55 protein-coding genes and 1 riboswitch (1 of these 56 cut by a window edge) are annotated in these 57,671 nt (G+C 43.1%); of the genes, 11 read left to right on the top strand and 44 right to left on the bottom strand.

Going from position 1 to position 57,671, the window contains the following annotated elements:
- Positions 1–587, bottom strand: partial view of a CCA tRNA nucleotidyltransferase gene (locus IGJ17_RS05625; RefSeq protein ID WP_086299632.1) — the beginning only. The gene continues 628 nt to the left of window position 1, outside the view; the window shows 587 of its 1,215 coding nt (coding positions 1–587); it begins with the start codon at positions 585–587; its stop codon lies off the left edge, out of view.
- Positions 574–924: a nucleotide pyrophosphohydrolase gene (locus IGJ17_RS05620; protein WP_008381054.1), complete on the bottom strand. Its 351-nt coding sequence runs from the start codon at positions 922–924 to the stop codon at positions 574–576. Before IGJ17_RS05620 ends, IGJ17_RS05625 begins: the two co-directional genes overlap by 14 nt.
- 136 nt (positions 925–1,060) lie before the next feature.
- Between IGJ17_RS05620 and IGJ17_RS05615 the strand changes: the two genes are divergently transcribed.
- Positions 1,061–1,966 carry a YitT family protein gene (locus IGJ17_RS05615; RefSeq protein WP_005237068.1) on the top strand — a complete coding sequence of 302 codons (906 nt, stop codon included), beginning with the start codon at positions 1,061–1,063 and terminating at the stop codon, positions 1,964–1,966.
- Positions 1,967–2,010: 44 nt separating this feature from the next.
- On the opposite strand, the gene IGJ17_RS05610 is transcribed toward IGJ17_RS05615, so the two are convergent.
- The 15 genes from IGJ17_RS05610 to IGJ17_RS05540 form a co-directional block, all read right to left on the bottom strand.
- Positions 2,011–2,568 (bottom strand): YpiB family protein, encoded by a 558-nt coding sequence (locus tag IGJ17_RS05610; protein WP_008381051.1) that lies wholly within the window; start codon positions 2,566–2,568, stop codon positions 2,011–2,013.
- A gap of 9 nt (positions 2,569–2,577) precedes the next feature.
- Positions 2,578–3,837 (bottom strand): tetratricopeptide repeat protein, encoded by a 1,260-nt coding sequence (locus IGJ17_RS05605; RefSeq protein ID WP_061053910.1) that lies wholly within the window; start codon positions 3,835–3,837, stop codon positions 2,578–2,580.
- On the bottom strand, positions 3,838–4,887 hold the full coding sequence (locus IGJ17_RS05600; RefSeq protein WP_008381049.1) for a hypothetical protein: 1,050 nt from the start codon (positions 4,885–4,887) through the stop codon (positions 3,838–3,840).
- Between the two features lie 166 nt (positions 4,888–5,053).
- Positions 5,054–6,307: a threonine ammonia-lyase IlvA gene (ilvA, locus tag IGJ17_RS05595; RefSeq protein WP_061053909.1), complete on the bottom strand. Its 1,254-nt coding sequence runs from the start codon at positions 6,305–6,307 to the stop codon at positions 5,054–5,056.
- A gap of 11 nt (positions 6,308–6,318) precedes the next feature.
- A complete protein-coding gene (ilvC, locus tag IGJ17_RS05590; RefSeq protein ID WP_005237076.1) occupies positions 6,319–7,308 on the bottom strand; it encodes a ketol-acid reductoisomerase in 990 nt (329 codons plus the stop codon).
- Positions 7,309–7,358: 50 nt separating this feature from the next.
- Positions 7,359–7,835, bottom strand: coding sequence for an acetolactate synthase small subunit (gene ilvN, locus IGJ17_RS05585; RefSeq protein WP_005229349.1), 477 nt, complete (start codon positions 7,833–7,835; stop codon positions 7,359–7,361).
- Positions 7,836–7,839: 4 nt separating this feature from the next.
- Positions 7,840–9,540, bottom strand: a complete 1,701-nt coding sequence (ilvB, locus tag IGJ17_RS05580; RefSeq protein WP_086332198.1) for a biosynthetic-type acetolactate synthase large subunit — start codon at positions 9,538–9,540, stop codon at positions 7,840–7,842.
- Positions 9,541–9,542: 2 nt separating this feature from the next.
- Complete coding sequence (gene ilvD, locus IGJ17_RS05575; protein ID WP_008381045.1) at positions 9,543–11,231, bottom strand: dihydroxy-acid dehydratase; 1,689 nt, start codon at positions 11,229–11,231, stop codon at positions 9,543–9,545.
- Positions 11,232–11,798: 567 nt separating this feature from the next.
- Entirely contained in the window at positions 11,799–12,074 is a 276-nt protein-coding gene (locus IGJ17_RS05570; RefSeq protein WP_003126821.1) for an HU family DNA-binding protein, read from the bottom strand.
- Positions 12,075–12,308: 234 nt separating this feature from the next.
- Positions 12,309–13,619, bottom strand: coding sequence for a ribosome biogenesis GTPase Der (gene der, locus IGJ17_RS05565; protein WP_005237082.1), 1,311 nt, complete (start codon positions 13,617–13,619; stop codon positions 12,309–12,311).
- 163 nt (positions 13,620–13,782) lie between these two features.
- Positions 13,783–14,997 (bottom strand): 30S ribosomal protein S1, encoded by a 1,215-nt coding sequence (gene rpsA / locus IGJ17_RS05560; RefSeq protein ID WP_005229333.1) that lies wholly within the window; start codon positions 14,995–14,997, stop codon positions 13,783–13,785.
- A 212-nt stretch (positions 14,998–15,209) separates the two neighbouring features.
- Complete coding sequence (gene cmk, locus IGJ17_RS05555) at positions 15,210–15,881, bottom strand: (d)CMP kinase (protein WP_005237085.1); 672 nt, start codon at positions 15,879–15,881, stop codon at positions 15,210–15,212.
- Positions 15,882–15,986: 105 nt separating this feature from the next.
- The gene (locus IGJ17_RS05550) at positions 15,987–16,613 is read right to left on the bottom strand and encodes an SAG1386/EF1546 family surface-associated protein (protein WP_005237087.1); all 627 of its coding nucleotides are present in this window, start codon (positions 16,611–16,613) and stop codon (positions 15,987–15,989) included.
- A gap of 72 nt (positions 16,614–16,685) precedes the next feature.
- Positions 16,686–18,068, bottom strand: a complete 1,383-nt coding sequence (locus IGJ17_RS05545) for a RecQ family ATP-dependent DNA helicase (RefSeq protein ID WP_061053907.1) — start codon at positions 18,066–18,068, stop codon at positions 16,686–16,688.
- Positions 18,062–19,057, bottom strand: coding sequence for a helix-turn-helix domain-containing protein (locus IGJ17_RS05540; RefSeq protein ID WP_016621013.1), 996 nt, complete (start codon positions 19,055–19,057; stop codon positions 18,062–18,064). The genes IGJ17_RS05545 and IGJ17_RS05540 overlap by 7 nt, the downstream gene beginning before the upstream one ends.
- Before the next feature lie 26 nt (positions 19,058–19,083).
- Between IGJ17_RS05540 and IGJ17_RS05535 the strand changes: the two genes are divergently transcribed.
- The gene (locus IGJ17_RS05535; RefSeq protein WP_005237096.1) at positions 19,084–19,299 is read left to right on the top strand and encodes a ferredoxin; all 216 of its coding nucleotides are present in this window, start codon (positions 19,084–19,086) and stop codon (positions 19,297–19,299) included.
- Positions 19,300–19,356: 57 nt separating this feature from the next.
- Here IGJ17_RS05535 and IGJ17_RS05530 read toward each other — a convergent pair whose 3' ends face one another.
- From IGJ17_RS05530 to tuf, 14 genes are all read right to left on the bottom strand, one after another.
- The gene (locus IGJ17_RS05530; RefSeq protein WP_016613081.1) at positions 19,357–19,950 is read right to left on the bottom strand and encodes an ECF transporter S component; all 594 of its coding nucleotides are present in this window, start codon (positions 19,948–19,950) and stop codon (positions 19,357–19,359) included.
- Between the two features lie 150 nt (positions 19,951–20,100).
- Positions 20,101–20,225: riboswitch (FMN riboswitch) on the bottom strand.
- 79 nt (positions 20,226–20,304) lie between these two features.
- Positions 20,305–21,021, bottom strand: coding sequence for a pseudouridine synthase (locus tag IGJ17_RS05525; protein ID WP_034872188.1), 717 nt, complete (start codon positions 21,019–21,021; stop codon positions 20,305–20,307).
- A gap of 2 nt (positions 21,022–21,023) precedes the next feature.
- Positions 21,024–21,608, bottom strand: a complete 585-nt coding sequence (scpB, locus tag IGJ17_RS05520) for an SMC-Scp complex subunit ScpB (RefSeq protein ID WP_005229316.1) — start codon at positions 21,606–21,608, stop codon at positions 21,024–21,026.
- Positions 21,601–22,350, bottom strand: a complete 750-nt coding sequence (locus IGJ17_RS05515) for a segregation/condensation protein A (protein WP_008381030.1) — start codon at positions 22,348–22,350, stop codon at positions 21,601–21,603. The genes scpB and IGJ17_RS05515 overlap by 8 nt, the downstream gene beginning before the upstream one ends.
- Before the next feature lie 14 nt (positions 22,351–22,364).
- The gene (xerD, locus tag IGJ17_RS05510; protein ID WP_005237104.1) at positions 22,365–23,255 is read right to left on the bottom strand and encodes a site-specific tyrosine recombinase XerD; all 891 of its coding nucleotides are present in this window, start codon (positions 23,253–23,255) and stop codon (positions 22,365–22,367) included.
- A 232-nt stretch (positions 23,256–23,487) separates the two neighbouring features.
- Positions 23,488–23,940, bottom strand: coding sequence for a Fur family transcriptional regulator (locus IGJ17_RS05505; protein WP_005237105.1), 453 nt, complete (start codon positions 23,938–23,940; stop codon positions 23,488–23,490).
- Positions 23,941–24,049: 109 nt separating this feature from the next.
- Positions 24,050–24,913 (bottom strand): CvfB family protein, encoded by an 864-nt coding sequence (locus IGJ17_RS05500; protein WP_008381026.1) that lies wholly within the window; start codon positions 24,911–24,913, stop codon positions 24,050–24,052.
- Positions 24,914–24,947: 34 nt separating this feature from the next.
- On the bottom strand, positions 24,948–25,265 hold the full coding sequence (locus tag IGJ17_RS05495) for an AzlD domain-containing protein (protein WP_061053905.1): 318 nt from the start codon (positions 25,263–25,265) through the stop codon (positions 24,948–24,950).
- Positions 25,258–25,965 carry an AzlC family ABC transporter permease gene (locus tag IGJ17_RS05490; protein ID WP_008381022.1) on the bottom strand — a complete coding sequence of 236 codons (708 nt, stop codon included), beginning with the start codon at positions 25,963–25,965 and terminating at the stop codon, positions 25,258–25,260. The genes IGJ17_RS05495 and IGJ17_RS05490 overlap by 8 nt, the downstream gene beginning before the upstream one ends.
- A gap of 118 nt (positions 25,966–26,083) precedes the next feature.
- The gene (locus tag IGJ17_RS05485) at positions 26,084–27,973 is read right to left on the bottom strand and encodes a cell division site-positioning protein MapZ family protein (protein ID WP_086332197.1); all 1,890 of its coding nucleotides are present in this window, start codon (positions 27,971–27,973) and stop codon (positions 26,084–26,086) included.
- Positions 27,974–28,282: 309 nt separating this feature from the next.
- Entirely contained in the window at positions 28,283–29,389 is a 1,107-nt protein-coding gene (gene rpoD, locus IGJ17_RS05480; protein WP_005229298.1) for an RNA polymerase sigma factor RpoD, read from the bottom strand.
- Positions 29,390–29,412: 23 nt separating this feature from the next.
- The gene (gene dnaG, locus IGJ17_RS05475) at positions 29,413–31,248 is read right to left on the bottom strand and encodes a DNA primase (RefSeq protein WP_008381016.1); all 1,836 of its coding nucleotides are present in this window, start codon (positions 31,246–31,248) and stop codon (positions 29,413–29,415) included.
- Between the two features lie 157 nt (positions 31,249–31,405).
- Positions 31,406–32,035 (bottom strand): lysozyme family protein, encoded by a 630-nt coding sequence (locus IGJ17_RS05470; protein WP_086333083.1) that lies wholly within the window; start codon positions 32,033–32,035, stop codon positions 31,406–31,408.
- Between the two features lie 215 nt (positions 32,036–32,250).
- The gene (gene tuf / locus IGJ17_RS05465) at positions 32,251–33,438 is read right to left on the bottom strand and encodes an elongation factor Tu (protein WP_005237121.1); all 1,188 of its coding nucleotides are present in this window, start codon (positions 33,436–33,438) and stop codon (positions 32,251–32,253) included.
- 244 nt (positions 33,439–33,682) lie between these two features.
- Between tuf and IGJ17_RS05460 the strand changes: the two genes are divergently transcribed.
- Positions 33,683–34,042 (top strand): YxeA family protein, encoded by a 360-nt coding sequence (locus tag IGJ17_RS05460; protein WP_086332196.1) that lies wholly within the window; start codon positions 33,683–33,685, stop codon positions 34,040–34,042.
- 128 nt (positions 34,043–34,170) lie between these two features.
- Here IGJ17_RS05460 and IGJ17_RS05455 read toward each other — a convergent pair whose 3' ends face one another.
- Entirely contained in the window at positions 34,171–35,175 is a 1,005-nt protein-coding gene (locus tag IGJ17_RS05455) for a nucleoid-associated protein (protein ID WP_005237126.1), read from the bottom strand.
- A 162-nt stretch (positions 35,176–35,337) separates the two neighbouring features.
- Here IGJ17_RS05455 and IGJ17_RS05450 point away from each other — a divergent pair, with 162 nt between their 5' ends.
- The 3 genes from IGJ17_RS05450 to IGJ17_RS05440 all read left to right on the top strand — a co-directional run bounded on the left by IGJ17_RS05450 (position 35,338) and on the right by IGJ17_RS05440 (position 37,309).
- Positions 35,338–36,183, top strand: coding sequence for an aldo/keto reductase (locus IGJ17_RS05450; RefSeq protein ID WP_016613071.1), 846 nt, complete (start codon positions 35,338–35,340; stop codon positions 36,181–36,183).
- Between the two features lie 25 nt (positions 36,184–36,208).
- Positions 36,209–36,490, top strand: a complete 282-nt coding sequence (locus tag IGJ17_RS05445) for a hypothetical protein (protein ID WP_016613070.1) — start codon at positions 36,209–36,211, stop codon at positions 36,488–36,490.
- 114 nt (positions 36,491–36,604) lie between these two features.
- Complete coding sequence (locus IGJ17_RS05440) at positions 36,605–37,309, top strand: hypothetical protein (RefSeq protein WP_005237132.1); 705 nt, start codon at positions 36,605–36,607, stop codon at positions 37,307–37,309.
- A 38-nt stretch (positions 37,310–37,347) separates the two neighbouring features.
- On the opposite strand, the gene IGJ17_RS05435 is transcribed toward IGJ17_RS05440, so the two are convergent.
- A complete protein-coding gene (locus IGJ17_RS05435; RefSeq protein WP_086332195.1) occupies positions 37,348–39,822 on the bottom strand; it encodes a hydroxymethylglutaryl-CoA reductase, degradative in 2,475 nt (824 codons plus the stop codon).
- A 192-nt stretch (positions 39,823–40,014) separates the two neighbouring features.
- Here IGJ17_RS05435 and IGJ17_RS05430 point away from each other — a divergent pair, with 192 nt between their 5' ends.
- The 4 genes from IGJ17_RS05430 to IGJ17_RS05415 all read left to right on the top strand — a co-directional run bounded on the left by IGJ17_RS05430 (position 40,015) and on the right by IGJ17_RS05415 (position 44,409).
- The gene (locus tag IGJ17_RS05430) at positions 40,015–41,175 is read left to right on the top strand and encodes a hydroxymethylglutaryl-CoA synthase (protein ID WP_016613067.1); all 1,161 of its coding nucleotides are present in this window, start codon (positions 40,015–40,017) and stop codon (positions 41,173–41,175) included.
- 500 nt (positions 41,176–41,675) lie between these two features.
- Positions 41,676–42,653: an ABC transporter substrate-binding protein gene (locus tag IGJ17_RS05425; RefSeq protein ID WP_086332194.1), complete on the top strand. Its 978-nt coding sequence runs from the start codon at positions 41,676–41,678 to the stop codon at positions 42,651–42,653.
- 29 nt (positions 42,654–42,682) lie between these two features.
- A complete protein-coding gene (locus IGJ17_RS05420; RefSeq protein WP_005237148.1) occupies positions 42,683–43,603 on the top strand; it encodes an ABC transporter permease in 921 nt (306 codons plus the stop codon).
- Positions 43,603–44,409 (top strand): ABC transporter ATP-binding protein, encoded by an 807-nt coding sequence (locus IGJ17_RS05415; protein ID WP_005237149.1) that lies wholly within the window; start codon positions 43,603–43,605, stop codon positions 44,407–44,409. The genes IGJ17_RS05420 and IGJ17_RS05415 overlap by 1 nt, the downstream gene beginning before the upstream one ends.
- A gap of 75 nt (positions 44,410–44,484) precedes the next feature.
- Here IGJ17_RS05415 and IGJ17_RS05410 read toward each other — a convergent pair whose 3' ends face one another.
- The 10 genes from IGJ17_RS05410 to arcA all read right to left on the bottom strand — a co-directional run bounded on the left by IGJ17_RS05410 (position 44,485) and on the right by arcA (position 54,616).
- Entirely contained in the window at positions 44,485–45,129 is a 645-nt protein-coding gene (locus tag IGJ17_RS05410) for a V-type ATP synthase subunit D (RefSeq protein ID WP_016613064.1), read from the bottom strand.
- Positions 45,129–46,517 (bottom strand): V-type ATP synthase subunit B, encoded by a 1,389-nt coding sequence (locus IGJ17_RS05405; protein WP_005237151.1) that lies wholly within the window; start codon positions 46,515–46,517, stop codon positions 45,129–45,131. Before IGJ17_RS05405 ends, IGJ17_RS05410 begins: the two co-directional genes overlap by 1 nt.
- Positions 46,517–48,292 carry a V-type ATP synthase subunit A gene (locus tag IGJ17_RS05400; RefSeq protein ID WP_008380990.1) on the bottom strand — a complete coding sequence of 592 codons (1,776 nt, stop codon included), beginning with the start codon at positions 48,290–48,292 and terminating at the stop codon, positions 46,517–46,519. The genes IGJ17_RS05405 and IGJ17_RS05400 overlap by 1 nt, the downstream gene beginning before the upstream one ends.
- Positions 48,293–48,323: 31 nt before the next feature.
- Complete coding sequence (locus IGJ17_RS05395) at positions 48,324–48,638, bottom strand: V-type ATP synthase subunit F (RefSeq protein WP_005229240.1); 315 nt, start codon at positions 48,636–48,638, stop codon at positions 48,324–48,326.
- On the bottom strand, positions 48,631–49,632 hold the full coding sequence (locus IGJ17_RS05390) for a V-type ATP synthase subunit C (protein WP_005237156.1): 1,002 nt from the start codon (positions 49,630–49,632) through the stop codon (positions 48,631–48,633). The genes IGJ17_RS05395 and IGJ17_RS05390 overlap by 8 nt, the downstream gene beginning before the upstream one ends.
- A 14-nt stretch (positions 49,633–49,646) precedes the next feature.
- Positions 49,647–50,237, bottom strand: a complete 591-nt coding sequence (locus IGJ17_RS05385; protein WP_429961156.1) for a V-type ATP synthase subunit E — start codon at positions 50,235–50,237, stop codon at positions 49,647–49,649.
- A 16-nt stretch (positions 50,238–50,253) separates the two neighbouring features.
- Complete coding sequence (locus tag IGJ17_RS05380; protein ID WP_005237160.1) at positions 50,254–50,727, bottom strand: V-type ATP synthase subunit K; 474 nt, start codon at positions 50,725–50,727, stop codon at positions 50,254–50,256.
- Positions 50,711–52,702, bottom strand: a complete 1,992-nt coding sequence (locus IGJ17_RS05375; RefSeq protein WP_008380982.1) for a V-type ATP synthase subunit I — start codon at positions 52,700–52,702, stop codon at positions 50,711–50,713. Before IGJ17_RS05375 ends, IGJ17_RS05380 begins: the two co-directional genes overlap by 17 nt.
- Positions 52,703–53,014 carry a hypothetical protein gene (locus tag IGJ17_RS05370; RefSeq protein WP_008380980.1) on the bottom strand — a complete coding sequence of 104 codons (312 nt, stop codon included), beginning with the start codon at positions 53,012–53,014 and terminating at the stop codon, positions 52,703–52,705. It lies immediately after the preceding gene.
- A gap of 384 nt (positions 53,015–53,398) precedes the next feature.
- Positions 53,399–54,616 carry an arginine deiminase gene (gene arcA / locus IGJ17_RS05365; RefSeq protein ID WP_008380978.1) on the bottom strand — a complete coding sequence of 406 codons (1,218 nt, stop codon included), beginning with the start codon at positions 54,614–54,616 and terminating at the stop codon, positions 53,399–53,401.
- A gap of 432 nt (positions 54,617–55,048) precedes the next feature.
- On the opposite strand from arcA, the gene IGJ17_RS05360 reads away from it, so the two are divergent.
- A complete protein-coding gene (locus IGJ17_RS05360) occupies positions 55,049–57,046 on the top strand; it encodes a beta-galactosidase (RefSeq protein WP_086332193.1) in 1,998 nt (665 codons plus the stop codon).
- Positions 57,047–57,110: 64 nt separating this feature from the next.
- Here IGJ17_RS05360 and IGJ17_RS05355 read toward each other — a convergent pair whose 3' ends face one another.
- A complete protein-coding gene (locus tag IGJ17_RS05355) occupies positions 57,111–57,581 on the bottom strand; it encodes an HIT family protein (RefSeq protein ID WP_176256982.1) in 471 nt (156 codons plus the stop codon).
- Between the last annotated feature and the right edge of the window lie 90 nt (positions 57,582–57,671).

The raw sequence follows: 57,671 nt of genomic DNA, 5'->3' as shown, positions 1-57,671 counted from the left end.
GAGATTTTCCCCAACAAGGCATGATTCGCATGGATAGCAGCCAATGTTTCTGTTTCTAAAACAAAGCCCAATTGACTGACAAAACGCAGCCCCCGCATCATTCGTAGGGCATCCTCATGGAAACGTTCCTGCGGGTGACCCACTGCTCGTAAAATCTGATTGTCGATATCTGCCAGACCATCGAAAAGATCAATGATGACCCCATCTTCTTGAAGTGCCAATGCATTGATGGTAAAATCCCGCCGCTTTAGATCTTCTTTCAAGGAACGGACAAAATCAACTTTGTCAGGTCTGCGATAATCCTGATAGGCGGCTTCGGTTCGAAAGGTGGTAATCTCATATTGCGCCTGTTCCCACAAGACCAGCACCGTCCCATGCTCGATACCAATGTCAATGGTTCGAGGAAAAAGCGCCTTGATTTCGGCTGGAAACGCACTGGTAGCAATATCGACATCATGGATCGGCTGGCCTAAAATCGTATCCCGCACGCTGCCGCCAACAAAGTATGCTTCATAGCCCGCGGCTTCGATTTTTTTTAGGAGTGGCGCAGCTTCTGCAAATTCTTTTGGTAGTTTAGTCAGCTTCATGTACTTTCCCATCTTTTCTTTCAAAACGATACGCATCCCGCTGATTGAATTTTGCCATATTTTCCTCAAACACTTCAGTCAGGTCGATGTCTAGTGAATTGGCCATGATCATCGTCACAAAGAGTACATCGCCCAGTTCTTCTGCCACGGTCTTTTCAACTTCATCGCTTTTTTTATTTTTTTCCCCGTAATAGTGATTTACTTCTCGCGCCAATTCGCCAACTTCTTCAGTCAAACGAGCCATTTGGGCGAGGGGGCTGAAATAGCCAGTTTTAAATTGTTGAATATAGGCGTCGACTTCTTCTTGCATCGATGCCAAGGAACGTTTATCTGTCATCTTCTTCACCCTTTCTCGTTTATCTTACCAAAAGAATGGCTGCCTGCCTAGATAGAGCCCCCTCAGGATTTGTTGTACATTCAATGATTTCGTGCTACATTGATACTTGTGGAAGTTGAATAACGGAGGAAACAGGATGCGGGCATTTTTTTCATGGCGAACGATTCGCGACATTGTTTTGATTATTTTCGGTACGAGTATTTATGGCTTCGGTCTAGTCTATTTAAATATCCCAAATGACTTAGCAGAAGGCGGTGTGACAGGGATCACCTTGATCCTGCGAGCCTTATGGGGAATCAATCCTGCCATTAGTACATTGATCTTAAATATTCCGATCATTTTGATCGGTGGCAAAATTCTTGGTCGACGCTCATTAGTGTATACGATTTTAGGAACCTTTGGTTTGTCTTTTTGGTTGGCATTTTGGCAGAGTGTTCCCCTGTTGATCGATCTACAGCATGATCTACTGATCGTCGCACTCTTGGCTGGTTTGATTGCAGGGATCGGTAGTGGGATCGTCTACAAAGTCGGTGGAACAACAGGTGGCGTCGATGTACTGGCGCGCATTTTAGAGAAAAACTTTGGGGTGACGATCGGGCGGTCGCTTTTGATCTTTGATGTGTTCGTCCTGTTGCTTTCTTTGACCTATATAGATTTGAACCGCATGATGTATACCTTGATTTTTTCTTATGTCTTCACTCGTGTGATCGATTCGATCTTAGACGGCGGCTATTCAGCCAAAGGGATTTTAGTGATCAGCAATCATAGCGAAGAGATAGCTCCTGTTTTAATGGATGAATTGGAACGCGGTGTCACGTTTTTACAGGGCGAAGGGGCTTACTCAAGAGTATCGAAACAAATCATTTATATGGTGGTCAGCGGACGGGAGATTTCTGAAGTCAAGCGCATTGTTCATGACTTTGATCCGCAAGCGTTTGTTTCTGTCATCAATGTCCATGAAGTCGAAGGCGAAGGCTTTACCTACTTAAGACCTAAGTCACGGTTCTTACAGCGCAAAGCAGCGGTCTCTAAAACAAAATAAAGACTAAAAAAGCAGTCCCGGTTAAAGGACTGCTTTTTTATTTGTCAGCGGCTTTCTTCTTTTTGTTGGAGCAAGTGCCGATTTACTTCATCGGAAAGTTCCAAGAAGGCATCACGATCCCCATTTTCCAATGCTAGATCGATCTGCCGATACAAGGTATCAATTTTGGTTTTTGCTTCTTCTTTTTCAAGGTACTGGGTAACATGTTGGGTCATTTCTTGATCCAAGTGGTCGTTCCAACGTTCATAAGGATTGTCTTCTAAAACTGCTAAATAAAAGGATTGCGACCAAGAATCTGGAAAGAGACATTCAAGATACAAGGGTTGTTTCCAATTCATGCGAATCTCGTGAAAAATCTGATCAATGTCATAAAAGGTCTGTCCTTCGATACTCAAGACAAAGGGTTCGCCTCCAACTTCCGTACTGCGGACACTTAAGCCCCGTTTGGCTGCGGCTGCCCCTTCTACAAAATGAACATTGGCCAAGATCGCTTCATGGTTCGCCAGATAGTTTAACACCCAAGAGACTTCTCGGCGGCTGAAGGAAACGGTCGAAACTAACCAATTAAGAAACTTTTTCTTTTCTTGTACATTGATGTTCATTTCTCTCACCTATCTTTCTAATAAGTCCTCCACGATCGACTGTACTTCTAAATCACCTGGTTCGTGTGCCAAATAATGTTGTAGCAAATGAAGAGCTTCAGGTAAACGCCCTTCTTCACGTAAGAAAATGCCGTATTCCTTCATAAACGCCGGTTCATGGTGCAAATCAGCATTGGCTTCTTCGTAATATTTTGCTGCTTTGTCAAAATCTTCTAACGCATTGAAGGCTTGCGCTAGATTCCATAAAGCGTGAGGCTGTTCATTGTCTTCCATTCGCTCGATCGCCAAGATCGCTTCTTGCCAACGCGCTTCATTCAAGTATAAATTACTTAAAGTCAGTAATGTATCCTCTTCTTTTTCACCAGTTTCCAGTGCTTTAAGTAAAAATGACTCGGCTGCTTCACTGTCATGAAGTCGGTAAGCATTCTCGGCAGCAAAATGATAGAAATCCACTTGATATGGATCTTCATGAATCCCTTCTTCGATCACACGTTGCGCTTCTTCCAGCTGTTCTTCTTCTTGCAATGCTTCAGCCAAATAAAGATACAAGGCCCGGTATTGGGGATTCATGACCCGCAACTGCTGCAAGTAGCGAATCGCTTGTTCATTTTCCTTCAGCTGCAAATAGACTAAAGCCGTTTGAAAGAGACGCTCGTCCGTCTGTTCGTCTTCTAAGCTTGCTTCAAAATATTCCAACGCCTCTTCAAACTTACCTGCCATACTCAATGACGTTCCGGTCCGTTCAACGATCGAAATCCCCGAAATATCCGTAATATCTTCTTCCAGCAATCCTTGATAAAGGTCAACAGCTTCTTGATAGCGATCCGTTGAAAAAGCTAACTCAGCTAAGGCAAAACGAATCAAGGGTTCCTCTGGCACAAGGCTTTGCGCTTCTTTTAATTTGGCTTCGCTGACTTCCGGAATACCGATCAGTTGATAGAGATCCGCACTCAATAACAAGGCTTGCAGATAAGCTTCACTCGTTGGTGGTATTTGATCGATATAGGTGAAGGCTGTTTCAATCTGGTCTTCTTCCATCGCAATTTCCGCTAAAGGAAGCAGCAAAGCTTCATTTTCAGGATGCCGCTGCTGCAAGGTTTCAAATAACGTTTTCGCCTCTTCTAAAAAACCGATCTGCAGTAATTCATCGCCTAAAGCGCCAAGTGTTTCATCATCATCTTTTTGCAGTGCTTCGGTAAAATTCAATTGTGCTTCAGCCAACTCTTCTGCGGCTAGTGCTTTTAACATTTTTTCACTATAAGTTTCCATTTAGACCCCTCGAATCTCATTGATTAATCGCTGATAAGTCTCCATCGTTTGGACAAGATCTTTCTCCTCGATTTCCGTTCTGCCCCCTATTGTACCAACTTTTGCCAAAAATAACAGTTTTTTTTCTTTTTGCTGCAATTCTAGTACACGGCTGAAATATTCGCTTAAGGAAAAAGACTCGGGCAATTCGATAGGAAAGCCTAATCGTGCAAGCCATTGGCAAAATACTGGCAGATCGACAGTCAACTGCTGCTGCTGGACTGTCCAAATAAAATGAAACAAAAAGCCAAAGAACAATTTCATCGCATCAGACAGCAAGTGACCATTTTCTGTTTGATAAGCAGCATCGGCAAAGAGTTGCCCAAACTCCTCTAATTCGCGTCCCGACTGCTGATACAATTGGATCAGCTGATTGGTATAAGCTGCCAACGAGTGTCTCATCAATGCCTGATGACTGGGGTACGTTCGATAAAGTTCCTTTAAAAAATCGCTATCGGCAAGCACGCCACCACGGATCAGGGTCAAAAAGTCGACAAGTTTCCCATCGATTTGCTTTTCGGCAATCGTCTGATCGAAAATAACAAATTGTGGTGCATTAGGATTTTCCAGCATCGGGATATCTGGCTTTTTCACAACGATCGCTGTTTCTTTGACACTTTTGGCTAAGGCCCGCAAGGAAACAGGAATCAACCAAAGCTGTGTCGATAGGACCGAAGTCGCATGGATAAAACTGCTCAGTGCCAATACACCTTCATTCCCAAACCCGACGATCAACAAGGACTCTTGCTTTGAAAAGCGACCGAAGAAATCCATCGCGGCCTTAAATTCACTAAAGTTGTTGCAATACATTTGGTTGGTACAAATATACCAATTGACCTCGCGCGGCAAAAACAGGCGGGTTACTTTTTCTGAAAAGCGGTCATAATAACGCTGATTCGTCAAAATGATCACCTGCTGCGGCTCGATCGACTGTCCTTTCATGACCGATGCCAATGTTTCCCCGTAAGAAATCTGGGTTTCTTGCTCATTTCTGTAAAAAACAGCTTCCATCGGCTCACTCCTTTGTTGCTACTACTTACTATTATAGCAAGAAGCCGTTGAAACACCTACTAAATCGCTAACCATTAGGAAGTATTTTCGCCGATTTGTCCCATGATTCTATGCCAAAAAGCAAAAAACATGGTTTCCTGTATTACAAAGGAAACCATGTTTTTTTCTAAACCAAAAGCGAGTAAAGTGATTGATTTTGCTGAAGGTTGATGTAGCCTTGATCAAACTGTTCAATTCGTGACAGTAATGCGGGTAGATCGTTTTTTTGTTTCAACAAGATTCCCAGCATTACTGGTCCTGTTCCACGATTGATTTTTTTCGTATATTCAAACCTCGTGATATCATCATCAGGCCCTAATACATGGCTAACAAATTCCTTCAACGCACCGGGACGTTGTGGGAAATTGACGATAAAATAATGTTTCAATCCTTGATAAATCAGTGATTTCTCTTCGATCTCTGCCATGCGGGAACTATCATTGTTGCCACCACTCACAATACAGACGACCGTCTTGCCTTTGATTTGCTCTTTGATCTCATCCAGAGCTGCCACGCTCAAGGCACCAGCTGGTTCAGCGACGATCGCTTGTTTGCTGTATAATTCTAGAATCGTTTGGCAGATTCCACCTTCTTCCACCGTTACCAATTGATCCACATAGCGTTTGGCATGGGCATAGGTCTGAGCTCCGACTTGTTTGACTGCCGCACCATCGACAAAGGTTTCAATATGCTCTAAAGCCACCGGTCCTTGGTGATCAAAGGCTGCTTGCATCGAGGCGGCCCCTACAGGTTCTGCTCCAACAACTTTTATATTTGGCTGCTTTTCTTTCAAATAGGCTGCGGTCCCGCTGATCAAACCACCGCCACCAATGGCTGCCACCACCAAATCGATCGATACTTGTTTTTTTTCAGCATCCGCCAACATTTCCACGGCTACTGTTCCTTGTCCTGCGATAATATTGGGATCATCAAAAGGAGCAATGAAAGCCATTTGCTTTTCTTTTGCAAATTGTTTGGCAGCCTGCGCCGCCGCATCAAAGGTATCTCCCACCAATTCGATTTTGACGTAGTCGCCGCCGAAAAAGAGAACTTGCGCGACTTTTTGTTGCGGCGTCGTTGTTGGCATGAAAATGACCGCATGGATCTGCTGTTCTTGGCAGGTATAAGCAACGCCTTGGGCATGATTTCCGGCACTGGCACAGACGACGCCACGACTGGTCTGCACAGGATCTGCTTGGGTGATCGCATAGTAGGCACCTCGTAATTTGAAGGAGCGGACTTTTTGCAAGTCCTCTCGCTTCAACAAAACCGTCGCTTGGTATTTTTCAGATAAAAAGCGATCATACTGCAGCGGTGTATGACTAACTGCTCCCCGCAGTCGTTCATATGCTTGTTCGATTGCAGAAACTGTCACCAACAAACGCGCCACCTCTAATCTTTCGCAACAAACGGCATCATTTTCCGTAACTCGCTGCCGACTTTTTCAATTTGATGGTTGCTGTTTTCTTCACGCATTTTATAGAATTCAGGGAAGCCATTTTGATTGTCTTCAATGAATCCTTTCGCGAATTGACCATTTTGGATATCTGTCAATACGGCTTTCATGTTTTCTTTGGCTTGTGCGGTGATCACCCGAGCACCGGAAACGTAGTCGCCATACTCTGCCGTATTCGAGATCGAATGGCGCATTTTTTTGAATCCTCCTTCATAAATCAAGTCAACGATCAGTTTCAATTCATGACAAACTTCAAAATACGCCAATTCCGGTTGGTACCCGGCTTCTACCAATGTTTCAAAGCCCGCTTCGATCATGCTGGTCAAACCGCCACAAAGTACGGCTTGTTCCCCGAAAAGATCGGTCTCGGTCTCTTCTTTAAAGGTCGTTTCCAAAACGCCGACCCGTGTGGCACCAATGCCTTTTGCATAAGATAAAGCTGTCGCTTGTGCGTTGCCAGTCGCATCTTGATAGACTGCAAACAAGGCTGGCACCGCAAACCCTTCGGTAAAGGTTCGACGCACCAAGTGGCCCGGTCCTTTAGGCGCAACTAGGAACACATCCACCTCTTCTGGCGGCGCGATCACATCAAAATGAATATTAAAACCATGCGCAAATGCTAATGCATTGCCGGCAGAAAGATTCGGTTCGATCTCATTTTTATACAACGATCCTTGGATCTCATCGGGTGCCAAGATCATGACTACGTCCGCTTTTTGAGTGGCTTCGGCTACTGGAAAGACTTCAAATCCGTCGTTTCTTGCAGCTTCTGCTGACTTTCCTTCACGAATGCCGATAAAGACTTCATGACCTGTGTCCCGTAAATTTTGCGCATGAGCGTGCCCTTGAGAGCCGTAGCCGACGATCGCAATCTTCTTGTCTCCTAGATTATCTGTAACTTCCTCGTTGTAATATACTTTTACCATACTTGTTTCCTCCGAATTCTTTCTTTATTTTAAGCAATTCAAAATTGCACTTACCCTCTTGTAAAGCCAGTGACACCCGTTCGTGCCAACTGTTTGATCCCGTAGGGACGCAAAACTTCGATGCATGCTTCTACCTTTTTCGTATCGCCGGCAACTTGCACAACGATCGTTTTCAGTGCGACATCGACAATGTGCGCTCGAAACGGATCAATCACTGCTTGGATCTCCGAGCGGCTAGTGGTTGGTGCATTGACTTTGATCAGCACCAGCTCTCGTTCGATATGAGGAACTTCTGTAATATCAGAAACCTTCAAGACATCTATTTGTTTATTTAAATGCTTGGTCACTTGTTCTGTTTCTGCCAAATCGTTCACGTTGACAATGATCGTCATTCGTGAAAACTCTGGCCGTTCCGTTGTGCCGACAGAAATACTCTCGATATTGACCTGCCGGCGGTTTAAGACACTCGTGATGCGGCTCAAAACACCTGCTTCATTATGGACGATTGCTGCTAATACCCGTTTCATCCCCTTAGACCCCCATCATTTCATGATTGGCTTTCCCCGGTGGGATCATCGGCAACACATGCTCTGAGGGCGAGACCATTACTTCGATCAGTTGCGGCCCCGTATGTGCAAAAGCTTCCGCTAGCATAGCAGAAAGCTGAGTGGGTTCATCGATCCGACAGCCTTCGATGCCATAAGCTTGTGCTAGTTTAACAAAATCAGGTTGCTGTGCAAAAACAGAGGCAGAGCGTCGTTTGCCATGAAATGTTTCTTGCCATTGGCGGACCATTCCTAACGAACGATTATTCAACAAAACAAATTTGACATTCAAGCCATACTCATTCAAAATAGCAAATTCCTGGTTTGTCATTTGGAACCCGCCATCGCCAACAAACACCACGACCATTTTTTCTGGATGAGCAAATTGGACGCCAATTCCCGCAGGGATACCATAGCCCATCGTGCCTAGTCCGCCACTGGTGATCAACTGCTTAGGAAAGCGAAACGGATAATACTGCGCGACCCACATTTGATGCTGCCCAACATCGGTGATGACGTAAGCCTCTCCTTTGGTCAAACGCCCTACTTCTTCGATGACTTTTTGCGGTTTGATTTCTTGTGCTTGAGTGCGATCATAGCGATAAGGTTTTTCCGTCTTCCGTTTTTGACATAGATCCGACCAGGTAGACCACGTTCCTCTAGTTGGCGGATACCGTAGCATCTGTTTCAAAGCAGCCTTGGCATCGCCGACGATTGGGATCTTTGTCTCTACAATCTTGCCGATCTCCACCGGGTCGATGTCGATATGAGCAACGATGGCCTGCTTACCGAACTGACTGCCGGCAGTCGCTAAGCGATCATCGAAGCGAGAGCCGATATTGATAATCAAATCGGCTTCTGATAAAGCCATGTTCGCCGCATACGTTCCATGCATACCGCCCATGCCCAAGAAAAATTGATGATCATTTGGCAGTAAGCCTAAGCCGAGCAACGTTGTGACTGTCGGCAACTTGTACTTGGCAATAAATGCATTTAATTCAGCCGCAGCTTCAGCCGCGATCACGCCTGCACCAGCCAGTACCACTGGTCGCTGTGCTTTTTCTAAAACGTGCATCAATTTTTCAATTTGCAGACGGGAAGGCTCTGCATTCGGTTGATAACTTTTCCTTGTGATCGGCAATGAGCAGGTTTCAGCGGTTTCTTGCAATGTAATATCTTTCGGAAGGTCGATCACAACAGGTCCCTTACGCCCAGTTGAAGCGATGTGAAAGGCTTCAGCGATCACTTTCGGTAAGTCATCCACACAACGGACTTGGTAATTGTGTTTCGTGATCGGCAACGTGATACCTAGAATATCCGCTTCTTGAAAAGCGTCTTTGCCAATTCCTGGTACGGCCACTTGCCCCGTGATAACCACCAACGGTACGGAATCGCTCATAGCATCGGCAATGCCAGTAACGACATTCGTAGCACCTGGACCACTTGTCACTAAAACGACCCCAACATTGCCAGTAGCTTTGGCATAGCCTTCAGCGGCGTGGATCGCGCCTTGCTCGTGACGCGTCAAAATATTCGGAATCGCTGCATCATATAATTGGTCATATAACGGTAAGACGGCGCCACCCGGGTAGCCAAAGATCATTTCGACGCCTTGCTCTTGCAAGCTGTCCACTAACACTTGCGCGCCAGTCCTTAGATGCGATGCTTGATAGTCGATGTTTTCCATTGCTACTCCTCCTCATCAGGTACTCGCATAATCCCGCCCGTATTCGCAGAGGTCACTAAAGCGGTATAACGTGCAAGCCATCCTTTTTTTACTTTTGAACGAAACTTCGGTCGTTCTTGCGCACGCTTGGCAAGCTCTTCTTCTGAAACTTGCAGATTTAGCGTTCGATTTGGCAAATCAATAATGATCTCATCGCCATCGTTGACTAGTCCTAATGGACCACCGGCTGCAGCTTCCGGAGAAATATGTCCAACTGCGATCCCCCGCGTCGCTCCTGAAAAGCGGCCGTCTGTAATCAAGGCGACATCTTTGCCTAACCCACGACCAACGATACTTGAGGTAGGCGCCAGCATTTCCGGCATTCCCGGCCCCCCTTTCGGGCCTTCATAGCGGATCACTACGACATGTCCTTTTTGTACGGTATGATTGTCAATTGCTGCGACTGCTTCATCATGAGAATCAAAACAGATCGCTTTCCCTTTGAACACTTGGACACTTGGATCAACCCCGCCAACTTTGATGACACTGCCTTCTGGGGCGATGTTTCCGTACAAGATCGATAGACCGCCAACTGGACTATACGGATTTTCTTTCGGATGGATGACTTCTTCGTTGTGGATCTTCGCTTCAGCGACATTTTCTCGCAACGTCTTACCGGTAACAGTCGGTCGATCGGGATGAATCGCTCCCTCGATATCACATAGCTCCCTAATGATCGCTGAAACCCCACCGGCTTCATGGACATCATGCATTGAATAGGCTGATGATGGCGCGATTTTTGAGAGATAAGGCACTCTTTTAGCGATTTCATTGACCCGTCTTAAGTCATAATCGATCTCAGCTTCATTGGCGATCGCTAAGGTATGCAGCACTGTGTTGGTGGACCCCCCCATCGCCATGTCTAAAGCGAAGGCATCATCAATAGCTTCTTTGGTCACGATGTCTCGAGGTTTCACTTGTTTTTCAACAAGATCCATCAACTTAAAGGCGGCTTGTCTAACTAGTTCTCGTCGTTCTTCAGACACGGCAAGAATCGTACCATTGCCTGGCATTGCCAATCCTAAGATCTCTAAGAGACAGTTCATTGAATTGGCAGTAAACATCCCTGCACAGGAACCGCAAGTCGGACAGGCATTTTGTTCCATAAACTCAAAATCTTCTTTTGTCATATTACCCGTCTTGTACGTCCCAACGGCTTCAAACATGGAAGATAAGGTTATTTGATGTCCCCGAGGATCAATGCCGGCTTTCATAGGACCGCCGGAACAAAAAATTCCTGGTACGTTGGTCCGCATGGCTGCTAAGATCATGCCAGGAGTGATCTTGTCACAATTTGGGATATAAAATACGCCGTCAAACCAGTGGGCATTGATGACGGTTTCTGCAGAATCAGCGATCAATTCTCGGCTAGGTAGCGAATATCGCATACCGATATGTCCCATAGCAATGCCATCATCTACGCCGATTGTATTGAACTCGAAAGGGATGCCGCCAGCTTCACGAATCGCTTCTTTTGCGATATCTGCTAACTCCCGTAAATGCACATGCCCAGGCACGATATCGATATAGGAATTACATATCGCAATAAATGGCTTGTTCATATCATGGATATTTTTAACTTGTCCTGTGGCATAGAGCAGACTCCTAGCTGGCGCTGCATCGATCCCTTTTTTAATTTGATCACTTCTCACACTCATCATCTCCTGCATTTTGGAATAAAAAAAAGCATCCCGGTTATAAAAAACTGGGATGCTTTGCCAGAATCCCATTTTACTTACGCAAATAGGACTCAAACAAACGGATAATTTTTGCTTCCGTGTTCTAAGTCCTGGTATCAATAATAATGACTAATAAATATTGATTAAAATTACGCATAGAAAATGGCTCCTTCATTAGAAATAGTAACGTTCTTGTAATTGTTTACCAATATACCCTTTGCAAAATCACTTGTCAACGAATTTTCTGAATTTTTTTTCAATAATGACAATTCTAAGGAACCCTTTCTCACATCAGATGTCATTTAATCACTTGCTTGTTTTGATAAAAATGACTTTTAAATCACCTTTATTCTTGCTTGAGAATTAAAGTGTGCCAGCAACCCATGTTTTTTTAAGATCAAAAGAAAAACAAAAAATAATTTTGAATTTTCTGACAATAACAACCGATTCTTTTCCCATTCGTTCCGCCTGCATGGTGGCAGTCCCTAGTTAGACAAAAGAAAAAACCCTTGATTACTCAAGGGTTTCTACAAGACTCAATTATTTCACTGCGTCTTTAAGAGCTTTACCTGGTTTGAATGCAGGTACTTTGCTAGCAGGGATCTTGATTTCTTCACCAGTTTGTGGGTTGCGTCCTTTGCGTTCTGCACGAGAACGAACTTCAAAGTTACCAAAGCCGATCAATTGAACTTTTTCACCGTTAGCTAAAGCGTCTTGAATTGTTGAGAATACAGCGTCTACTGCTGCAGTTGCGTCTTTCTTAGTTAAGTCAGTAGCTGCTGCAACTTTTTCGATTAATTCTGCTTTATTTGCCATGGATGGTTTCACCTCCTGATATTTTTTTTGATGTCATGCATCAACAAAAATCTTGAGTGGTCCAAGGTTTTTGTCAAATATTGATTACCATCAATATTCTGATATAACGTTATCATAAGAACCTTGTAATATCAAGGATTTTAACGTTTTTAGGGGGTTTTTTTTTGGTTTTTTCCCATTTTTCTAGAAAAGGACAGATTTCTTTGTAAAAAGAAACAAAGTATGATAAAATCTCTATTTTCTTCTGCGTGGAATGATCCGAATCGGCGTTCCTTCAAAAGTGAATGCCTTGCGGATTTGATTTTCTAAGAAACGCGCATAAGAGAAATGCATCAGTTCTTCTTCGTTGACAAAAATAACAAAAGTTGGCGGTTTGACAGCCACTTGCGTCGCATAAAAAATCTTCAAACGTTTGCCTTTGTCTGTTGGTGTTGGGTTGATCGCCACCGCATCCATAATGACGTCATTCAACAACGCAGATGGAATACGCATGTTTTGATTCATGCTGACTTCTTCGATCAACTGCGGCAACTTATTCAAGCGCTGTTTCGTCACTGCGGAAACGAAAATGATTGGTGCATAATCCAAATATTGGAATTCATCTCTGATTTCTTCTTCAAAATCACGCATCGTATTCGTTTCTTTTTTCAATGTATCCCATTTATTGACAACGATAATGATTCCACGGCCTGCTTCATGGGCATAGCCAGCGATCCGTTTGTCTTGCTCGCGAATTCCTTCTTCGGCGTTCAAGACCATCAAGACGACGTCTGAACGTTCAATGGCCCGCATTGCTCGCATGACACTGTATTTTTCAGTAGATTCGTAGACCTTCCCTTTTTTACGCATGCCGGCGGTATCGATCATGGTAAATTCTTGACCGCTTTCGCTAGTAAAATGGGTATCGATCGCATCACGAGTCGTTCCTTCGATATCTGAAACAATTACTCGCTCTTCTCCAAGAATCGCATTGATCAAGGAGGATTTCCCGACGTTTGGTCGACCGATCAAACTAAACTTGATAATGGAATCGTCTTCTTCTTCCGCTTCATTGGTAAAGTGTTTGACTGCTTCATCTAGGACATCACCGATCCCTAATCCATGACTTCCTGAGATTGGGTATGGATCGCCCAGACCTAAACCATAAAATTCATAGATATCGTTGCGCATCTCGGGATTATCAACTTTGTTGACCGCTAAAATCACGGGTTTGTTGCTTTTGTATAACAAACGAGCCACAAGCTCGTCAGCATCTGTTACTCCTTCACGAGCACTCGTAATAAAAACAATGACATCTGCTTCATCGATGGCGATTTCTGCTTGATGCTTGATTTGATCCATAAACGGCTCATCACTTAAATCGATCCCACCAGTATCGATTACGCTAAACTCACGGCCTAGCCATTCACCAGTGGCATAAATACGATCTCTGGTCACTCCTGGAGTATCCTCAACGATCGAAATTCGTTCTCCAGCTATCCGGTTGAAAATGGTCGATTTCCCCACATTCGGACGTCCAACGATCGCTATTGTTGGATTTGACATTTTTTACCCTCCATTTAAAAAAGCAGTCCTTGTACGCTGCTTCTTGTATTCAATCTTACTTAGTTTACCTAAAGCCATGGAAAGTTGCAAGCTTTCTCGGCAAACAAAAAATCAGCTTATAACAAATTCAAACATCGAATCGTTATAAGCTGATGGCATACAATTACTCTTCGTCGCTGTCTTTTAAGGCATCGCCTAAGATATCACCCATGGTAAACCCAGTTGATTCTTCTGGCAATTGATAATCATCCTCTGAAACTTCTTGTGTTTCATTGGTATTTTCTGCTTTTTCTAATGCTTTGATACTTAATGCGATTCGGTGTTCTGAAGGGTTCACTTCGAGCACTTTCACTTGCACTTCATCGCCTTCTTGTAAGACTTCATGTGGTGTCGCAATGTGTTTATGGGAGATTTGTGAAATATGGATCAGCCCTTCAACACCTGGGAAGACTTCCACAAACGCACCGAAGCTTGTCAAACGTTTAACAGTCCCAGTTAAGACACTGCCAACAGCCGCTTGCTCTTCAATATTGGTCCAAGGTCCAGGCAATGTGTCTTTGATTGAAAGAGACACACGTTCTTTGTCTGCATCAACAGATAAGATACGGACGTTGACGGTATCTCCCACAGACAAAACGTCACTCGGTTTGCCAACATGCCCATGTGAAATTTCAGAGACATGGACAAGTCCATCGATGCCGCCTAGGTCCACGAAGGCACCAAAGTCAGTCAAACGAGCTACTTTTCCTTCTACTTCTTGTCCTTCATATAAATCAGCTAGTAAAGCTTCTTTTTGTTTTGCTTTTTCTGCTTCAACAACAGCTTTATGAGAAAGGATCAAGCGGTTTTCAGAAGGCTCGATCTCAACGATTTTAAAGGTCAATGTTTTCCCTTTGTAATCTTCAAAATCCGCAACAAAATGATCTTCGACCATTGATGCTGGAACAAACCCACGAACCCCTACGTCAACCACTAATCCGCCTTTAACGACGTTGGTGACTGGTGCTTCGATGATTTTTCCTTCTTGGAAATCTTTTTCGATATCTTCCCAAACTTTTTTCGCATCTAAGCGACGTTTAGAAAGGAGATAGCTGCCATTTTCTTTGTCTTTCCCAATTGCTGAAATCACAACTAATTCTAAGACATCCCCTACTTTGACTGCTTCGTTGATGTCTTCAACAGGTAAAGTCGATAATTCTTTTGCAGGAACAACGCCTTCGACACCGGCGCCTTCGATCCCTACGATCGCTTGTTTATCCTCAATGGCCAATACCTCGCCTTTAACGATATCTCCAACTTTTACTTCTTGGAAATTGTCTAAAGCGGCTTCCATTGATTCATTTCCACTCTCAACCTGATTATTTTCAAATTCTGTCATCTCTCATGTCCTCCTAACCAACAATTCTGCAATAATTGCACTACATCTTTTAGTTTAAAATAGAATGAAAAAAAAATAAAGCGATTTCTCTTATTTTCCTAAAAAACTACGGTTTTTTCGTTGAAAAAGTCTTTTCACGTCTGTTTTCTTGCTTGCTTTCATCTTTTTCGTAGGAAAAATAAAAAAACAATGGGGAACACCCATTGTTTTCGCTAGTCGATCTTTTCTTGGATCGTTTTTTTGATCGCTTCTACGACTTGCTCGATTGTTAAACCGGAGGTGTCAATTCGAACGGCATCTGTTGCTTGTTTCAAAGGGGAGACTTCCCGATGAGAATCCAAGTAATCTCTTTGCTGAATCTCTTCTTTTAAAGTTTCATAATCGGTACCGATCCCTTTTTGCTGATTTTCTTTGAAACGGCGCTGCGCCCGTTCTTCCACACTTGCTACCAGAAAAATCTTGACTTCTGCTTGTGGTAAAACCGCCGTACCAATATCGCGGCCATCCATCACGACACCGCCATCTTTAGCGATCATCTGCTGTTGTTGGACTAGTTTTTCGCGGATCGCAGGGTATGCCGATACCTTCGAAACTGCGTTGGTTACTTCTGGCTGACGGATCGCTTCTGTGACTTGCTCTCCTCCTGCAAAGACCTCTTGACCGTGTTCAGTCGGTTCAAAAGTGATGGGGTATTGATCGATCAAAGCAGCGATCGCCGCTTCATCCTCTAATGAACAGCCGCTTTTTAAGGCCAAATACGTGATGCTGCGGTACATGGCCCCGGTATCTGTATAAATAAACCCTAAATCATTGGCGATGATTTTTGCCACGGTACTTTTCCCAGATGACGCCGGACCATCAATAGCGATGTTGATTTTTTTCATTTTTCTTACTCCTCGTTTCCCAACGATGTGTATTCCTTCATCGTTTCTGCTTATCGTTCACCTTGGCTTCTTCCTACCAAGAAAAAAAACCGCCAAAGCGGTTTTTTATTTAATTCGTAATGTGTCGCCAGGGTATAGCATGTAGTTGTTTGGATCAATCCCATTTAATTGATATAGGGTTTCAACTGAGATGCCTGTACGGGCTGCCACTTGTTCAGGACCTTCACCTGCTTGCACCGTCGTGTATTCCTCGGTACCAGTCGCTCCTTGCCCTTGATTATTTTGCGTAGTGTCTTGCCCTGCATTGTTTTCCTGTTGAGCCGGCTCACTACTACTTGATGGCGTTGTTGAAGCTGGTGCAGAACTGCTACTGCTTGATGAAGAACTTGATTCACTTGTTGACGAACTCGTTTCACTTGTCGATTCAGCAGTTGATGATTCCGTTGTTGATGACTCGGTTGTCGAAGATTCTGTCGTACTTTCTACTGTACTGCTTGAACTTGCTGCGGTCGGGGCATCACTGTTATGATTCAATACCCAAATACCGGCACCAACCGGAATTGCCACGATCAAGAAAAGCAAAACTAAAACGATCGTCAAAAAGAGTGAATTCCCACGCTTTTGTTTTCTTTGTTGGGATCTTGATGCAGAATCATCGTATTCTGTATCATATATTGGTTGTTCCCACGGTTCTTGATTTTCTGAATTGTAGTCATTGTCTTTCTTGCTCACTCGTATTCCCTCCTAGTTTCCTTCCGATGTATTATACCATAGGTAAATAAAAACTGTCCTGCAAAATACGATTCAATTTATATCTTTAAAAATTTTTATTAAACGTTCTTGCCAATGAAGGATGACTTTTTTTTCTAAAAGCTCTTCTTCCACTGCCAATTCGATCCCGTCATTGTCGCAACAATAAGGATTTGCTGATGCTTCTTCCCCAAAGTGCGCCAATAAAAACTGGCGACGACAGCCGGTAAAATGAATATAAGCCAACATTTTTTGTAATTGTTCTTGCTTTTGCTGTTCGTTTTGTTTTAGCGTTTCCAGCCAAAACGCAGCCCCCAACTCCTTCATCTTCTTCTGCCATTTTTCTTGCAGCGGTGTCAAAGGTCCTTTCATCTTTTTCTGATCCATTCGTTCTAAAGCACGGCGTTCTTCTTTGTTTTCTCGCTGAAAGAAGTAGTGAATCTGCTCATCGTGTTCCTGATAAAGCAAGATCGCACTGCTTTGTTTGCCATCGCGGCCTGCTCGACCGATTTCCTGACTGTAGTTTTCCAGCGAATCAGGCAAGTCATAATGGATCACAAAACGAATATCTTCTTTATTGATCCCCATCCCAAACGCATTGGTTGCGACGAGCAATTTTAGTTTATTCTGAGAAAACTGCTGCTGCAACGTTTTTCTTTGATCGCTCGCTAGACCACCATGATAATAGCCTACCGAATAGCGCTGACGCAGTTTGTTATAGACTTCTTCGACTTTGCTTCTTGTGGAACAATAGATGATCCCAGCCCCGCCTAAGCGGCTGAGATAGTCTGCTAATGCCGCATCTTTGTCTGACGTTTTCTCTACGAACAAGCCGATATTGCTGCGGTTCATCGAATAACGGTAGACATTGGCATTCTTTGCTAACAACACTTGCCGAATATCTGCTTCGACTTGCGCCGTAGCAGTAGCCGTCAATGCTAATGTGACGGGTGTCTTCAAACGTTTTTTTACTTCACCAAGCTGCAAGTACTCTGGTCGAAAATCAATGCCCCATTGGGAAACACAATGAGCTTCATCCACCACGAGCATAGCGATCTTAGCTCGTTCGAGTTGCTGCAAAATGGCTTCTTGCACGATCATTTCTGGACTTAAGAACAAAAATTTGTACTGCGATAAATGCTGCATCACATAGTGACGATCGGTAGGGTCTAGTTGACTATTAAACGCAATCGCGCGTTTTTCCCCTTGCTTTTGTAGGCCATAGACTTGATCTTCCATTAAAGAAACAAGCGGTGAGATAATGATTACGATGCCATCTATGAGGTACCCTGGCAGCTGATAACAGAGACTTTTGCCATTCCCGGTAGGCAAAATCGCTAACGTATCTTGCTGCGCTAAAACACTTTCGATGACTTCTTTTTGTCCTTGACGAAATGTTTTGAAGCCAAAGTACTGATTCAGTGCGTTTTCTAACATCGAATCCCCCGTTTCTGAGCAATCTGTAACAAACGGATCGTCAAAAAATCAGTCGTAAGAAGCTCCTGTAATTCTTGATAGCTGTTTTTCCAAGAAGTTTCTGGCAGCTTATTCATCAATGATGTATCAAAGCGCTGATACGGAAATGTCAGATCAAGCAGTGCCCACTCAATCAAATGATCATTAACGGTTCCTCGTTTGATCCTTCTTTTTTCCATGATCTGCTCAACAGAAGCTCCTTGCAAGAACAATGCACGACTTTCCAGCATACTTTGATTCAGATTCCTATTTAGAAAAGGCGACAATCCTTGAAACAGAACCATCTGAGACTCTTTTTCAACCAGGGCTAAAAATTGATGGATCGCAGCTCCTACATAAAGATTGTCCCAAGGCTTACCTTGTACAGATTCTGGCAAAAGTTGGAAAAACGCCTGCCCCAGAAGATCGGGACCAGATAAGGTGCCTGCTAAAAAATCTGCGACTTCTGCGGGAAGTTGGGCAAAAACTGCCGAAAGTTCTCGATGAGTGATCTTTTTGATTTCAGGGTATTGATGGATCAGTCGACGCACAGGTTCTGTATATAAAGGCGTGTTCTCAACAGGAATATACTGATTGGTCACCCCTTGATATGCAGCTGCTTGGACCAGCAGTCGAACAAAACGCCACGCCTCCTCCGTCGTTCGTCCATACCGAAAATAATCCGTATGATGCAACAACATTTCTTTTGACTGTTCATAATTTGCAGCGGTCCTTTTGAGCAGCAGACCATCTGAATCTCGACTTAGCATCCCTTGTTGGATCAAGTCAGCGATCGTCTGTTGATACTCCCTCTCATTCAACTGTGGCAACGCTTGAAAAAGACCTAATCGATCATAAAAAAAGGCATAACTCAAGACAGAGCTAGTGCGCTTACCAATGAGAATTTGATAAAGTGTCGATGGACGCAACTTGTCAGTATCAGAAAACAGCGCTAAAATAAAAGAATCCATATCTTCCTCCCAGAAAGGACTAAAAAATGTCACAACGCTGTAAAATTGTTCCTGAGCGCTGCATTGCTTGTGGACTATGTGCGATCTATGCTCCCGAGATCTTCGATTATGATGAAGATGGGATCGTTTTATTTGCCCAAGAACCGAGTGCACGGCAACAGTTTATCATAGAAGAACAACAAGAAAAAGTCAAAACTGCTTATCGCAAATGCCCCACCAGAGCGATCCTTATAGAAAAATAAAAAAGTCGACCTGCCATTAACAGACCTTTCGTCTGCCACAGCAAGTCGGCTCATTTTTTATTTTCCTATAGCAGAATGATGGGGCTGCTTACGAGCCAACCATGGGAGCAGTTTGGCATGTAGTGCTAAAAAGACGGCACTGACGATCGCTCCTTTAACCAAATTGAAGGGTAAAATCCCGATCGCCACATATTGCGGCAAAGACATCCCTAAAAATTGATCGGCTGTGACCCCGAAAAAGCGTAGATAAAGCGGTGTGATCACAAATAGGTTCGCCACACTCATAAAAATCGTTACCGACAAGATACCGCTGATGACACCAACCATTTTGTTTTTGGTGTGGATACCTTTGCGGAAAAAGTAGTACATTGGCAAAGTAAAGGCACATGATGCTAAAAAGCTTGCCGTATCTCCCACCATATCAGCAGGTGAAAAACCAGATAAGAACAAATGCAGGACCGAACGAATGAAGGCAGTCACTACCCCACTCCAAGGACCAAATAAAAACATCATGATCATCACGGGAATATCACTAAAATCGATCTTTAAAAAGCTGAATGCCGGAAAAATTGGAAAAGCGATAAATTGCAAAATTGTTCCCATAGCAGCACACATGGCGATCGTCACCATTTTTCTTGTTTTGTTGTTCATCAGTATAAATCCTCCTAAGTTCAGGATTCCTCTTCAAACGAACCTATTAAATTTCCTCGGCTTTCTTGTCGGCGCCAGACAAAAAATGCCCTCTTTTTTCCACAGGGAAAAAAGAGGGCATTCGAAATAGCCATAAGCAAATCAAATACGCTCTATCTTCTTTATCCAGACTGTACTGTCGGTATCGGAATTTCACCGATTCAGCTATTTCCGAAGAAATAGGTCGTGGACTATAACCACCGGTCGGGAATTGCACCCTGCCCCTGAAGACGAACCTTTATTCTATTTATTACATGTTCTATTATACACAAAATCTAAAAATTAACAATAGTTACGTTTTCAGATACTTTTCAACTATTTTGCACTGTTTTTCAGCTGGCTGACTTCTTTCTTCGACAACTCTCGGTATTCCCCTGGACGAAGACCTTTTAAATCTAACGGACCATAGTTTTCCCGTTTTAGTTTTTGCACAGGCAAACCAACTGCTTTTAGCATGTTTTTGACTTGATGATTGCGACCTTCGTGGATCGTCAATTGCACAATACTAGATTGTGCCGTTTGGTCTGTCGATAAGATTTCAAAGCGAGCAGGCGCGGTCTTACGCCCTTCGATCCGAATTCCTTTTGTCAATGGGAGCAGTTGCTTTTTATCCGCAATGCCTTTGACCTTGGCAACATACACTTTTTCGACTTCGTGTTTTGGATGCATCAGTGTCTGTGATAATTCCCCATCATTTGTCAGTAGCAGCAAACCGGAGGTATCATAGTCCAAGCGGCCGACTGGATACACCCGTTCAGGGACTTCAGCAAAATAATCCAAAACGACTTTGCGTTTTTTATCATCTGTTACAGCTGAGATCACGCCACGAGGTTTATAGAACAGATAATAGACATGTTGTTCTTGTTCGATCGGAACGCCGTCCACTTCAACGACGTCTTTTGAACCGACTTGGACCCCTAATTCTTTGATTACTTGTCCATTGACTCGCACACGGCCTTCGGTTATCAATCCTTCAGCTTTTCTTCTTGAGGTGATGCCGGCATGGGCAATCACTTTTTGCAAACGTTCCATCTTCATTCTCCTTCTGTTTCTGCTTGTTTGTAGCGGTCGTAAAAAAGATCAAACGGTGCATCTTCTTCAAGTTCATCTTCCATTGATTGGATGTCAGGCAATTCAGCCAAACTTTTTAAGCCAAAATAATCCATAAAGTATTCCGTCGTACCGTATAGGATCGCTCGTCCTGGTCCGTCCACGCGTCCCTTTTCTTCAATCAGCCGCTTTGCCACCAGTTTTTGGACAGAACCGCTGGATTGAACGCCGCGAATCTCTTCTACTTCCATCCGAGTGATCGGTTGCTTATAAGCAATGATCGACAAAGTTTCCAAAGCGGCTTGCGACAATGAACTCCCCATCGGTGATTCGGCGTATTTCTTCAATAAAGGGGCAAATTGCTTTTTAGTGGTTAAAATAAAATGATTGCCAACTTCTAGAATATGCAACGCGGTATGTTCATTTTCTTCATATTGCTGATTTAGTTCCTGCAAATGCTGATAGACACTGGCAGTATTACTTTTGACTAAATAACTCAGTTCTTCAAGTCCGATCCCCTCATCACCGACGACGAATAAGATCGCTTCTAATTCACTATATTTACTCATCTTCTTTACCTGTTGGATAGAGCAGAATCGACGCATAATTGTCTGATTGCTCTACTCGAATCGTTCCTTTTTTCATTAATTCTAACAATGCCATAAAGGTTACCACAACTTCTGTTTTATTGTAAGAAGTAAAAAACGAATCAAAGCTGCGGCCTTTTTTAGCACTCACATGTTGCATCTCCAACTGAATCGCCGCCATCTTTTCATCGATGGTGCTTTCATCAGGAGAAATCTTGGTTTCTAGTACTTGGCGATTTTTCTTTTTCTCGATCATTTTTTGAAAAGCCAAAAAGAGATCGATCGTGTTGAATTGATTGGCTCTTAATTGATCTTCTTCCTCTTTGTATTCATCGACATCCATCGGATCTTTCGTGTAATACAAACTGCGCTCTTCCGCTTTTTCTGAAAGCTGTTCGGCTGCGTACTTAAATTTTCGGTATTCTAGCAGTTGTGCCACCAGCATATCCCGCGGATCTTCTTCGTACTCTTCGACTTCAGCAATCAACTCTTGTTTAGGCAACAGCATCTGGCTTTTGATCGCCATCAAAGTCGCCGCCATGACTAAATACTCTCCAGCGACTTCTAATTCTAAAATTTTCATGGCATGGATGTACTGCATGTATTGTTCGGTGATGGTAGCAACTGGAATATCATAAACATCGATCTCCAGTTTTTTGATCAAATGAAGCAGCAAATCCAACGGTCCTTCAAAGACAGCTAATTTTATTTTGATTTCTTCCATTCCATCCTCGATTTCTAGGCGCGCGGAAAGTGCTGCTTGTACACTTCCGTCATCCGTTTCTTCGTTATATGCGTGTAAATCTGAGTGGTCGAGATATCTGCGTGCCCTAGCAACTCTTGAACCGTTCGTAGATCTGCCCCGTTTTCTAATAGATGGGTCGCAAAACTATGGCGCAGCGTATGGGGAGTCACATTCTTGGTGATCCCAGCTTGTCGAACCAAGGCTTTTAAATTTTTCCAGATCCCTTGACGAGACAGTTGCGTACCATGGTTGTTTACAAACAGATGGCTTTCATCCGGCGTTTTTCTCGTCAAATACGGACGCGCATCGCTGAGATAGGTTTCGATCCATTGAATCGCTAAGTCCCCTAATGGAACGATCCGTTCTTTGTCGCCTTTTCCGGTTGTTTGCAACAATCCCATACTTAAATGCAGATCGTTTAATTTTAACCCGATCAACTCACTGACGCGCAAGCCCGTCGCATACATCACTTCCAAAATCGCTCGGTCACGGATGCCCAAAACTGCTCGCGTATCCGGTGTTTCGATCAACCGCTCCACTTCTTGTAAACTCAAGGTATCAGGCAGCTTCTGCTGTTTTTTTGGTGAATCAATATGCTGCATTGGATCATGATCGGTAAACCGTTCTTGACGCAAAAATTGATGGAACCTTCGCAAACTGGAAACCATCCGAATCACGGTTGCCGAGGATTTTCCCGCTTCTTGCAGACTTTGCAAAAAAGACAAAACGATCACTCGGTCGATCTGCTGCCACTGAGTGACTTGTTTTTTTTGTAAAAACGCAAGATACTGTTGCAGATCTCGCTGGTAGCTGGCACGGGTATTTTGGGATAGCCCGCGCTCAATGGTCAAATAATGAAGATAATCAATGATTTGTTCGTTCATGGGCTTCCTCTACTTTCAGCTTTTTTATCATATCAAATTCTGGCTCGTTAAGATAGTAGCTTGCCAATAAAAAAGAGGCATCTACCCGTATCTTTTGCCCAAGGAAACACCCGAATCATAGCAGATTTTTCGGTTTCTTTCAAATCGGAAAAAAGAGCACTCTTCCTATTGGAAACCATCTGACTATCATTCGGGTGATAACAAACGTTTATTTAAGATCGCCAAAGTACAATCACTCGGCTTTGCTTTGGCACTTTTGACAGACACCATGAAAGGTCAACCGATGATCCTTTACTAAAAAATGGTACTTTTGTTCAACGATCTCTTCGACACTGCCCAGCAGATCCTCTTCGACTTCTTCAATATTGCCGCATTCCAAACACAACAAGTGATGATGAAAGTGTTTGGCACCTTCTTTACGTAGATCATAGCGAGCGACACCGTCATTAAAGCTGACTTTATCGACAATTTTCAGATCCGTTAAGATCTCCAATGTTCGATAGACGGTTGCCAAGCCAATCTCAGAATTTTTTTTTCGCACAAAAAAGAAAATCTCTTCTGCGGATAAATGGTCTTTCTCATTTTCTAATAAGACCAACAACGTCGCTTCTCGCTGAGGAGTTAATTTAAACCCCGACTCGTGCAATTGTTTCTTGGTCTTTTTTAACGCTGCTGTTGTGTTCATAGTTGCCTCCGTATGCCGTTAATTTATAACGATTCTAATCTGAGTGAAAATCACTCAAGACAAACATTGTAATCATTATAAATTAGAACGATAAAAGAAACAAGTATTCTCAATTAGGTTTTTTGATAAGAATCGTAAAGCCGTCTTTTTGCTCAATCAAACGCTGTTTCATCAAGGTTCCTAATGCCCGTTTAAATTGGCCTTTACTAATACCAAATGTTTGCAAAATCTCTTCTGGGGCTGATTTGTCGGTGAAAGGAATTTTGTTCTCAGGTGCTCGTTCTAAAAAGGTTAGAACCATGGCGGCATCATTTGAGATCGCCTCGTGGGCTCTTGGTTTCAATGAAAGGTTCAAGACACCATCTGGACGAATCCCAATCACTCGCCCTTTGACCACTTCCCCAAGGCGCGGCTCTTGATACCGTTCTGATGGATGGACGAAGCCAATATAAAAATCATCCGTCAGCAAGTAAGTACCCGCTAACTTCAAACGGTACACGCTACCTGTAACATCTTGATTCTTCATTTGCTCCGTACCATTTTTGCTCAATGCCTTAAAAATTTTCTCATCTGCTAATGAAGCCCAAATACGCTCTTTGTCATCGACCCGCAAGCTGACCATCAAACGGTCGCCTTTTTTGGGCCAAAGTTCCCGCATTGTTGGCAATTCATCTAATGAAACCACCATATCTTTGTCTTTCAAACCGATATCGACGAAAACGCCTAAGTCGCGACGGCTTCCTGTGACTGTACCAAAGGCATAATGCCCTTTGCGGCTTTTCGGAATATTCGTAGTGAGCACATTTTCTTGCTTTTGATTTTGATAGCCAAACCCTTCGACGGCTTCACCTAAATGATGTTCGCCTTCTTCCTTGGCTAGTCGGAAGGTAACCCCGCCTTTTTGAACAAAATAATTCTGTTCGTTTTCATCAATGATCAATCCGCTGAATACGGATGCTAATAAGTCTTTCATCTATTCTCTCCTTTTTCTTTAAAACTGCTCGTTCCTATAAAAAGAAACGCAACAGCGCCATAGCAATAACGCCTGTGATAACGATTTTCATCAAATCTTTGGTATAATACCCCACCAATAATGCCGGGATACAGGCAATGGTTTCTTTAACTTTCAAAATGGGGAATTGGCCTTCACGAAAGGTCAGTAAATTTTGCACCAACAATGCCGCCAAAATACACAACGGTAAATAACTCAAAAAAACGGTGAAAGTTTCCGGGAAGACGAGCTTCTTAGAAAATAAAAAAGGAACGATCCGCGGAAGCCAAGTAACCAATCCACATACTAGCATCAGTATAACAAAATTAGTCATGGTGTGTCACCGTCCCAACCAAACATCCTGCCAGTGTCGCCGCAATTACCGCAATCTCTGCGGTCGAAAAACGCATAAATAAAATCAAGGTCCCCACAACTGTCCCTAGTATCAAGAGCGTTTGCTGGGTTTTCTTCTTAAGCGGTCGCTCTACTTGAAATAAAAAAAGACCAACAAACATAGCTACTAAGGCAAAATCTAAGCCTAACGCTTCTGGATCTGGAATAAAGGAACCCAATAAACCACCCAAAAACGTCGCAAAAATCCAACTCAAATAAGCCATTACGTTCAACCCGTGGGTCCATTTTGCTGTGACTGGTTTGTCTTGTTGCAATGCCGTCGTCAAAACGCCATAGGACTCATCAGTCAAAAGTGTCCCGATACCAATGGCAGAAAGCAACGGTGTCTTTTTAAAATAGGAAGCTACTGACAAACTCATTAAAAAGTGTCGTAAATTCACTAAAAAAACTGTTGCGACGATTGTCATGAAAGGTGCTTGAATCGCTAGTAAGGCGCAAATGATAAATTGAGCACTGCCAGCATAAACAATAATAGACATTAAAATAATTTCTAGAATAGACAACCCAACGCCTTTTCCCACAACCCCCATTGCAAAACCAATGCCCAGGTACCCAAGAATCGTTGGTACACAAGCAATGACCCCGTCTTCAAACCGATCATATCTCTCAATTTTCTGCACAAAAACCCCTCCTTGTTTGAACGATTATCTCTCATCATATCGAAAACAAGGAGGGGAAACAAGTATTTTTCACATGTGCATGTAATAACTCTGAAAATTTTCTAGTGTCTCAGGAGACTTAGCGAACGGTGTGATCGTTCCCATTGCCTCTGAAATAGCCAGTTTTGGCGTTTACCGTAAATAAGTATAGCGGGAACGCTGAATCATCCGTTCCTTTAAGCAAGCTGCCTTGGGCATTTGTCGCATAAAAATTGTAATAGCCTTCACCATTGACGATTCGTACACGTTCAAAAGTATAGCCGCCTTCTACCACATAACCGCGAGCAATCGCTGTGGCGATGATTTTTTCTTGGACACCATCTGCCCACACCCAGGCGCTATTGTTTACATCATTCAAATCACTTTGGCGGGCTGGAATAATTGGCTGATTGTTGGTATTTGTTGGTGTATCCGGCGAAAGCACATACTCTTCTTCAGAAGTACTTTGCGCGGGCGTCGCAGCGCTTGTAGATCCGCTGCTCGAAGCGGAAGCGTTGTTCTCGGAAGCCGCCGCTTGTGCTGCTTCTTGGGCAGCTTGTTGTTGCGCCGCTGCTTGTTGGGTAGCTGTTTCACGCTTCGTCAAGGCAGTATCGACTTTACGTAGTTCCGTCGTAAGACTTTCAACCAGTGAATCGATTGGCAAAGCTTGGATTTTTTTCATCAAGGCATTGTAGTTCTCACGAGTGACACTCGCCGGTGCTTCACCGTCACCACTTAAAGCCACCATGCTCTTCACTGCATTTTGAACTTCCTCGATCGCGCTGAACTCTTTTTGTCCCATGTCGATGGCTTGATTGATCAACTCATCAAAGGCATCCCCATTCTCACGCTTCGCCATTGTGACAGCAGTCGCTTCTTTCAACGAGACTTCTTCCAACTGATCCTCCACAACTGCAGGACTGCTGAAATAGCTATTGATCTCTGTCAAAGCTGCTAATTTGTCAGCAATTGTCTCTGCTTCTTGTGACAAGATATCGTATCGTTCGTGGTCTTGAAAATCTGCCAACTGATTCGTCACAGCCGTCAGCTGTTCTGCTGTTTTGTCGCTTTTAATGAACACTCGCTCATCATTTGTATAAAAATCATTCAACTCATTTTCGATCTGATCTAACGTACGGTTCTCTTGCGCCTGTTGCGTTTGTCGGGCAGTTTCTTGTTGCTGCTGTTGATAGTAATAAGCCCAACCACCACCCGCTGCCACTAACAAACAAGCCGCTGTAATATAGAGTGCTTTGCGAGGGCTCTTCTTGCTTTCACTGGAAGAAGATGTTTCTTCTTCAGCAGTCGCCTTTTGTGGCGTTTCATCCGCTGCGGTGATTGGTTCAGGAATTGGATCGATGACTGGTTCTGGCTGCTTCTCAGCTTCTTCAATAACTGGCTCCGTCACCACTTCCTCCTCGCTTGACGGCAGAGGTTCCTCGCTGGCTTGCATCTGACTTTCCTCTTCAGCAGAGGAAAGATCAATGGCGGTTTCTTCTGCTTCTAGAGCAGCTGCTGCCTTTGCTTCTTCATCAAGTTTGTGCTGTCGGATATAAGCGGCCAAAATCTCAGAGTCATGCTGTTCATCCGTACTCAGTGCATCGGTCTCATTAACTTCTTCACTGGCTGAAATTGTGTGTTCTTCTGTAGACTCAGAGTTTTCCACTGTTTTTGGTTCTTGTTTAGACTCTGATTCAAGTGTTGTTTTTTGCTCATCAGAAAAAGCCTCTTGCTGTGCAAGGTCGATCGTTTCTTCATTCGAGGATGGCCGATCGCCTAAGTGCTCCTCCATTTTTCCAATCGGAACATTTTTAAAGTCAGACCAGCGAATATCATCGTTTTTGTTTTGTAGCTCTTCTGGCGTAACGGAAGAGTCAGATGATGGTTCCTGTTCATTCTCCTTTGCTTGGTTCCATTGAAACCCGCAATTGGGACAAACGGGTGTTTCTTCTATTGCTTGAAATCCACATTCAGGACATGTCTTCTTCATTGATTCAAACTGACTCCTTTTGTTTTTTGCATTTCCTTCTATGAAGCAGTACCCTACCAGATCAAACGCTTGATGCGCCCACTGCTTCCTATTTCAAAGACCGACAAATAATGGATCTTTTTTCGCATTTCTTTTTTATTACTCAATTGTGCAGATGCACAAAATTAAATTTATCACATTCTAGGCAATTAGCCAACACTTGCTTGGTTACGTTTTTATTAAGTTCTTTACTTATCCTATGGAGAGATGACAAAACCTGAACAAAAAAGACTTTCCAAAGGGGGTCTTTGGAAAGTCAATAAACCTTAATTATTCTAAGAAATCTTTCAATTGTTTTGAACGAGATGGGTGGCGTAGTTTCCGTAACGCTTTTGCTTCAATCTGACGAATCCGTTCTCTGGTTACCCCAAAGACTTTGCCGACTTCTTCTAAGGTCCGAGTACGGCCATCATCGATTCCGAAACGCAAGCGTAGCACATTTTCTTCACGGTCAGTTAACGTATCCAATACATCTTCTAATTGCTCTTTCAAAAGCTCATAAGCCGCATGCTCTGCCGGACTTGTAGCATCTTGGTCCTCAATAAAATCACCTAGATGAGAATCATCTTCTTCACCGATTGGTGTTTCTAATGAAACGGGCTCTTGAGCGATCTTCAAGATTTCACGAACTTTTTCCGTTGGCAAATCCATTTCTGCGCCGATTTCTTCTGGTGTCGGTTCGCGTCCTAAGTCTTGCAATAATTGCCGTTGGATACGAATCAATTTGTTGATGGTTTCCACCATATGCACTGGGATCCGAATGGTTCGAGCTTGGTCAGCGATGGCACGAGTGATCGCTTGACGGATCCACCAGGTCGCATAGGTCGAGAATTTAAACCCTTTGCGATAATCAAATTTCTCAACGGCTTTCATCAAGCCCATGTTTCCTTCTTGGATCAAATCAAGAAATTGCATTCCCCGACCCACATAACGTTTGGCGATGCTGACTACCAAACGTAAGTTGGCTTCTGCCAAACGCTGTTTCGCTTCTTGGTCGCCTTCTTCGATTTTCAGAGCGAGAGCCACTTCTTCTTCTGCGGTCAAAAGCGGTACCCGACCGATCTCTTTCAAGTACATCCGCACAGGGTCATTGATTTTCACACCAGTCGGTGCAGACAAATCTTCTTGAGGTTGGGTTTCTTGTCGTTTTTCATTACTCTTTAAACTATGGACTGAAGGCTCTCCATTTTCATCCACGACACTGATGCCGGAATCCTCCAGTTTTTGAATTAGTTTGTCCATTGCATCAGCATCCAAAGTATAAGGCGTTGCTAAACGATTGGTAATGTCATCGTAAACAACTTGCCCCTTTGTTTTGTTTTCTCGGATGTATTCGGCAACTGCTTTGTCATACGTTTTTTTTGTTTCTTCTGCCATGAAAGAAAGCCCCTTTCAGTTCGCTATTTAGCTTGTTTCAACCGTTTGGTCAAATCAATGATTTCGATTGCAAGTTCAAGTTCTAATTGCTGGTTTCCTATTTGTCTTGCTTCTTGCTGCTGGATTCGTTTTTGATTGATTTCTTCAGCAATGCCCGACTTTTGAAAGACCTGCAGAATGTCCTGAAATTCTTGTTCAGTCCCTTCCTCAGAAGCTTTAAGATCTGCAATATCGATCACCATTTTTTTCATTGAATCTTCTTTTAAAAAATCTAAGAACTTTGCTAAAACAAAGTGTTCTTCTGTTTCCATATACGCATCAAACAGCAGATACAGTTGTTGATAACGATCATGAATAAAGGATATACCACTCGCTCGAAAGCGATGGTTTAACGTACTGTCATGAAACAAACGGTACAATAATAATTCTTGCGCTTTTTCCACCTGTGTTTTGGGCTGCTGCCGTGTAGGCGGCGTAAAGACCACAGGGGTGTCTGTTGGCGGCGGTGGCGCTACATCTTGCATCGTCCGTTGCTCTTGCCGGTTTTGCTTGAGCTGCTGCTGCAAGGTCTCACGACTCAAATTGAACTCTGTAGACAACTGAGTCAAATAGCGGTCTTGCTCCAACAAAGAATCCACACGCTGCAATTCATTTAAAACAACTTGGACATAGTCCAGTTGCTCCTTCTCATTGGCTAAATTGCGATTCATCCGATGATAATCCATCTTGAAGGCAAAAACGGTTTCTTTGCCGTGGACAGCTAGTTTATAAAAAGCTTCTGTCCCATATTTGCGCAAATACTCATCTGGGTCCATCCGTTCCGGCACTCGCACCACAGATAATTTCAAACGACTATTGTTTTGCAGAAGCTCGATCCCGCGGTTTGTCGCTTCAACCCCTGCACTATCTCCATCGTAACAAAGAATCACTTCTTGTGCCACTCGCTCGATATGGGCGATCTGCTGATTGGTCAAGCTGGTCCCCATTGAGGCGATCCCATTTTCGATTCCTGCCTGCCAAGCGGCGATCACGTCCATAAATCCTTCAAATAAATACACTTGGCCATCTTTGCGCATCGCACGGCGTGCTTTGTCAAAGTTGAACAGAACCTCGCGCTTGTTGAAAAGGATCGTTTCTGGACTATTTAAATATTTCGGCTGGTCTTGATCACCAACTTTTTCGCTTGCTAGCCAACGACCAGAAAAACCAATTGTTTTTCCTTGAGGATTACGGATCGGAAACATGATTCGTTGGTAAAAGCGGTCTGCCAATGAGCCATCGTTTCGTTGAACAAAGAGCCCTGTATCAGGAAAAAATTCAGCTTTGGCTTGTTCATTCAAAAAGACTTTCTCCAAAAACGAGCGTTCATTCGGCGCAAAACCAATATTGAATTCTTCGATCAATGCCATCGTCAATCCGCGATCCAATAAATAATCAAGCGCTTCTTGGCCAGCAGCCGTATTCACCAACATGTGATGATAGACCTCGGCGGCTTTTTCATGCAGCGCAATCAATTGACTCGTTTGTGAGGTCGCTTCATTGATGCCTTCTGATTGCTGGTATTGCGGATCAAGAGGAATATCGTTCATTTCTGCTACTTTGACGACTGCTTCAGGAAAACTGATGCCTTCAAGCTCTTGCAAAAAACCGTAAACATTGCCCCCACGACCGCAACCAAAACAATGAAAAATTTGTTTGTCTTCTGCAACGGAAAAAGAAGGTGATTTCTCATTATGGAAGGGACACAAACCAAAATAATTCTTTCCAGATTTCTTTAACTGGACATACTGTCCCACGATATCAACAATATTGCTACGTTCGCGAATGTCGTCAATGATCGTTTGAGGAATTCGTGCCATCCACTCACCTCCATTTGGTAAGTATTCATCGTTTACTAGGTAAAAAAACGCACTAATAGGTATCAGTGCGAAGAATAATTAGACGGAATCACTCATAATGATTTTACCATATTCTATTTGTATTTCAAGCTTTTTTACTTCAGTTATTTTGTGACGCTCAGGAAAAGAACCCTGCCGTAACATCGATTTTCCATCGGTTCAATTTTATTAGATCCGCATAGAACATGTTGCCGCCATTGTGATACAAATGACCGCCATTATAAAAGACCGATTGGATGCCCCAATAACGATAGGTTTGTTCTGTATCATTGCCTAATAACGGGGATAAAACCTCTCTGGAATATGTTTCTGCTAATTCTAAGGTGTTCACGCCACCCCGTTCAGCGACATAATCAATATAATCTGTACCAAAATTATAAGCCTGGACTGCGGTCCAAAGATCACAGTTCATTTGCTCTGATTTTTCGATCAACTCGGCTAAATAAGAAACCCCTTGTTCGATGCTTTGTTCTGGCGTATCAAATTGGTTTTGTTTTCCATATACACTTTCAGAACTTTGCATCGGATCATTGCCTTGTCCTTTTGACTCCGTCAGCATGATACTCATTGCTAAAGACTGATATTCAGAGATGTCGTGGGCTTGTGTCTGCTGTGCGATTTCCGCTTCATACGCATAGACAGCTTTCAATGCCGTGTAGTTTCGATAGCCCCAAACCCCTGCTCCAATCAGCAGCACCAAGAGTGCAAGCTTCAGTACAAATCCTAGGAAACGTCGAATTTTTCTCATCAAATACATCCCATCTTTTCTAAGTCAGAATCTATCGTACTATGAAATGAACAGGCTGACTAGAATTTTTTCTCTCCTAAAAAATCCTTAATAAAATCACAAGATTATTTAGAAAAAAACAAGCAATCCTAAGCTGATGAAGGAATTGTTGCTGGTTTGACATGAAAAAGGAAACAGTGCTCCTTCAGATAATGGAAGCACTGTTTCACTGTTTTTTATTTTTCGATCGTGGTCACGATACCAGAACCAACTGTTCGTCCACCTTCACGAATGGAGAAGGTCGTTCCATTTTCCACAGCGATTGGATGGATCAATTCCACATCGATCGTTACGTTGTCACCAGGCATAACCATTTCCGTTCCTTCTGGTAAAACGATATTCCCAGTTACGTCCGTTGTACGGAAGTAAAATTGTGGGCGATAGTTATTAAAGAATGGGGTATGGCGACCGCCTTCTTCCTTTGTCAACACATAGACTTCTGCTTGGAATTTCGTATGTGGTGTGATGGAACCTGGTTTTGCTAACACTTGGCCCCGTTCAATTTCATCCCGGGTGATTCCCCGTAATAATACCCCTACGTTATCACCAGCTTCCCCAAAGTCCATCGTCTTACGGAACATTTCTACTCCTGTCACGACTGCTTTTTGTGTTTCAGGTTTGATTCCGACGATTTCTACTTCATCACCGACTTTTACTGTTCCGCGATCGATCCGACCGGAAGCAACGGTTCCCCGTCCAGTAATTGAAAAGACATCTTCGATCGGCAATAATAATGGTTTATCAGTGTCTCGTTCAGGTGTTGGGATATATTCATCTACCGTATCCATCAGCGTTAAGATCGCTGCTTCAGCCTCTGGGTCACCTTCCAAGGCTTTTAAGGCAGAGCCTTTGATCACAGGAATGTCATCACCTGGAAAATCATATTCAGTCAGCAATTCTCTGACTTCCATTTCAACTAAATCGATCAACTCATCATCATCGACAAGGTCTGTTTTATTTAAAAAGACGATCAAATGTTTCACACCCACTTGACGAGAAAGCAAAATATGTTCACGGGTTTGCGGCATTGGGCCATCTGTCGCTGATACGACCAAGATTGCGCCGTCCATTTGGGCAGCCCCTGTAATCATATTTTTCACGTAATCCGCGTGTCCTGGTGCATCGATATGGGCATAGTGCCGTTTTTCTGTTTCGTATTCTACATGGGCAGTATTGATGGTGATACCACGTTCGCGTTCCTCAGGAGCCGCGTCGATACTTGCGTAATCTTGCGGATTGGCAAGTCCTTTTTTCCCAAGAACTGTGGTAATAGCAGCAGTCAAGGTTGTTTTCCCATGGTCGACGTGTCCTATCGTTCCGATATTAACATGGGGTTTGCTACGATCATAATGTTGTTTTGCCATATTGTTTCCCTCCTAGAGAAAGTTGAGTCGTTCTTTGACTCGAATCATATTTTGCGATTTACGCTTCCAAATTCATAAGTATCAACTTATTTTTTGTAAGTTTAAATCTACTCTTATTATAGGTCAAAATTAGTCAAAGTCAAGTGAGATGTCTCGTCTGCTAATCCCTAAGAATTTCTTTGCTTTTTTCGATCTATTGGACGTAGGACAATTTTTATGAATAATAGAAGATGAGGTGAGAAATGTGAAAAAAATCATTGCAACGCTGGTTTTTGCAGCAATTTTCCTTGGTGGCTGTTTTGCTACTTATCATTATTACTATGGTGGAAGTGACTACTATACAGTCATCAGGGATGCCGGCGAGCACGACACGGAAATTAGTGATAACGGAGTTGCCGAAGATGTCTACCGTTACACACAAGACGCTTACAGTTCCTCTGGAGAAGTCAAAACGGTCAAAATGAATGAGCACCGTTCCGCGCCTTTAAGAGAAGGTGCCTATTTGAAATTATTGGTCAATCCTAATAAAGGTGTTCTGAGCTGGGAAGAAGTTTCTGAAGAAGACATTCCCAAAGCCGCCCTTGAGAAACTGACCGATCAATAATTGCTGATATTGATCAAAGATATCCAGAAAAAAAGCAGAGACTCCTCATTACTTAAAGAGGAATCTCTGCTTTTTTGTGCTCGTTCTATGTTGTTAGCTCCGCATCATCCACACATAAGACCTTTGTCCTACATCCGATTAATTACTTCTTCTACATTTTTGATCGTTACGGAAATCGTTCCGTCTGGATTATTGATAAATTCGATCAAATTTGGATCTCGGTAAACATCCAAAGGAACGATCAATTCGATCCCGTTAGATAATTTTAGTTTTTGTTTCCCGAATTTTTTCTCTGAGATCTCACGGACATCCCGCATCATTGGTGCCTGATTGACAAATCCTTTTTCAGCCACTTCTTCTTGAAAAGAAAGCTGAGCGGTAATATTGTCTTTAAAGACTTTTTGCGCCACTTCACTGACATCAATGTGTCCTGACTCTTCGATCGTGTCGTAAACCGCTTCTTTTAGATCGGCAACAACGTTATAGGTAGGTGTTTCAAATTTCTGACCAATTTTTTCCGCTACTTTTTTGATGACTTTGACGTTTTCTTCTAACGAGGGAATCGGTTCGGCATCAATGACTTTCGTTGAAAAGTAGGCATATTTTTCACCTGAAAAGCTATATTTCTTTTCAATCAGTTCAAAGTCTAAGCTCTCCACATCAATTGTGATCCCTTCATCGGCCTTTTGAGTTTTACCTGCTAGTAAGGCACGATGCAAAATCAGATTGTTTTCGATCCCAGCTTCCCCATTATCAATAAAGTGCGTATAGCCGTCTTGATAGTTGACCTTCAAAAACGCCAACTGCATTCTTGTATCAAATTCATACAAGACCACAAAGGCATCCGCACTTGGTGCATCTTCACTTTCCTTGTACGCTTCATACCACCGTTGGACGATCGCTTCACTGGCTGCGACAAAGTCTTCGGGTGCTTGTTTGACCAGTTGAGCGATCATTGATGTTTCGAGTAAACGCCCTGTTTTGGTTTGCGGTGTTGCAAGTTTCTGTATTTTTTTCGTCAAATAATCGCGGATGTATTCCGTGGTCAAATCGAGTTCAACTTGAGAAAAAACCGGATCACCAGTTTGACGGTCAATAATGTGTAATATCGCATGTTTCAAATAAATATCCATTAGTTACGCTCCTTATCCATTTGTCTAGTGTACAAAAAAAATAGGCGAACTGACAAGAGCCAAACGTCATTTTTCTTATTGGCCACTTCCTTTTTGAAAGATGCATTCATTGGAAAATCCGTCCTCGTCTGCTAAACTAAAGGTATCACAGAAAACGGAGGAATGAACATGAACAGCTATACGTTATCAAACAATGTAACCATCCCTGAGTTAGGTTTTGGCACATGGCAAACACCAGACGGCGACGTTGCCGTAGCATCAGTCAAAAAAGCACTGGAAGTAGGTTACCGCCATATTGATACAGCCCAAGGCTATAAAAATGAAGCCAGTGTTGGTCAAGCGATCAAAGAAAGCGGCATTCCCCGCGAAGAACTCTTTTTGACTACAAAATTGTGGAATGCGAACCATTCCTATGATCTTGTGATGTCTTCTTTTGAAGAGTCCTTAGAGAAACTACAAACAGACTATATCGATCTTTTCTTAATCCATTGGCCAAACCCAGTAGCCTTTCGTGACAACTGGCAAACAGCGAATGCAGAAACATGGCGCGCTTTTGAAGAACTGTATCAGGCAGGCAAAATCAAAGCGATCGGGGTCAGCAACTTCTTGCCTCATCATTTTGAAGAATTGAAAAAAACAGCGACCATCTTCCCAATGGTCAATCAGATTTTCCTTGCACCTGGCGAGTTACAAGAAGAAGTGGTAACTTATTGCCAAGAACACGATGTATTGCTTGAAGCATACAGCCCATTAGGTACCGGGAAGATATTTGATGTACCAGAAATGAAAGCATTAGCTGAAAAGCATCAAAAATCAATCGCTCAAGTTGCATTACGCTGGTCTTTACAACATGGTTTCTTGCCATTACCAAAATCAGTCACATCGAGTCGGATCGAAGAAAACATCCATGTCTTTGATTTTGAGCTATCTGAAGAAGACATGAAAACGATCGATCAATTAGATGGTGTCGTTGGGAAAGCGACCAATCCAGATACGACAGGGTTTTAATTTTACTCTCTATAAGGAGAAGCCTATGAAGACAACTGATTTGATTCACCTCTCCCCTGCTGTTCAAAAAGCCTTACATGCTGATTTTGTTTTTCTTGTATGGCCAGACAAAGTCCAACATTTTCCGGCGCGTCAATGGTCGTCTAGCGACTATCAGCAGATGCTGGCTGAGAAACTCACTGGGGAAGTACGCTTTTTTCTTTGGGAAAACTACTTAGTCGCCACTGGAGACAAGGAGCTTTTGATCCTAATGCCTAAGTACCATCAAATCAATGATCTAGTAGAAACGCCAACGCCGCTTCTTTAGCAGCGCTGGCGTTTTTTCAGGAAATATATAATTTTTTTTGTATTTTTTCATGAGAATGACTGTTCTTTTCTGCAAATTTTCCTTATAATCGATAGTGATCGAGAGGAGAAGATTATGAAAAAGAAACAATTAGCAAAATTGAAACAACAATTCCGCCCGTCTTATGAAACAGCTCGACAACAGTTGTTTACAGCGATCGAGCGCAAAACAGCAGATAAGTTCGACCTTCCGACAACTGTTTATATCAATCCTAAAAATCAAGAGGAATTATTGATTGAATTGTTGAAGGAAACACCCAAAGAACAAAAAATCGCTGTTCCTTTAGATGAGAACTTCAAAATCGTCGTGAAACGAATTCAACGCTTAGAAGCTGGCTTACTTGATCGTTTCAGCGATAACTTAGTCGATGAGATCGCTGCTTACTGGTTACCGACCAATCCGCAAGAAAGTGCGGCACCTACCTCCGCTCCTGCGAAAGAACCAGCAGAAGTGAAGGAAGAAACGGCACCAACTATACCTGCATCAACTAAAACTAAAGAAGTGGAAAAATCAACGGCTGATGATTCTGATGAATCCATGACTTTTTCAGCATTTGCCGAAAAAATCGCAGCATTCCCTAAATTTTCTGCAAAACAATCTTCAGGAGAAACGACCGTGATCGAAGCTTCCCCGAAAGAAGATCGTGTTCTAGCAACAATTTCTGAAACAGAAAGTGATACTTTTACCATCGAAACCGCTCTAGAACGCAAATACAAAGTTAAACTAGAAGTCATTCCATTGATCGAGGCGTATGCCCACACGGCGATTTCTAAACGATAAACAAAAGGTTCTCTAGGAATTTCCCTAGAGAACCTTTTTTAGTTGCGTATTTCTGTTAAAAATTTACGGGCTTGCTCTTGGTTCATTTGACTCGCCGCTCGCAGCTTAGCTGCCAGCTGATCGATCTCAGTTCCTTTTGCCCCAACTGAAATAGCTAATGAACGGGCTTGCATGCTCATATGGCCTTGCTGAATTCCTTCTGAAACCAATGCCCGCAAAGCTGCCAGATTCTGAGCCAACCCGACACTTGCCGCCAGCGAAGCTAACTCACTCGCCGTTTCAACACCGGTCAAAGCCAACGCCGCTTGGGCTTTTGGCAATACTTTTGTGGCACCCCCGACTGTGGCGATCGCCAACGGAAGTGTGATACTACCAATCAAACGGTCTTCTACTATTTTCCAAGAAGTCAGCCCTTGCATGCGACCATTACGGGCAGCATAGCCATGACAAGCTGCCGAAACGGCGCGAGTGTCATTTCCGGTAGCCAAAATCAGCGCTTCAACGCCATTCATGATCCCTTTGTTATGGGTGGCGGCACGATATGGATCAATCTTGGCAAAATCAGCTGCATGAACGATTTTTTCGGCAACTTGTCTACCCTTTCCGATCTTGCTCAGTTTGTCAAAAGGCACGGAGCAAGTGGCTGTTACTAACGATTCCGTGGCAAGATTACTTAAAATACTAAAGAGAATTTCTTCTTCTGGGAACCACTTCCGAAAGAGGTCGGCCACTCCTTCTAAAATCGAATTGATGATGTTGGCGCCCATGGCATCTTTGACATCAACCAACAAATCGATTGAGACATAGGCTGTTGCTAATTCAGATTCTGTTGGCGAGAAGTTCCGACTAATCACTCGTCGTAAGCCCCCACCGCGTTTTACGATCGAGGGATACGCCGCGTTCGCCACTGCAAAAATCGCCGCTTGCTCTGTGTTGACTTTTGCCAAAATGGCATCCGGGTCCTGAACAGTCATAAAGACGATCTGGCCTCGAAGCAAACGTTCTTGACTGGTCGTTGTAATGGGCCCAGCCATTTTTGCTCCATTGCTCATCGCTGCAATCACAGAAGGTTCTTCTGTGGCTAACGGGACATTGTATCTCTTGCCATTCACTTGCAGATTCAACCCCACACCTAAGGGAATCTCCACTTCACTGATCTGGTTTTCGATCAAGTGATTGGAAGTTTCCTTGTCTAATGCCATTTCTTGAAAAACCAAGGATTCGGCTGCTGTGATCGCCCCTTGTGCTTCAAGAAAGGTTAGTCGTTCGTTAGGCGTAAGGGCGTAAAACTTTTTTTTTTCTGTTTTTTCTGATGCCGACTCTTCATGAAAATCGGCTTGACTTGCTGCCGCCGAAGAGTTTTCTAACAGCATCGCTAGCCCTAACCCGCCACCGACACATAAAGAGGCGATCCCATAACGTTCTTGTGTGTCTTTTAGCTGATAAGCGACGGTCGTTGCGATCCGAGCACCGGTTGCTCCAATCGCATGGCCAAGGGAAATGCCCCCACCGTAACGGTTGACTTTCTTGGGATCCAAACCAAGTTCACGTTCTACTACGATCGAGGAAGCTGCAAAGGCTTCATTGATTTCAAAAATACCGATGTCTTCAATCGACAGTGCTTGCTTTTTCAGCAAAGTATCGATTGCTTTGATTGGTGAGATTCCCATGATCTCTGGGGCAAAGCCAACTTCAACGATCTCTTTGATCACTGCCAGATAAGGAATCTGATGCTCCTCACAATAGCTTTTTGAGGCGATCAAGACCATGGCAGCCCCATCATTGATGGTTGAGGCATTCCCAGCAGTCACCGTACCGTCCTTTTTGAAAACCGTTTTTAGTTCAGCTAATTTTTCGACTGTCGTAGCGGCGCGAATGCCTTCATCCTGGGAAACGGTAGCAGACTTTTCGGTCACGGGTACGATCTCTTGCTCAAATTTCTTTTCCGCTTGTGCTTTGGCAGCCTTCATTTGGGAGTGGTAGGCAAATTCATCTTGTTCTTGTCGAGTGATGCCATATCTTTCTGCAACAGTCTCAGCCGTTAAGCCCATCGGTTTGCTACTAAAAGCGTCTGTTAAGCCATCATGCATCATTGTTGATACTGGATTTGAATACTGATCATCCGCCTTGTTATAATAACTGAATAGCGGCGCATTCGTCATACTTTCGATCCCACCAGTCAAGACGACTGATGCCTTGTTTAACTGAATTTGCTCCATGCCCATTAGAATCGCTTTCATTCCCGAACCGCAAACTTCGTTGATCGTTGAGGCTGGAATATCTGAAGAAAGCCCACTTTGCAGGGAAACTTGGCGACTTGGATTTTGCCCACTGCCTGCTTGCAGGACATTTCCGATAATCACTTGTGCGATATGTTCTTTTGCTTGTTGGTTTCTTGCCAACAAGGCTTTCGCAGCAATTGTTCCTAATTCTACTGCTGAATATTCTTTTAATGACCCATGGTATTTGCCAATTGGCGTTCTTAGTGCGTCGATAATGACAACTTCTTCCACGTACGTCACCTCCTCTTGAAATATATCATTAAATCCTCCAAAAAAGAATACCCCACATCAGCTTGCTGTGCCCTTTTCTACTTTCTTTAATAAAGTTTAAATTCTAATCAATTCTTTTTCATTTTTTTCAAAAAATATGATACCTTAGAACGTGTAGCCTACTAAGTACGTAGAACATAAAGGAGCGACAGAATGAACGTTGGTATTGATAAAATAAATTTTTATGTCCCCCCCTATTTTATAGATATGGTTGATCTAGCTCACGCCCGAGAGGTCGACCCAAATAAATTTACGATCGGGATCGGTCAAGATCAAATGGCGGTCAATAAAAAAACGCAAGATATCGTCACCTTTGCCATGCATGCGGCAAAAGATATCCTCACAAAAGAAGATTTACAAGCAATTGATATGGTGATCGTCGGCACAGAATCCGGCATCGATGAATCAAAGGCTTCGGCAGTGGTTTTGCATCGCCTATTGGGTATTCAACCATTTGCCCGCTCCTTTGAAATCAAAGAAGCGTGTTATGGCGCAACAGCAGGCTTACAGTTTGCTAAAGCCCACGTACAAGCCAATCCAAAAAGCAAAGTTTTGGTGGTGGCTTCAGACATCGCCCGGTATGGCTTAGCTTCCGGTGGAGAGCCCACTCAAGGCGTAGGTGCAGTTGCTATGCTGATCTCTGCAGATCCAGCGATTTTGCAGTTGGATAACGATAATTTGATGTTGACGCAAGACATTTATGATTTTTGGCGTCCCGTTGGTCATCAATATCCAATGGTAGATGGCCACTTGTCAAATGCCGTCTATATCGATTCCTTTAAACAAGTTTGGCAAGCCCATTGCGAAAAAACGCAACGCACAGCAAAAGATTACGCTGCATTGAGTTTCCATATTCCTTATACAAAAATGGGAAAAAAAGCCTTATTGGCTGTTTTTGCCGAAGAAGAAGAAACGCAACAAGAACGCCTGATGGCTCGCTATGAAGAATCGATCGTTTACAGTCGTCGGACCGGCAACTTGTATACGGGTTCATTGTACCTAGGCTTGATCTCTTTATTAGAAAATTCCTCCAGCTTGCAAGCCAATGATCGGATAGGACTGTTTAGTTACGGCTCAGGAGCGGTTGCTGAATTTTTCAGCGGCGTATTGGTACCCGGTTATGAAAAACAGTTAGCACAAGCTGCTCACCAAACGTTACTTGATGCCCGTCAAAAACTAACGATCGCTGAATACGAAGCAATGTTCAATGAGACCATCGATATTGATCAAGATCAATCCTTTGAGGATGATCTGCTTTACAGTATTCGTGAAATCAAAAATACCATTCGTTATTATAAAGAAGAAAACGAGTGATGTTTAGAAAAACTTTGTTTATTTTCAAGCAAGAAAGCTTGATGAAACAAAGTTTTTTTCTTTCTTTTTAATTTGTTGAAACAAAGCATCTTTTTCAGACTTTTTCTGATTGTTATTCAAAAATTTTCAGATAATTCAGGAAAAACATTTGACAGTCCGCTTTTTTTTGTCTATACTAAAAACAATTCAAGTATGGAGGAACTTTTTTATGTTAAAAACGACCGTGTCCCCACAACTGAATATCTTTTACTTTAGCTACTTTAGATAGTTTGTATTCATAACACATTATGGATGCAAACCGCAAAACGAGTTTTGTTTGTATCTATGATGGCTAAAGCATTTTAACTTGAACTTGCAGCCATGTAGAAAATCTTCTAAATGGTTGCCAATATACGTTTACGCTTGGTATAGGATCGAATCCATTTAGACGATTGTCTGAATGGATTTTTTTGTTCAGGTAAACCCCAATTAAAAAAGAAACGTTTATAGGAGGAGTTACAATGAAAATGAAAAAATGGATCACAACTGGATTATTAACGGCTTCACTACTGGCACTGGCAGCTTGTGGGGAATCAAACAATGCTTCTGAGGGAAACGACGGATCAAAAACAGTCGGTGTCTTGCAACTCGTGGAACATGGCTCCTTGAATGCCGCCTACGAAGGATTTAAAGAAGGCTTAGCAGAAGCGGGCTACACAGAAGGTGAAAACCTGATGATCGAATACCAAAATGCGCAAAACAGTCAAGACAACTTAAAAAGTATGAGCGAACGCCTAGTGAATGCCAACCCTGATCTTTTATTGGGCATCGCTACGCCTGCTGCTGTTTCGTTAGCAAATGAAACCACTGATACCCCAATCGTGGTTACCGCAGTTACTGACTTAGTTGGGGCAAAATTAGCCGACTCAAATGAAGAACCCGGTCGCAACATCACCGGTACGTCAGACATGGTACCCATTGAGCAGCAGATCAATTTGCTGTTAAGCATCGTCCCTGACGCCAAGACGATCGGCATTATGTATAATGCAGGTGAAGCTAACTCGAAAATTCAAGCAGACTTGGCAGAAGAAGCCTTAAAAGCTGCTGGAGTCGACGTTAAAGTATTGACCGCCAATACCACCAATGATGTGCAGCAAGTGACCACTAGCCTGGCAAAAGATGTCGATGGCATTTATATTCCAACAGATAATACCTTTGCCTCTGCTGCTGCAATCGTCGGTGAAGTGGCGAAAGAAACCAAAACACCGATCGTCGCAGGTTCCGTGGAACAAGTCGATGATGGAGCTCTAGCAACTTATGGTATTGACTATAAATCACTAGGCATTCAAACAGGAAAACTAGCAGCAAAAATTTTAGATGGCGATGCAGAACCAGCTACCACACCCGTTGAAACAGCGGAGAATTTAGAGTTAGTCGTCAATGAAGAAATGGCTGCAGCTTTAGGGATTGATCCTGCCAGCATCACTGCCCCAGAATAACCATACTATTTTAGATTTGAGGAAATCATATGAATTTAGTCGACACGTTCTTACTATTACTACAATCTGCCACCTCTCAAGGGATCCTTTGGGCATTGCTGGCAATCGGAGTATTTTTGACCTTCCGTATTCTGGATATCGCTGATTTAACTGCAGAAGGAAGTTTTCCATTAGGTGCAGGGATCGCTGCAATCAGTATTACGAATGGCGTCTCCCCCATACTAGCCAGTTTGATGGGCTTTGGCGGTGGCATGTTAGCCGGCTTGGTATCCGGACTACTGCATACAAAACTAAAGATCCCAGCCTTGTTGGCCGGGATCATCACGATGACTGGGCTTTATTCCATCACAAATCGTGTGATGGGTGCTCCCAACATTGCCTTGTTAGGACAAGACACGGTCTTCACCCAATTTCAAGCAATGGGTCTGACCAAAAACAATGCCGTGATTCTTGCGGGCTTTCTCTTCGCAGCTATCGTCATTTTGTGCTTGTTCCTCTTTTTCCGTACAGAGATCGGCTTAGCATTGCGCGCAACAGGCGATAATTTAGCTATGAGTGAAGCCAACGGCATCAACACCGATAATATGAAGATCATCGGTTACATGATCTCTAACGGCTGTATCGCCCTTTCAGGTGCTCTTTTAGCCCAAAACAACGGTTTTGCTGACCTAAACTCCGGAATCGGTACGATCGTGATTGGCTTAGCATCGATCATTATTGCAGAAGTTTTATTTGCCAATAAATCTTTGCTTTTGCGGTTGATCACCATCGTGATTGGAGCGATCGTTTATCGCTTTATCCTGGCCGTCGTTTTCGAGTTCAATGTCGAAGCCAATGATATCAAACTGGCATCCGCAATCGTCTTAGTCATCTGCCTCTCGTTACCGCAGCTTCGTTCAAAACTAGGACTTAAAAAGATGCTGCCAAAAACCAAAGGAGGCCAATCCTAATGACTTCAGTCTTAACAATCGAAAATCTACACCAAACCTTTGAAAAAGGGACGATCAATGAGAACCATGTCTTGCGAGGCATTGACCTGACGATGAATGCCGGAGATTTTATCACGATCATCGGTGGCAATGGTGCCGGAAAATCGACCCTTTTAAACAGTATTGCAGGAACGATCCCAACAGAACAAGGAAAAATCACCTTAGATGGGAAAGACATCACCCGTTTATCCGTTACGAAACGCTCAAAGGATATTAGCCGAGTCTTTCAAGATCCACGTATGGGGACAGCGGTTCGTTTGACTGTTGAAGAAAACTTAGCACTTGCTTACAAACGGGGCCAAGTCCGAGGGTTTGCGACAGGCGTCAAAGCAAAAAATCGCGCGTTTTTCCAAGAAAAATTAGCCAGTCTAAACTTAGGCTTAGAAAATCGTCTTTCTGCCGAGATCGGTTTGTTATCAGGCGGACAGCGTCAAGCGATTACCCTCTTGATGGCAACGTTGCAACAACCTAAATTGATTTTATTAGATGAACATACCGCTGCCCTAGATCCAAAAACCTCGTTGACTGTCATGGCATTGACCGATCAATTGATTCGTTCACAGCAGTTGACGGCCTTCATGGTTACTCATGATATGGAAGATGCCATTCGCTATGGCAATCGCCTGATCATGCTTCATCAAGGCAAGATCGTCGTGGATATTGCCGGTGAGCAAAAGCAACATTTAACCGTCCCTGAATTGATGGAAATGTTCCATCAAAATAGCGGTGCTGAATTAAAAGATGACCAACTGCTCTTACGCTCTTAACAAGCAAAAAGACACGTAGAAAGGAACCCCCTTCTACGTGCCTTTTTTGATTCTTCCAAATGATTGGCAAAATCCTTACTTTGCTTCATTTTCCGCAATGATATCTGTGACCTTCATCAAGCGGGTCAATGTTGCTCGTTCGTCTTCTGCCAGATTGCTTTCGATGTATTGAATGGTTTCCGTCAGCTTGGGAATCGTCATATACTCTAACGCATTGACTCTTCGCCTCGTCCGCTCGATCTCATTGGCCATCAGTTGACAGGTTTTCTCGATTTCGGCCAACTGAAGCATCACTGGCAGCATCTGATCAAGATGAGACAACGAGAGATCCAGCTCACTGGTGGTACTTACAAAACCGTAGGAAAAGTCATCATCGGAGCTCTCTTCTTCGTAAACAGGATTTAACACTGGCACATCCATATTCATGATGGTCCGACTTTGTACATCTAGGGTCACTTTATTTAAAGGGATCATAAATGCTTCTTGCAAAACGACATCGGGAATACTACTAGAAGCCAGCACATACTCTTCCATCCCTGCTTGCAGCGCAGTTTCCATTTTTTTACGAAGCTTCTGGTTTTTCTTTACTAGCTGAATGAATTGGCGCACCAGCTCATCTTGCTTGTCTTTCAATAATTTGTGACCACGGGTTGCCGTCGTCAGCCGTTTTTTCAAACGACTTAGTTCCATCCGAGTTGGATTGACATTTAAGATCGCCATTAAGAACTCACATCCTCGTCCGTTGGGTAATAGGCGTCGATAAATTCTTCTTTGATACGGCTCAACTCTTGTTTTGGCAAGGTAGCTAATAGCTTCCAGCCTAAATCTAACGTTTCTTCAATCGTCCGGTTGGTTTCAAATCCCTGGTTGACATACTCTTTTTCGAAAAGATCTGCAAAACGCGCGTACTTTTTATCAAGATCAGACAAGGCAGACTCTCCTAAAACGATCGATAACTCTTTGGCAGCTTTCCCATCGGAATAGGCGGCATAAATTTGATTCATCGTTGCCGCATGATCTGCACGGGTCTTACCTTCTCCCGTTCCTTTGTCCTTCAACCGAGAAAGACTTGGCAAAATATCCACTGGCGGATTGATATTGCGTTTGTAAAGGTCCCGCGACAAAATGATTTGTCCTTCTGTGATATAGCCAGTCAAATCAGGAATCGGGTGGGTTTTATCGCCATCTGGCATCGTTAAGATCGGAATCTGTGTAACCGATCCTTCTTTGCCCATCAAACGTCCTGCCCGTTCATACAGTGTAGCTAAGTTGGTGTATAGATACCCTGGGTAGCCGCGACGTCCCGGAACTTCTCGGCGGGCAGCGGAGATTTCTCGCAATGCTTCGCAATAGTTCGTCATATCGGTCATGATCACTAAGACGTGCATGCCTTTTTCAAAAGCCAAATACTCTGCTGCAGTCAATGCCATCTTAGGAGTAGCGATCCGTTCGATTGCTGGATCGTTGGCAAGGTTCATAAACAAAACAGATCGATCTAATGCACCGGTTTTGCGGAATTCATCCACGAAAAATTCAGCTTCTTCAAACGGAATCCCAATTGCTGCGAAGACGATCGCAAAATTGCCTTCTTGGCTGGGTACTGTTGCTTGTCGTGCGATTTGAGCAGCGATCTCTTTATGAGGCAAACCAGAAGCAGAAAAGATTGGTAATTTTTGTCCACGAACTAATGTATTTAAATGATCGATCGTTGAGATCCCAGTTTGGATAAATTCATCCGGGAAGTCCCGTGCCATCGGATTGATGGCTTCACCGTTTACATCGATGCGTTTTTCGGGCAAGATTCTCGGGCCATTATCTTTTGGTTTTCCTAAACCGTCAAAAACCCGACCCATCATATCTAGAGAAACCCCTAAAGTTAAACCAGTTCCTAGAAACCTTGCTTTGCTTTCTTCAGCACTCAAATTACTGGTACCTTCAAATACTTGGACAACAGCATTGTCATCACTGACTTCCAGTACTTGACCTTGACGGATCTCGCCTGTGTCCATGCGGACCTCAACGAGTTCGTCGAATTTAACGCCTCGAACATTTTCGACCACCATTAAAGGGCCGGCAATTTCGGAAACTGTACGATATTCTTTTAACATCAATGAACACCTCCAGTTTCAATGATTCGTTGTAACTTTTCTTTGATGTCATGCTTGATCGTATCCAAGCGGGTCAATTCTTCTTCAGGAATGTATTTGCTGCGGGCGATGCGCTCACGCAGATCAACCGTTCCTTTTGTGATCTCATCTAAGTAAGCACCTAGCTGCAGTGCACGTTGGGCTTGTTCATTAAAGTAAAGAATATTCTCCAACATTTTGAACTGCTTATTGCGAGATGTATACGTGTCAACATCATCAAAGGCGTTTTGCTGCAAGTAATCTTGTCTCAAAGAACGGGCTGTCATCATTGTCAAACGGTCTCTTTGAGAAAGAGAATCCATCCCTACCAATTGAACGATTTCTTCTAAACGGCTTTCTTCTTGGAGAATCGCCATTGATTCATTGACTAGCTCCGACCAGCGATCGCCTAATAATTGATCTAAATAAGAATTGATTTGATCTTCGTAAAGGGAATAGGAATTCATCCAGTTGATGGAAGGAAAATGCCGTTTTTGCGCCAGCATACTATCCAATGCCCAGAAGACTTTCACGATTCGTAAGGTATTTTGGGTGACCGGTTCTGAGATGTCTCCACCAGCAGGTGAAACCGCACCAATTGCGGTAATGCTTCCTTCCCGAGGCTGTGTGCCTAATGAATGGAAACGCCCTGCTCGCTCATAGTATTCCGCAATTCGACTTCCAAGGTACGCCGGATAGCCTTCATCTCCTGGGATCTCTTGCAATCGTCCACTCATTTCCCGCAGCGCTTCTGCCCAACGTGATGTTGAGTCTGCCATGATAGCAACACTATAGCCCATGTCTCGGTAATATTCTGCAATCGTGATTCCTGTATAGATTGAGGCTTCCCGAGCAGCAACTGGCATATTCGACGTATTGGCGATCAAGACCGTTCGTTCCATGATGGACTTGCCGGTATTTGGGTCGATCAGTTCAGGAAATTCATTCATAACATCCCGCATTTCATTGCCTCGCTCGCCACAGCCGACATAGACAACGATATCCACATCCGACCATTTAGCAATTTGGTGCTGAACAACCGTTTTTCCGGCACCAAATGGTCCGGGAACGGCAGCTGAGCCGCCTTTTGCCACTGGAAAATAGGTGTCGATGACGCGCTGACCAGTGACCAGCGGTTCGCCTGGATTTAATTTAGCAGTAACGGGACGTGGTTGACGAACCGGCCATTTCTGAACCATCGTCAAGTTTTTTTCACCCTCAATGGTTTCTAAGACACAGATCACTTCAGTAATAGCAAAATTCCCTACCATGATTTCTTTGACGGTTCCTTCATAGTTTGGTGGCACCATGATCTTATGCTCGATCACCGATGTTTCTTGTACTGAACCTAAAATGTCGCCACCTTGTACGGTATCACCGACTTGTACTTGAGGGACAAAGGTCCATTTCTTTTGGCGATTCAGTGGATCGATGGTAACCCCTCGTTCCAAAAAATCACTTTCTGTTTGCGACATAAACGTATCTAATGGTCGTTGGATCCCATCAAACATCTGAGTCAACAAACCTGGTGCTAGTTCGACAGACAATGGTGCGCCTGTCGTTTCCACGGGCTCGCCTGGTCCGATTCCCGCTGTTTCTTCGTATACTTGGATCGAAACCAGCCCTTTTTTGATCTCAATGATCTCACCGATAAGGCCCTTGTCACTGACTTTGCAGATTTCGTGGATTTTTGCGCCACTTAATCCTGAGGCGGTGACCAGTGGTCCCGATACTTTTTCAATTGTGCCAAATGCCACATTTATTCCTCCTAGCTGGCTGACTTGTCTGTTATGAATCTAATATATTCATTCCTACCGCTTTTTCCACATTTTGCTGAATTCGTGCCATGCCGATCCCTAAACTACCCGTACTACTTGGAATCGGAATGATCGCTGGTGTCGGTACTTCTTCATAGCGGCGAACGATCGGTTCTAATTGTTCGATCAGTCGCTCAGTCAAAAAGATTACCCCATAGGCTTCAGCCATTTCTTCTAGTTGTTGGGCGGCTTCATCCAAATCGCTGACTGGAAAGATGTCGATCCCTAGCCCTTTGAAAGGCAAGATCGAGTTCTTACCACCCATCATTGCTATTTTTTTATGCATAACTATCACGCACCCGACTTCTTAAAATCTCTTCCGGCACCTTATTGATTTTCCCAATCAGGAGAATACGCAAGTTCTTGCTTTCAATTTCCTTGGCGTACAAGTACCCTGCCAATGCTGAAGGGCCAAAAGGAACAATTTTATGTTCTTTGAGCTTCGCCATTAGAAAATTGTCTTTGCGTATATCAAAGGTATTCAAGGTCTTCTTCTCTACCAACTCTTCATAGCTGTGATTGATCAGTTCTTTATAAGGAGTCCCTTGCAAATATGCCACAAATGCCTCAAGGGAAGTCGTGATCTCAGCTAACAATTCTTTTGCAGGCAGGTTTCCATGATCGGCTAAAACTGCGCTGATAAAGCCGCGCTTGCGTTTCATCGCGTAACTGCGCAACGTTGTTGAAATGTTGAAAATATCGATTTGTCGACGAATCAAGCTTTGCAGCAGATCGTCGTCGTATTCTTTGCCAATCGTCCACAATTGTTCCCAATAGTGGTTATCAAAGATGATGTCGATCGATTGGACCTCATGGTAGTTCTCAATATAAGAGAAGACTTCTTCCACACAATCAACCATCTCTTTGGCAACAAGATTGCTTTTTCTGGTCTTGACCAGATCCTTAAGGACGGAAAGCGGCTGGGTACCAATTGGGACAAGATATTCAGAAAAATCTTCTTGCATGTACGCCGCTTTTACCAAGACTTTCAGATTTTGATAGTCATATTTCAAAGCAAAGAAATCAACGATCGCTTTTTCCGGTGTCAGCTGATACATCGTGTCGTATACCCGTTTCAACTCCGCCATCAACACATGTTCAAAGTCGTGTACACGATCATCCTCGTTGATGAAGTCACCATAAACCGTTTCTTGCAACATACCGTAGATTTCTTCTGCGCTAGCAGCCGAGAGCATCCGCTCATAGCGGCTGCGATCGAATAATTGCGATTCATACGTCCGAATTCTCGTATTTAAGGTATTGTATTTGATGTCATTCATCTGTTTGCACCTGCTTACTGTTCAAAAATCAATTGCAGTAACGTATTGCTTAACTCTTCTTTGTTGGCTTCTAGTAGCGCATCAAAAGTAAAATTCAACTCGATCGCTTCTTGTCGCAACAAAAAGCCACCCTTACGAGGGATCGTTTTATTTACCAGTTTCAGCTGAACATCTGGGGCAGATGCCTGCAATTTAGCGAGGAGCTCCTCATCCACTAAATGGCGGGTCTTCTCACCTAAAAGCAACTCAACCTCACCAGTTAACCTTGCATTCGCCAAGCCATTAGCGATAAACGCATAAAATGCTGCTTGATCCATCGTATTTAAACGGGTCAAAGCCTCAGTAAACAGCTCATCTAAGACCGACTGCTTTGCTGCCAAGACCTTGTTTCTTGATTGAATATGCACATCTGAGATTTCCAAATACATCGCCGCACGTTTTTCTTTTTCATAAAAAGCTAACCGCTCACTAAGCTCTTTTTCTAATTGCGTTCGCTTCAAGTTTTCTTGATTTTCACTTTCTTTTTTCGCTTCTTTGATTTGCAGCTGGTATTTCTTTTCCGCATCAGCGGTTATTTTGTCAGTTAAACGTGTAATATCAGGCATTCACTTTTCCCTCCTCTTAATTCAAGACAAGCAAGAAGGAAATAACGAACCCTAAAATACAATACGTTTCCATCATCGCTACCAAGATAATTCCTTTGGTCACATGTTCTGGTTTTTTGGCTAAAATCTGCATCGCAGCACTTGCGGCACGTCCTTGCCATTTTCCGGCTACGATCGCTGTTAATGCGATTGGCAATGAAGCAATAAACAAGTACAATCCGCGATCGAATGAAAGCGAACCGCTGATTTGACCAAAGATCATAAAGGAAATTACGAACCCGTATAACCCCTGAGTACTAGACAGCAACTCTAAGATCAACGCTTGTCCGAATTTCTCTGGCTGCTCTGAGATCAAGCCTGACGCTGCTTCACTGGTCATCCCAACACCAATCGTTGATCCGATACCGCCGCAAATCGTTGCGGTCGCTACACCTAAAGCTGCAAAAACAATTCCACCATTTTCGTAAAAGAAACTAATCCAATTTTCCATTATTGTCCTCCTGTAACTTCTCTTCTGAGATGATCTCTACATAGTTTTCATTTGATTTGAAGGGGTCAAAGGCACGTCCGCCCCCCGTAAAGAATTTTCCAAAATACTCTAAATACTGCAAACGGATACCATGAACATACGCACTAAGGTAACTTAAGAAAATATTTAGGCCATGCAATGCCACAAATAATAAGATACCAACCGTAAACCGGGCTGCTGGCGGCAGGTAGCTGATGATCAAGTTGAAGGCTGAGGCGATACTTCCGCCGGCAACCCCTAACGCCATCAGACGGGTGTAACTGATCAAGTCACCAACATAATTGGTCACATCCATCAATCCGTACAATCCAGAACCGATTTTTCCTGCTAAGGTTTTACCTTCTAAACTGCCTCCGATGGCCACTGCTAATAGACTGGCAGCGATCATTACGATCCCAATCATTTGTAACGGTGTGTCAGGGAAAAGCAGCATTCCTGCGGCAACAAAAGCCACACTGATCAAAAAGACGATCCATGAACCGGCTTGGAACATCGCAGCCAGTTTCTGGTCTTTTTTCTTCCATAGAATATAGAATTTCAGCGCCAAACCAAACATAATCTGGATGTACCCAAAGATCACGGATAAGACTAAGATCTGGTTGACATCATCCTGGGCAGACAACAGTTGGAATGAGAATTCAAATCCGAAGAAGTTGCCATAGATCAAGCCCCAAATAATCGTGGGGATCGAGCATAACTGAAAGAGGGTCAAGTTTTGTTCCAGCCCTTTGCTGAGGTGGAACAGCTTTTTACCAAGAAACGTCGCCAGAAACAAAAGCAAACCATAGCCAAAATCGGCAACCATCATCCCGAATGCCACCATATAAAAAGGCGCCATAAATGGTGTCGGATCTAACTCGTCATATTGCGGCAAGCTGTACATCCGAACAAGTCCTTCAAAAGGTTTGATCCAACGTGCGTTTTCTAATAAAATCGGCACATTACTAATCTCTTTTTCCGTCACTTCTTGGTATTCGAGGTAATAGTTATCCGTGGTTCCTTTTTTGATGCGTTTTTCTAATTCGGCCGTTCCATCAACAGGAACCCAGCCAGAAAGCGAGACCGCATGAGTAGAACGTAAAAGCATCTTATTGCTTTTTAAGCGGGTGATTGCTCCATCTAAATACTCGGCAACGATCCGCAAAGTTTCTTGCTCGTTTGTCATTGCACGAAGAGAGGCTTTGATCTCTTTTTCTTCATCAATTAAACGTTGGGATTTTTCTTTCATCGTTTGCAGATCTTCTTCTGGGATGCCCTCATAAGGGTAGATGTATTGCTCAAAGGCTACTTTTTTAAGAAGTGAAGTTACTTTTTCTTTTACATCTTTGTGGAAAAGGACCAGTAAATAAGTGGTTGTTTGTGATTGATAAACAGTTTCCACATAGACGAGCGGCAGCTTCTCACTGTTCGTCGTAAAGTCAGCCATTTCAGAAGTGGGAATCGAACCTAGCAAGCCACCTGATTTTTTTAATTCCTTTAAAACCGCTGGACGCTCTTTAAAATACTTCCAAATCGACAGCTCTGCTTCTTGTGCTAATACATCGCGTTTTTCTTGATCGATCAAGCGAAGACGTTTGTCTTGTTTACGAAGGGTCTGGCATAATTCTTGCCAGGGATAGGTGTGGGCTGTTTCAGCCAATTCTTGAAGGGTATATTTTTTGATTGGTTGCCGCAGTTGTGCCAGCATTCCTTTTTTGGGTACATATTCTTCTAAAAAATTTAAGCTCCAGTTGACTTGACCAAACTGGTTCTCCATTTCTTCTTCAGACTGTTCCTCGCGAACCGGTGTCAAAACACCCGTCGTTTCTTCAGAATCGTAGTATTTCTCCGAAGAAAGCAGTTCTACGCCCTGAAAGTCTTGCAGCTGCTCTAAAACAGCTTCTTTCTGATCGTAAAAGGTCAACAGACTGAACTTTTGCATTTTTGCAATTGCCATTTATGTCACAACCTTATTTATTATTATTGCCAATGCTTCTTCCTTTAACTCATTAGGGATCGTTCGTAGTGTTTCCACTTCTGCTTTCGTTTTAGCCATGAGCGGTTCTTTTGACTGTGTTAACTCAGCTGCGATTTTTTGATTGATTGCTTCTTTTTGTTGGGCTTCTTTTTCTGCCAACTCTTTTTTAAACGCCTTCAACCGTTCTTCGCGTTCTTGTGCCAATTGTTTTTTTTCTGCTTCCGCTTCTTGGTTTTTATTTTCAGCAAATTGCTCTGCTTCTTGTAATAATCGAATTGCATCTACTGCCATTTTCTCACCTGCTTTCCCTTTTTTTCCGCAAAAAAAACCACTACAAATCAAGCATATGGCATTCGCTGATCGTAGGGTGTCAAAAATCAATAAGTGGCAAATACCTTCACCTATTTCCGTTTTCTAATATAACCGTACCATAAATTTAGCGATAGAACAAGGTTCCTAGCGTTTTTTTATAGTCTTTACATATAAAAGTCACAAAAATTACACATTTTCACAAAAAGAAATCCTTTTCAATTTATAGGGGGTTAAATGATGACAAAAAAGAAAGATTAGAAACAGAATGCCGTTTCAAATCTTTCTTTTATTTTTCTCTCTTCTATTTCTTAACTTTCATAATTTCAAAGCAAAAATCCGTAATTAAAATAACAAAGATTCGTCCTACTCACGAATAAATGGCATACTCATACAGCGTGGACCTCCACGTCCGCGAACCAATTCACTTCCTGAGATCTCATTCAACTTGACGCCTGCCTCTTTTAACAACCCGTTGGTGATGGTATTGCGGTCATAGACCACGACTTCCCCTGGGGCGATCGCCAATGTATTGGAACCATCATTCCATTGTTCTCTGGCTGCTGCCGCTAAGTCGTCACCACCACAGCGAATCAAGTGTACTTCAGGCAAATCTAAATAACGGCAAAGAATGTTTTCCAACGTATCTTTTTCCTCATATACTCGCACACCGTCCTTGTGTTTAGTGATTGAATACAGCGAAAGTTCTCCCTCGATTTCTGGATGGATCGTGAACTTATCATGATCCACCATCGTAAAGACCGTATCTAAGTGCATAAATTTTCGTTCTTCACCAATATTAAATGCCAAGATATGTTCAAAACTCGGTTCTGTAGCAAAAATCGTTTCGGCAATTTTTTCGATAGAAGCAACCTCGGTTCGTTGAGAGATACCGATCGCCACGATTTTATCAGATAAAATCAGCTGATCGCCGCCTTCCATCCGCGTCGTTTCGTCCCGATGATACAAAAAGTTCGTCTCATTGCGGGAAAACATCGGGTGGTGCGTAAAAATTTGTTTTCCGTAGAGGGTTTCTCGTCTTCTCGTTGCAGAATACATTCGATTCAAGGAAACGCTATGACCAATCGTAGCAAACGGATCTCTCGTGAAATACAAGTTTGGCATTGGATCGATCAAAAAAGGATATTCCGTTTCAACGATCGCCGTTAACTTGCTAGCTCTTGGAATTTCTACCTCACTTTTTTTCAAGCCCGCCATCGTATGATCGATAAAGGAGCGATTATCTTTGATCGACAGGAAAAAATTGCGCACTTCGTTGCGAATCTCTTCATCAAGGATCGTTGTCTCATTTAAATAATCTTCTAAAAAAGCTTCTTTGGCACCGGTCGTCGACAATGTCTCTGCAGCAAGATCTTCCAAATAAAGGACTTCCACCCCTCTGTTTCTTAACGTCTCGGCAAAAAAATCATGCTCTTTTTGTGCTTGGTCTAGAAAAGGAATATCATCGAACAACAAGCGATCAAGATAATCCGGCATCAAGTTTTCCAATTCTGCTCCTGGACGATGCAACAGCACCCGCTTTAAGGGCGCAATCTCAGAAAAGATCTGTATTGGCTGGTTCATGGACGTGTCTCTCCTTTTTCGCATTTTTTGTGGAATAACTTATGTCATTCCTCGTTTATGACTCCTCGACACATAATTATTCATTTCTTTGACTCATAGTAATCTTCTGCTAATGTTTAATAGTTTTTTTGATCTGTTGGTTATAAACATGCATTTTTTTATAAAGAAACTATTAATAAAAAAACAACTACTTAGAGAGATAAATTTTAGATGTTTTAATTTACCGCCTTTTTCAATTGTATATTTTTGTTAAAAAAACAGCAAGGCAAAAGAACTGGCGGACTATAGCCCTAGTTGCGAAACCAGATTGAACTATCTTTGTTTTTTTGGATCATTTCATGATTTTCAAATGATACCGCTATCAAACAGATGAATATTTGATATGATTCAAGTATCTTGATACTAAAGAAACGTCTATAAAGGAGCGATTTGATGAAAACGCAACGTCAGCTTTACTATGGTGCCGACTACAATCCTGAACAATGGTCTAAAGAAGTCATTCTTGAAGATATGCGCTTAATGAAAGAAGCAGGTGTGAACTATGTAAGTATCAATATTTTTGGCTGGGTCAATCTGCAGCCAGATGAATCCACCTATGATTTTGACTTTCTGGACTGGTTGATGGATCTTTTATATGAAAACAATATCATGATCGACCTAGCCAATGGAACAGCTTCTCCTCCCGCTTGGCTTGTTCAAAAACACCCTGAGATGCTGCCTGTGACCATTCATGGCAATCGACTGGTTCATGGTGCGCGCCAGCACTACTGTCCGACTTCCCCTATCTATCGTCAATATGCCGCCGATTTGTCTGAAGCAGTCGCAAACCGTTATGCTAATCATCCAGGGCTGGTCATGTGGCATATCAATAATGAATATACGTGTCACATCCACGAGTGTTATTGCGATCATTGTCGGAAAAGATTTCAGACATGGTTAGCAGAGAAATATCTGACCATCGCTGGATTGAATGATGCTTGGTCAACGAAGTTTTGGAGTCAATCCTATGGCAGCTGGGAGGAAATTTTCTTACCAGAGGCAATGCCAACCTTCAAAAATCCTGCACAGCAATTAGACTACCGTCGGTTTCTTTCCGACATGAATCTGGAACTTTATCAAATTGAAAAGGCGGCGATTGCAAAATATTCCCATGACATTCCTTATATGACCAATCTTATGGGCTTACACAAATACGTAGATGGATTTAAATGGGCACCTGAAATAGATGTGGTCAGCTGGAATTCGTACCCGAATCCCTTTGAAAAAATCCCTTACCCGCAATTTCTTGCTAACGATTTAACCCGCAGTTTGAAGAAAAAGCCATTCTTGATCATGGAGCAAGCCACCAGCGCCGTTAATTGGCGACAAATCAACGGGGCCAAGACCCCCAACCAGTTGCGTCTTTGGAGTTATGAAGCGCTAGCTCATGGTGCTGATGGTATCATGTTCTTTCAATGGCGACAGTCTCGTGGCGGTGCGGAAAAATTTCATAGTGCGATGGTGCCTCACGGAGATCCTCAGTCAAGCCGTATCTTTCGTGAATGTGCACAATTAGGCAACGAATTTTCGCAACTATCCGAAATCGTTGGGACGCGCTTCTTGGCTGATGTCGCAGTTGTCTTCGACTGGGAAAATTGGTGGGCGCTGGAATTGGATGCCAAACCAAGAACCTTAAAATACATTCATCAGTTACGCAGCCTGTATGCCGCACTTAGGGCGTTAAATCTGAGCGTAGACTTTGTCCATCCTTCCGAATCCCTAGGCGGCTATCCTTTAGTGATCGCCCCAAATCTCTATTCAGCACCCGAAGCATTCGGTAAGAAGATCCATGATTACGTGCGACAAGGCGGCATCTTCTTGACCAATTTCTTTAGTGGGATCGTCAATGAATATGACCAAGTCTATCTTGGGGGCTATCCAGGACTGTTTAGGGACACCTTAGGGATCATTGTAGAAGAGTTTTACCCAATGAAAGCGGCTACCCATCACCAAATTGACTTCCAAGGTCGTCGGTACGACAATTCTCTATGGGAGGAAGTCATCCATCTAAAAGGTGCGAAAGCTTTGGCAACCTTCCATTCCGGTTATTTGACCGATAAGCCCGCCATTACCATGAACCGGATCGACGATGGGTATGCGTATTACGTGGGAACAGAATTGTCTCTTGAAGGACTAACTACATTTTTAGCGACCATTCTGGAAAATCACAAATTAACGACTCATGCCCAGCACTTCTTGGCTGCTCCTACTGAAATCTCCGTTACCTGTCGCAAAGGTGCTGGCTATACACTCGTCTTTTTCTTAAACCATACCGAGCAGACAACAGAAGTGAAGCTGAAAGCCCCTGGAGAAGACCTTCTAACCAAAGAAACCAAACAGTTGGCAGTTCTGAAACCAAAAGAAGTCGCAATCCTTAAGTATATTGAATGATCTAAGGAAAGAACCTCCATGAAGCGATCGCTTCATGGAGGTTCTTTTATAGAGGTTACTAGATTCAGAAAGGTTCATTAGACAAACGATAGGCAATTTCTAAATAAGAGGCTATCTCTCGTCTTAACTCTCCATCTCTTTTTTCTGAATAGTGATACTCTGGATTAGTCCAATGGGATTTGTCATACAACCAAACAGGCATTTTTTTCGCTTCGTCGGTTTCCCATTCATAACGGGGAAAAAGATGTGCATGAAGAAAGTTATCGGTATTTCCCAATAGTTCATAATTGATTCTCAATGGAGAACAAGCCTGTATTATAGCATCTCCTAAAAGAGTCATATCAGTTAAGAAAACCTGTCGCTCATTTAAATCTAGATCATTTAAAGAAGCCACCTCTCTTTTAGGTAATAATACACAATATCCAGGAAGAAATTGGACATCGCCATAAACAGCAAAACTGCCAGACAATTCTTTGATCACCATTGGATTTGTCCCATCTATCGCTGATTTGATTCTATTCTCATACCATTTCAATTTGATCCCCCCTCTTTCCTGTTCCTTGCAGCTATTCATGTAAAAACTATACAAGATTAAGAAAAGGCTTTCAATAGTAACAAAACAAAA

It is taken from the genome of Enterococcus sp. DIV1096b (assembly GCF_050498765.1).
In the GTDB taxonomy this organism is placed as follows: Bacteria; Bacillota; Bacilli; order Lactobacillales; family Enterococcaceae; genus Enterococcus_D; species Enterococcus_D entomosocium.
This window is presented reverse-complemented; position numbering and strand designations above follow the sequence as displayed.

What these genes read in the sequence shown, in the direction of transcription:
- IGJ17_RS05620 (WP_008381054.1), bottom strand. Translation starts at nt 924, where the DNA reads ATGACAGATAAACGTTCCTTGGCATCGATGCAAGAAGAAGTCGACGCC.
- IGJ17_RS05615 (WP_005237068.1), top strand. Translation starts at nt 1,061, where the DNA reads ATGCGGGCATTTTTTTCATGGCGAACGATTCGCGACATTGTTTTGATT.
- IGJ17_RS05610 (WP_008381051.1), bottom strand. Translation starts at nt 2,568, where the DNA reads ATGAACATCAATGTACAAGAAAAGAAAAAGTTTCTTAATTGGTTAGTT.
- IGJ17_RS05605 (WP_061053910.1), bottom strand. Translation starts at nt 3,837, where the DNA reads ATGGAAACTTATAGTGAAAAAATGTTAAAAGCACTAGCCGCAGAAGAG.
- IGJ17_RS05600 (WP_008381049.1), bottom strand. Translation starts at nt 4,887, where the DNA reads ATGGAAGCTGTTTTTTACAGAAATGAGCAAGAAACCCAGATTTCTTAC.
- ilvC (WP_005237076.1), bottom strand. Translation starts at nt 7,308, where the DNA reads ATGGTAAAAGTATATTACAACGAGGAAGTTACAGATAATCTAGGAGAC.
- ilvN (WP_005229349.1), bottom strand. Translation starts at nt 7,835, where the DNA reads ATGAAACGGGTATTAGCAGCAATCGTCCATAATGAAGCAGGTGTTTTG.
- ilvB (WP_086332198.1), bottom strand. Translation starts at nt 9,540, where the DNA reads ATGGAAAACATCGACTATCAAGCATCGCATCTAAGGACTGGCGCGCAA.
- IGJ17_RS05570 (WP_003126821.1), bottom strand. Translation starts at nt 12,074, where the DNA reads ATGGCAAATAAAGCAGAATTAATCGAAAAAGTTGCAGCAGCTACTGAC.
- der (WP_005237082.1), bottom strand. Translation starts at nt 13,619, where the DNA reads ATGTCAAATCCAACAATAGCGATCGTTGGACGTCCGAATGTGGGGAAA.
- rpsA (WP_005229333.1), bottom strand. Translation starts at nt 14,997, where the DNA reads ATGACAGAATTTGAAAATAATCAGGTTGAGAGTGGAAATGAATCAATG.
- cmk (WP_005237085.1), bottom strand. Translation starts at nt 15,881, where the DNA reads ATGAAAAAAATCAACATCGCTATTGATGGTCCGGCGTCATCTGGGAAA.
- IGJ17_RS05545 (WP_061053907.1), bottom strand. Translation starts at nt 18,068, where the DNA reads ATGTTAGAAAACGCACTGAATCAGTACTTTGGCTTCAAAACATTTCGT.
- IGJ17_RS05540 (WP_016621013.1), bottom strand. Translation starts at nt 19,057, where the DNA reads ATGGATTCTTTTATTTTAGCGCTGTTTTCTGATACTGACAAGTTGCGT.
- IGJ17_RS05535 (WP_005237096.1), top strand. Translation starts at nt 19,084, where the DNA reads ATGTCACAACGCTGTAAAATTGTTCCTGAGCGCTGCATTGCTTGTGGA.
- IGJ17_RS05530 (WP_016613081.1), bottom strand. Translation starts at nt 19,950, where the DNA reads ATGAACAACAAAACAAGAAAAATGGTGACGATCGCCATGTGTGCTGCT.
- IGJ17_RS05525 (WP_034872188.1), bottom strand. Translation starts at nt 21,021, where the DNA reads ATGGAACGTTTGCAAAAAGTGATTGCCCATGCCGGCATCACCTCAAGA.
- scpB (WP_005229316.1), bottom strand. Translation starts at nt 21,608, where the DNA reads ATGAGTAAATATAGTGAATTAGAAGCGATCTTATTCGTCGTCGGTGAT.
- IGJ17_RS05515 (WP_008381030.1), bottom strand. Translation starts at nt 22,350, where the DNA reads ATGGAAGAAATCAAAATAAAATTAGCTGTCTTTGAAGGACCGTTGGAT.
- xerD (WP_005237104.1), bottom strand. Translation starts at nt 23,255, where the DNA reads ATGAACGAACAAATCATTGATTATCTTCATTATTTGACCATTGAGCGC.
- IGJ17_RS05505 (WP_005237105.1), bottom strand. Translation starts at nt 23,940, where the DNA reads ATGAACACAACAGCAGCGTTAAAAAAGACCAAGAAACAATTGCACGAG.
- IGJ17_RS05500 (WP_008381026.1), bottom strand. Translation starts at nt 24,913, where the DNA reads ATGAAAGACTTATTAGCATCCGTATTCAGCGGATTGATCATTGATGAA.
- IGJ17_RS05495 (WP_061053905.1), bottom strand. Translation starts at nt 25,265, where the DNA reads ATGACTAATTTTGTTATACTGATGCTAGTATGTGGATTGGTTACTTGG.
- IGJ17_RS05485 (WP_086332197.1), bottom strand. Translation starts at nt 27,973, where the DNA reads ATGAAGAAGACATGTCCTGAATGTGGATTTCAAGCAATAGAAGAAACA.
- rpoD (WP_005229298.1), bottom strand. Translation starts at nt 29,389, where the DNA reads ATGGCAGAAGAAACAAAAAAAACGTATGACAAAGCAGTTGCCGAATAC.
- dnaG (WP_008381016.1), bottom strand. Translation starts at nt 31,248, where the DNA reads ATGGCACGAATTCCTCAAACGATCATTGACGACATTCGCGAACGTAGC.
- IGJ17_RS05470 (WP_086333083.1), bottom strand. Translation starts at nt 32,035, where the DNA reads ATGAGAAAAATTCGACGTTTCCTAGGATTTGTACTGAAGCTTGCACTC.
- tuf (WP_005237121.1), bottom strand. Translation starts at nt 33,438, where the DNA reads ATGGCAAAACAACATTATGATCGTAGCAAACCCCATGTTAATATCGGA.
- IGJ17_RS05455 (WP_005237126.1), bottom strand. Translation starts at nt 35,175, where the DNA reads ATGGATATTTATTTGAAACATGCGATATTACACATTATTGACCGTCAA.
- IGJ17_RS05450 (WP_016613071.1), top strand. Translation starts at nt 35,338, where the DNA reads ATGAACATGAACAGCTATACGTTATCAAACAATGTAACCATCCCTGAG.
- IGJ17_RS05445 (WP_016613070.1), top strand. Translation starts at nt 36,209, where the DNA reads ATGAAGACAACTGATTTGATTCACCTCTCCCCTGCTGTTCAAAAAGCC.
- IGJ17_RS05440 (WP_005237132.1), top strand. Translation starts at nt 36,605, where the DNA reads ATGAAAAAGAAACAATTAGCAAAATTGAAACAACAATTCCGCCCGTCT.
- IGJ17_RS05430 (WP_016613067.1), top strand. Translation starts at nt 40,015, where the DNA reads ATGAACGTTGGTATTGATAAAATAAATTTTTATGTCCCCCCCTATTTT.
- IGJ17_RS05425 (WP_086332194.1), top strand. Translation starts at nt 41,676, where the DNA reads ATGAAAATGAAAAAATGGATCACAACTGGATTATTAACGGCTTCACTA.
- IGJ17_RS05420 (WP_005237148.1), top strand. Translation starts at nt 42,683, where the DNA reads ATGAATTTAGTCGACACGTTCTTACTATTACTACAATCTGCCACCTCT.
- IGJ17_RS05415 (WP_005237149.1), top strand. Translation starts at nt 43,603, where the DNA reads ATGACTTCAGTCTTAACAATCGAAAATCTACACCAAACCTTTGAAAAA.
- IGJ17_RS05410 (WP_016613064.1), bottom strand. Translation starts at nt 45,129, where the DNA reads ATGGCGATCTTAAATGTCAATCCAACTCGGATGGAACTAAGTCGTTTG.
- IGJ17_RS05405 (WP_005237151.1), bottom strand. Translation starts at nt 46,517, where the DNA reads ATGTTAAAAGAATATCGTACAGTTTCCGAAATTGCCGGCCCTTTAATG.
- IGJ17_RS05395 (WP_005229240.1), bottom strand. Translation starts at nt 48,638, where the DNA reads ATGCATAAAAAAATAGCAATGATGGGTGGTAAGAACTCGATCTTGCCT.
- IGJ17_RS05390 (WP_005237156.1), bottom strand. Translation starts at nt 49,632, where the DNA reads ATGAATGACATCAAATACAATACCTTAAATACGAGAATTCGGACGTAT.
- IGJ17_RS05385 (WP_429961156.1), bottom strand. Translation starts at nt 50,237, where the DNA reads ATGCCTGATATTACACGTTTAACTGACAAAATAACCGCTGATGCGGAA.
- IGJ17_RS05380 (WP_005237160.1), bottom strand. Translation starts at nt 50,727, where the DNA reads ATGGAAAATTGGATTAGTTTCTTTTACGAAAATGGTGGAATTGTTTTT.
- IGJ17_RS05375 (WP_008380982.1), bottom strand. Translation starts at nt 52,702, where the DNA reads ATGGCAATTGCAAAAATGCAAAAGTTCAGTCTGTTGACCTTTTACGAT.
- IGJ17_RS05370 (WP_008380980.1), bottom strand. Translation starts at nt 53,014, where the DNA reads ATGGCAGTAGATGCAATTCGATTATTACAAGAAGCAGAGCAATTTGCT.
- arcA (WP_008380978.1), bottom strand. Translation starts at nt 54,616, where the DNA reads ATGAACCAGCCAATACAGATCTTTTCTGAGATTGCGCCCTTAAAGCGG.
- IGJ17_RS05360 (WP_086332193.1), top strand. Translation starts at nt 55,049, where the DNA reads ATGAAAACGCAACGTCAGCTTTACTATGGTGCCGACTACAATCCTGAA.